This is a genomic window from Streptomyces sp. NPDC012637 (assembly GCF_042954805.1).
Taxonomy (GTDB): Bacteria; Actinomycetota; Actinomycetes; order Streptomycetales; family Streptomycetaceae; genus Streptomyces.
In genome coordinates, this window is record NZ_JBIBDS010000010.1 from 206159 (window position 1) to 262305 (window position 56147).

A 56147-nucleotide genomic window follows, 5' to 3' on the forward strand; every position below is an offset into this window, starting at 1 on the left:
CCCCACCGGCCCCACGGGCCCGACCGGCGCCACCGGCGCCACCGGTGACACCGGACCTGCCGGGCCCACTGGCCCGACCGGACCGACCGGGCCCACCGGCCCGACCGGGCCCACCGGCGCCACCGGTGCCACGGGCGCGACCGGTCCCACCGGGGCGTGCAACGACGTCGACGCCTACCTGCCCAACGAGAGCAACGAGGTGAAGGCCGCCATCAGCGGCGGGATCACCTACGCCGGCATCCGGCAGATCAGGCCCACCGTGGGCGCGTACACGTGGTACGACCTGACCGACGGGGACCCGAACGACAGCTACCCGACGGACGCCTGCTCGGTGGCGGTCGCGAGCCAGGCCAACGGCACGTCGATCCAGGTGCTGACCAGGACAGGCCAGGTGTACGAGACCATCTGCACCGTCGATCAGGACACCGACACCCTCGCCTGCAACGAGGTGTGGACGCTCCTCACCAGTCCCTCTCCGGGTGACCTGAAGCGCCGGTTCGGCCTGAGCGGTGCCGACCCGAACTATCTGCCGAAGGAACCCAAGGCGAAGCCGAAGCGCTCGTAGCGGCGCGGATGGCCAAGGGGCGGTGCCCCCGCCTTTGTGCCGGTGGTGCACCGCCCCTCGTGGCTCGGCCCTCCTGTCAGGGCCGGGCCGGGTCAGGCCGCGACGGTCACTTCTGCCGCGGCCTCGGCCCGCTGCTCCTCCGGCGCCCGCTTCCGCGCGCCCTTGAGGAGGATGACCAGTCCCGCGCTGACGAGCGTGCCCGCCACGATCGCGACCAGGTACAGCAGCGGGTTGCCGATCAGCGGGATCACGAAGACACCGCCGTGCGGGGCGCGCAGCGTGCACTCGAAGGCCATCGACAGCGCGCCGGTGACCGCGCCGCCCGCCATCGCCGCGGGGATGACCCGCAGCGGGTCGGCGGCGGCGAACGGGATGGCGCCCTCGGTGATGAAGGACGCGCCGAGCACCCACGCCGCCTTGCCGTTCTCGCGTTCGGCCCGGGTGAAGAGCCGGCCGCGGACGGTCGTGGCGAGCGCCATCGCGAGCGGCGGGACCATGCCCGCGGCCATCACGGCAGCCATGACCTTGAGGGAGCCCTCGTTCGGGTTGGCGAGGCCGCCGACGGCGAAGGCGTACGCGACCTTGTTGACCGGGCCGCCGAGGTCGAAGCACATCATCAGGCCGAGGATGACGCCGAGGATCACCGCGTTGGCACCGGAGAGGCCGGACAGCCAGTCGGTGAGGGCCTTCTGGAGGCTCGCGATCGGCTTGCCGATCACGAGGAACATCAGGAAGCCGACCACCATCGAGGACAGCAGCGGGATCACGACCACCGGCATGATGCCCCTGAGGACGGGAGGTATCCGCACCTTCTGGATGGCGAGGACGGTGCCGCCCGCGACGAGACCGGCGACCAGGCCGCCGAGGAAGCCCGCGTTGATGGTGAGCGCGACGGCGCCGCCGACGAAGCCGGGAACGAGACCGGGGCGGTCGGCCATGCCGTACGCGATGTAGCCGGCGAGGACCGGTACGAGGAAGCCGAAGGCGAGGCCGCCGGTCTGGAACATCAGGGCGGCCCAGCTGTCGACCTGGCCCCAGTCGAAGTGCTCGGCCACGGACGGGGCCTGGTTGATGTCCCAGCCGCCGAGCGCGAAGCCGAGGGCGATGAGGAGGCCGCCGGCGGCGACGAACGGGACCATGTAACTGACGCCGGACATCAGCCACTTGCGGAGCTTGGTGCCGTAGCCCTCGTCGGGCCCGCCGGCGTTCTCCACGGGAGTGGGCCTGCCGGGTGCGGCGTCGGGCGCGGCGACCTCGCCGCGGGCGGCCTTGTCGCGGACCTCGGCGACGAGTTCGGCGGGACGGTTGATGCCCGCCTTCACGCCGACGTCGACCGTCGGCTTTCCAGCGAATCGTTCCTTCTCCCGGACCGGCACGTCGTGCGCGAAGATCACGCCGTCGGCGGCGGCCACGACCGCCGGGTCGAGCCTGGTGAACCCGGCGGAGCCCTGCGTCTCGACCACGACCTCCACGCCCGCCGCCGCACCGGCCCGCTCCAGGGCCTCGGCGGCCATGTAGGTGTGTGCGATGCCGGTGGGGCAGGAGGTGACGGCGACGATCCGGAAGGGCTCGTCCGGAGCGGGGGCCTCCCCAGGCGGGGCCTCCGCCTGAGCGTTGACCGGTGCCGACTCACCCGCCGGCTCCTCCGCCTGAGCCTCGACCGGTGCCGACTCACCCGCCGGCTCCTCGCCCGGTGCCGACTCCCCCGCCGGCTCCCCCACCGGCTCCTCGCCCGCGATCAGCGCCGCCGCTGCCGCCGCCGAGGTCGCCGAGCGGAGGGCCGTGGTGAACTGCTCGTCCATCAGCTGGCGGGCCAGGGAGGACAGGATCGTCAGGTGGGCGTCGTCCGCTCCCGCCGGGGCGGCGATGAGGAAGATCAGGTCGGCCGGGCCGTCGAAGGCCCCGAAGTCGATGCCCGCCGCCGAGCGGCCGAAGGCCAGGGTCGGTTCGGTGACGTGGGCGCTGCGGCAGTGCGGGATGCCGATGCCGCCGTCGAGGCCCGTCGGCATCTGGGCCTCGCGGGCGGCGACGTCCGCCAGGAAACCGTCCAGGTCGGTGACCCGGCCCAGGGCGGCCATGCGCTCGGCGAGCGAACGGGCGGCCGCCTCCTTGGTTTCGGCGGACAGGTCGAGGTCGACCAGGTCCGCGGTGATCATGGTGCTCATCGCGGGCTCCCTTGCTCGCTGAGGACGAGGTCCAGAGGTACGTCGGCGGTCACCGTGACGGCCGACGGGTCGAGGTCCGCCGGGGTGGGCATCTGGCTGCCCGGCAGTTGCACGGCGGCGGCGCCGTGGGCGAGCGCGGCGGCCAGGGCCACGGGGCCCTCGCCGCCCGCCGCCAGGAATCCGGCGAGCGAGGCGTCGCCCGCGCCGACGTTCGAGCGGACGGCGGTCACGGCGGCGGAGCCGTACCAGACGCCCTCGCCCGTGACGAGGAGCTGGCCGTCGGCGCCGAGGCTCGCGAGCACCGTGCCCGCGCCCCGCTCCCGTAGCTCCTCGGCCGCCTTGACGGCGTCGCCGACGGTGGCGAGCGGGCGGCCGACGGCCTCGGCGAGCTCCTCCGCGTTGGGCTTGACGACGTCGGGGCGGGCGGCGAGCGCGGCGAGCAGCGAGGGGCCCGAGGTGTCGAGGGCGATCCGGGCGCCGGCGCCGTGGGCGCGGGTGACCAGCTCGGCGTACCACTCGGGGGCCAGGCCGCGCGGCAGGCTGCCGCAGCAGGCGATCCAGTCGGCGGCGGGCGAGTACGCGCCGACGGCGGCGAGGAGGGTCTCCGACTCCTCCGGGCTCAGCTCCGGGCCCGGCGCGTTGACCTTCGTCAGCGTGCCGTCCGGCTCGGCGATCGCGATGTTGGAGCGGGTGTGGCCGGCGACCGGCACGGGCGCGACCTCGATGCCCTGGGCGGAGAGGAGGTCGGCGACCAGCGCGCCCGGCGCGCCGCCCAGCGGGACGACGGCGACGGTGCGGTGTCCGGCGGCGGCGACGGCGCGGGAGACGTTGACGCCCTTGCCTCCCGGGTCGACCCGCTCGCCGGAGGCTCGCAGCACCTCGCCGCGCTCCAGGGCCGGGACCTCGTAGGTCCGGTCCAGGGACGGGTTGGGAGTGACGGTGAGGATCATGTGCGTACGACTTCCGTTCCCGCGGCCTCGATCGCCGCGGCGTCCTCGGGGCTGAGCCCGCTGTCGGTGATGAGCAGGTCGACGTCGGTGAGGGAGCCGAAGCGGGCGAAGTGCTCCTGCCCGTGCTTGGCCGAGTCGGCGAGCAGCACGACCCGGCGGGCGGAGGCGAGCACGGCCCGCTTGACGGCGGCCTCGGCGAGGTCGGGAGTGGTGAGACCGTGTTCGGGCGAGAAGCCGTTGGCGCCGAGGAAGGCGACGTCGGCGCGGATCTCGCCGTACGCGCGCAGGGCCCAGGCGTCGACGGCGGCGCGGGTGCGGTGCCGGACCCGGCCGCCGACGAGGTGGAGGTCGATGCCGGGGTGGTCGGCGAGCCGGGCGGCGACGGGCAGCGCGTGGGTGACGACGGTCAGCGCGCGGTCGAGCGGGAACTCGGCGGCGAGCCGGGCGACCGTGGTGCCGGCGTCGAGGACGACGCTGCCCTCCTCGGGCAGTTCGGCGAGGGCGGCGCGGACGATGCGGTCCTTCTCGTCGGCGGCGGTGGTCTCGCGCTCGGCGAGGTCGGGCTCGAAGTCGAGCCCGCCGGCGGGTATGGCGCCGCCGTGGACGCGGCGGACGAGCCCGGCGCGGTCGAGGGCCTTGAGGTCGCGCCGTACGGTCTCGGCGGTGACCTGGAACTCCTCGGCGAGGGAGAGCACGTCGACCCGGCCGCTCTCGCGGGCGAGGCGGAGGATCGCTTGCTGGCGCTCCGGTGCGTACATGTGGGTTTACGTCCGTTCCATGCCCGAACCTGTGGTTTCACTGCGAGGCTACGCCCGCTTTTCGGGAAAGTAAACGGAGTCGGGCATTCAGTCGGGCATGAACGGGCACTATTGGGGTCTGCGCCGTCATGTCCGGACCTCCGGCCCCGGCCGGAGGTCCGGACCGGCGCGACGAAGGGCCCCGGTCTCCCGGGGCCCTTCGTCGTACGGATGGCCTGCCGACGGGCGGCGCAAGGTGCCCGCCGGCCTCGGCCGTCGTCAGCTCACCAGAGCCGGCTCCTTGACCGGCTCCCCCGGGTCGCCGGCGTCCGCCGGCTCGTCCTGGGAGCCCTCGACGTGCTGCTTCGGCTTCGCCGGCAGCGCGAACATCACCAGGAAGATGCCGGCGAGGACCGCGGCCGCCCAGCCCAGCGAGTTCTGGAAGGCGTTCGTGAAGGCCGCGCCCGTCTCCGCCGGGAACGCCCCGAGCCGCTTCTCGTCGATCGTCCCGAAGAACACCACCGACACCAGACCGAGGCCCAGCGCGTTGCCCATCTGCCCGGTCGTGTTGATCAGACCCGAGGCGGAACCCGCGTGCTCACGCGGCACCTCCGAGAGCACCGCGTCCGTCAGCGGCGCCACGATCAGGCCCATGCCCAGACCCATCACCATCAGCGGCGGGATCATCTGCCACGGGCTGATCTCCGTGCCGTACCGGCCCGCGACGAAGAAGTAGAGCAGGATGCCCGCGACCATGGTCAGCGCGCCCGCCTGGAGGACCTTCCGGCCGAAGCGCGGCACGAGCGCCTGCACCGACAGGCCCGCCGCGGCGGAGACCGCGATGGAGAACGGCACACCGGTCAGACCGGCCTTCAGCGGGCTCCAGCCCAGCCCGATCTGCATGTAGAGCGTCCAGACCAGGAAGAAGATGCCCAGCACGACGCCGAAGGTCAGCTGGACGGCGATGCCGGCCGCGAAGGACTTCACCTTGAACAGCGACAGCTCGACGAGCGGCGAGCCGTCCTTGCGCGTCTTGTACTTCTCGTACGCGACGAGCGCGGCGAACACGACGAGGCTGCCGGCCATCATCAGGTGGCCCCACAGCGGCCAGTCCAGCTCGCGGCCACGGGTCAGCGGGTAGATCAGCATCAGCAGCGCGACCGTCACCAGGACCACGCCCACCAGGTCGAGACGGAGGGCCTGCGGCGCCTTCGACTCGGTGATGAACCTGCGGCCCAGGATCAGGGCCGCGACGCCGACCGGCAGGTTGATGAGGAAGATCGGACGCCACTCCAGGCCCGCGATGTTCCACTGCGTGAGCAGCGCGCCGAGCAGCGGCCCGGACACCGCGCCGAGGCCGATGATCGCGCCGAACATGCCGAAGACCTTGCCCCGCTCGTGCGCCGGGAACGTGACGTGCACGATCGACAGGACCTGCGGCACCATCAGCGCCGCCGCCGCGCCCTGGAGGAGGCGGGAGCCGACCAGCATCTCCTGGTTGGCGGCGAGGCCGCAGAGCGCGGACGCGACGGTGAAGCCCGCCGTGCCGAGGAGGAAGAGGCGCCTGCGGCCGTAGATGTCACCGAGCCGGCCGCCGGTGATCAGACCGGCGGCGAACGCGAGCGCGTAGCCGGCGGTGATCCACTGGATCGCACCGAACGAGGCGCCGAGGTCCCGCTCGATGCTGGGTATCGCGATGTTGACGATCGTGGCGTCGACCAGGTCCATGAAGGCGGCGGTCATGACGATGGCGAGGGCGATCCAGCGCCTCTTGTCCGCGTTGTCGGCGGTTGCCGCATCCCTGACGGCGTCGTGTGAACTCATGGGATCAACGTAGAGGTCATATAGGTCAGCTGATGTCCTAGATGCGTCGCATCCTGGAACGCATGACGGACACTCCGGCACGACTCCTGAATCTGCTGTCGCTCCTCCAGACCCCGCGCGAGTGGCCCGGCAGCGAGCTCGCCGACCGGCTCTCGGTCTCGCCGCGCACCATCCGCAGGGACATCGACCGGCTGCGCGACCTCGGCTATCCGGTCGAGGCGACCAAGGGCGCGGTGGGCGGCTACCGGCTCGTCGCCGGTACGGCCATGCCGCCGCTGCTCCTCGACGACGAGGAGGCCGTGGCCATCGCGGTCGGGCTGCGCGCGGGCGCCGGGCACGCCATCGAGGGCGTCGAGGAGGCCTCCGTACGGGCCCTGGCCAAGCTGGAGCAGGTGCTGCCGTCCCGGCTGCGGCACCGGGTCTCGACCCTCCAGAACGCCACGATCCCGCTGACCCGCGGGGACGGCGCAACCGTCGCACCGCAGACGCTGACCGCGCTCGCGGGCGCGGTGACGGGGCAGGAGCGGCTGCGCTTCGGCTACCGGGCGGGCGACGGCACCGAGACGAAGCGGCTGGTCGAGCCGTACCGCCTGGTGTCGACGGGGCGGCGCTGGTACCTCGTCGCGTACGACATGGGGCGCGAGGACTGGCGGACCTTCCGGGTCGACCGGGTCAGCGAGCCGTTCCCGACGGGGGCGCGCTTCTCGCCGCGCGAGCTGCCGGCGGGCGACGCGGCGGCGTACATGGCCCGCTCCATGGCACGGGCGCAGCCCGAGATCGACCTGGACGTGAGTTTCGAGGCGCCGGCCGAGTTCGTCGCGGGGCGGCTGCCGGCCCATCTGGCACCCGTTCCCGACGGGGACACGAGCTGCCGGCTGCGGGTACGGACCGCCGACTCCGTCGAGTGGCTGGCGGTGCGGCTGGCGCTCGTGGACGCGGCGTTCACCATCCACGGTCCGGAGTCGCTGCGTACGTACGCGGAGGAGTTGGGGGCGCGGCTGGGCGCGGCGACGGAGCGCCGCTGAGCGGCTCACCCCGCGGTGGGTGGCCCGGCGCCGGGCGCCTTGCCCGTCGTGGGTGGCGCGGGGGCCGCTCCGGTGGCCGCGTCCGGGACTGCATGATTTACGGCGCGGTCTGGTCCCAGCCAGGCTGAGGGTCTCTTTCCGCGCCACAAATCACGCTTTACGTCCCGAACACGGCCACCTCCACGGCCCCCGCTCCCGTCCGTGGGGCATGCGGAGCCCGTCGATGGCCGCCGGTCGCTCTAGGCCACCGCGTCGAAGCCCGTGTCGCGGGCCATCTTCTTGAGTTCGAGCAGCGCGTGCTTCTCGATCTGGCGGATGCGCTCCCGGGTCAGGCCGTGTTCCTTGCCGACCTCCGTGAGGGTGCGCTCGCGGCCGTCCTCGATGCCGTAGCGCATACGGATGATCGAGGCCGTGCGGTTGTCGAGCTTGTCGATCAGGTCGTCCAGCTCCTCGCTGCGGAGGAGGGTCAGGACGGACTGCTCCGGGGAGATCGCCGAGGTGTCCTCCAGCAGGTCACCGAACTGCGTCTCGCCCTCGTCGTCCACCGACATGTTGAGCGAGACCGGGTCGCGGGCCCAGTCGAGGACGTCCGTGACCCGCTCGGGCGTCGAGCCCAGCTCGGCCGCGACCTCGGCGGGCTCCGGCTCGCGGCCGTGCTCGCGGTTGAACTCGCGCTGCACCCGGCGGATGCGGCCCAGCTCCTCCACCAGGTGGACGGGGAGGCGGATGGTGCGGGACTGGTCGGCTATGGAGCGGGTGATGGCCTGGCGGATCCACCACGTCGCGTACGTGGAGAACTTGAAGCCCTTCGCGTAGTCGAACTTCTCGACCGCGCGCACCAGGCCCGCGTTCCCCTCCTGGATCAGGTCGAGCAGCGGGAGCCCGCTGCGCGGGTAGCGCCGGGCCACGGCGACGACGAGCCGCAGGTTGGACTTGATGAAGAGGTCCTTGGCACGCTCGCCCTCCGCGACCAGCGCTTCGAGCTCCTCGCGGGTCGCCTTGGTCGCACTTTCGAGCTCACCGTCGAGGATCTGCTGGGCGTACACCCCGGCCTCGATCGTCTGGGAGAGCTCGACCTCCTTGGCGGCGTCGAGCAGGGGCGTGCGCGCGATCTCGTCGAGGTACATGCCGACCAGGTCGCGGTCGGCGATCTCCCCGCCCACGGCGCGAACGCTGCTTGCCCGCTTGTCTCCGCTCGGGGCGGGCGACTGACGACGGGCGACGGCACGGGTTGCCATGCGTGCTCCCTTGCTGAGTAGGTCGCGACACCCTCTCGGGTGCCCTGCATCCGACGGAAACAACGACTGGAATCAGGACAGAATTCCCACCCGGCACATGGATTTTCGTGATCATGCAGTATCCTGCGCCGCCGTCGAGGGGAGGCGTGCGCCGACGGGACCTGCGGAGGCGCAGGTCAGTGCGGGCACGGAGGGTGACATGGACGCCCTCACGGAGCGCTGGGGCCGCGAGGGCGTGAGACCGCGATCACACCCGGAGCAGTGGCTTCCTCGGCTCCGCTCCCACCCCTGAGGACGATTTCCACCGCCTTCCGGTTGCCCAGCGCTCAGCCGAACTGGACCGAGCGCTTCGCGAGACCCATCCAGAAGCCGTCGATCACGCTCCGCTCCCGGTCCAGGTCGCCGGCCGCGTCCGCCGCGCCCATGGCGACGAAGAGCGGGGCGAAGTGTTCGGTGCGCGGGTGGGCGAGCCGGCCGGCGGGTGACGCGTGCTCGAAGTCGAGCAGCGCGTCGACGTCGTGCGCGGCGAGCGCCTCGTGGCCCCACGCGTCGAACTCGGCCGACCAGCCGGGCACGCCGGTGTGCCGCAGGGCGGCCAGGTTGTGGGTGAAGAAGCCGCTGCCGACGATCAGGACGCCCTCGTCGCGGAGCGGGGCCAGCTTGCGGCCGATATCCATCAGGCGGCGCGGGTCGAGGGTGGGCATGGAGATCTGGAGGACCGGGACGTCGGCCGCCGGGAACATCTCCACCAGCGGTACGTACGCGCCGTGGTCCAGGCCCCGGTCGGGGATGTCCTGCACCGGCGTACCGGGCGCGCGGAGCAGCTTGCGGACGGACTCGGCGAGCTCGGGCGCGCCGGGGGCCCCGTACCGCACGCGGTAGTAGTGCTCGGGAAAGCCCCAGAAGTCGTAGACGAGGGGGACGGTCTCGGTGGCGCCGAGGGCGAGCGGGGCCTCTTCCCAGTGGGCGGAGACGACGAGGATCGCCTTGGGCCGGGGCAGGTCCGCGGACCAGGCGGCGAGCTCGCCGGGCCAGACCGGGTCGTCGGCGAGCGGCGGGGCGCCGTGGGAGAGGTAGAGGGCCGGCATCCGCGTGGGGGCGGGGTTCCGTTCGAGCGTGGCGTTCATGGCGTCCGCCTCCGTTCCAGAAGTTCCTTGAAGTTTCAAGCTTGACGCTCACGGACAGCTTAGACCCGATCTAGTTCAACTTTCAAGAACTGGTCGTACCATGGACCCATGACCGAACCCCGCTGGCTCAGCGACGAGGAACAGCGCGCCTGGCGCTCCTACCTCCACGCCACCACCCTCCTGGAGGACCATCTCGACCGCCAGCTGCAACGCGACGCCGGGATGCCGCACATCTACTACGGGCTGCTCGTCCAGCTCTCCCAGGCACCGCGGCGCCGGATGCGCATGACGGAGCTGGCCAAGGACGTGAAGATCACCCGCTCCCGGCTCTCGCACGCGATCGCGCGGCTCGAGAAGAACGGCTGGGTGGCCCGCGAGGAATGCCCCTCCGACAAGCGCGGCCAGTTCGCCACGCTGACGGACGAGGGCTACGAGGTGCTGCGCCGCACCGCGCCCGGCCACGTCGAGGCCGTACGGCAGGCGCTCTTCGACCGGCTCACCCCGGAGCAGGTCGGGCAGCTCGGCGCGATCATGCGGACGCTCGCCGAGGGCCTCCAGCCCACGGACCCGAACGCGGACCTGCCCTGGCTCCGCTGACGGCCAGCGGAGCCAGGGCAGGGTGCGCCAGGTGGTGGGTGGGCGGGGCTCAGTGGGCGACGACCGGGATCTTCACCTCGTCCTCGACGTCCGCGCCGGACCCCGGGCCGGTCACCGGCCCGGCTCCCGGCTTCCCGGTGTTGATCAGGGCGAAGGCGATCGCGGCCGAGACGACCAGGATGCCGACCGCCCACCAGATCGCCGCCGAGTAGCCCTCGACCATGCCCTGGAGCTGGAGCAGCTTCTGCGCCGCCGGGCTGGTCGCGGCCGCCGCGTTGTCCGTGAGGTACGCGGTGGTCGCCGAGGCGGCGATGGTGTTGAGCAGGGCCGTACCGATGGCGCCGCCGACCTGCTGCGAGGTGTTGACCATCGCGGAGGCCACACCGGCGTCACGCGGGTCCACGCCGTGCGTGGCCAGTGACATGGCCGGCATGAAGGCCGTGCCCATGCCGAGGCCGAGCAGCAGCTGCGCGGGCAGGATCAGGCCCGCGTACGAGGAGCCGATCTCCAGCTGCGTCAGCAGCAGCATGCCGACGCCGGCGGTCAGGAAGCCCGGGCCCATCAGGAGGCGCGGCGCGACCCGGGTCATCAGCCGGGTGCCGATCTGGGTGGAGCCGACGATCATGCCCGCGATCATGGGCAGGAAGGCGAAGCCCGTCTTGACCGGCGAGTAGCCCTTCACGACCTGGAGGTAGTAGGTCAGGAAGAGGAACAGGCCGAACATCGCGATGACCGCGAGGCCCAGGGAGAGGTAGACACCGCCGCGGTTGCGGTCGGTCAGCACGCGCAGCGGCAGCAGCGGGGACTTCACCAGGTTCTCGGTGAGGACGAACGCGCCGAGCAGCACGAGCGAGCCGACGAACATGCCGACCGTCACCGGGTCCGTCCAGCCGTCGGACTCGGCGCGGGTGAAGCCGTAGACGAGCGCGACCAGGCCGAGGGTGGACAGGACGACGCCGGGGATGTCGAGCGGCGAGCGGTTGCGGCCGCCGGCCGGCTCACGGATCACGAAGTAGGCACCGGCCGCGGCGACGATCGCGAACGGGATGTTGACGAAGAAGGTCCAGCGCCAGTTCAGGTACTCGGTGAGGAAGCCGCCGAGGATCAGGCCGACGGCGCCACCGCCACCGGCGATCGCGCCGTAGATGCCGAAGGCCTTGGCGCGCTCCTTGGCGTCGGTGAACATCACCGCGAGCAGCGACAGGGCGGCGGGCGCGAGCAGCGCGCCGAACGCGCCCTGGAGGGCACGGGCGCCGAGCATCATCGCCTCGCCGGTGGCGGCGCCGCCGAGCGCGGAGGCCGCGGCGAAACCGATCAGACCGACGACGAAGGCGCGCTTGCGGCCCCACAGGTCGGCGATCCGGCCGCCGAAGAGCAGCAGGCCGCCGAAGGCGAGCGCGTAGGCGGTGATGACCCACTGCCGGTTGCCGTCCGAGATCCCGAGGTCCTGCTGGGCCGTGGGCAGGGCGATGTTCACGATGGTCGCGTCGAGCACGACCATCAGCTGGGCCAGGGCGATGAAGCCGAGGGCTTTCCAGCGGCTGGGGTCGGCCGTGGCCGGCGGGGAGGACGCGATTTTTGACATGGGGGTAGCCACCTCTTGGCGCGAAAGGGTGAAAAAGGGACGTACGTAAGGGGATGCGGGTAGGGGGGTCGGGCTCGGGTCAGTGGGTTACGAGGCGGGCCCGGCCTCGCCCCTCAGGCCCTCCAGAGTCGCGGCGCAACCCGGCAGTTCGGAGCGCGCGGGCGCTTCGAGGCCGTCCAGGAACACCTGCAGATGACGGTGGACGAACCGGTCCATGTTCAGACAGGCCGTGCCGGGCAGCGGCCGGGTCAGCTGGGAGACCGCGATCATCAGGTCGCCGACGCCGACGTCCGGCCGCATCCGGCCGGCGGTCTGCGCCCGGTCGACGAGCTCCTGGACGGTCTCCTCCAGACGCGAACGTCCGGCCAGCAGGTCCGGGTGGTCCTTGTCGAAGTCGCCGTCGAGCATCGGGCACAGGGCGCCCACCCGCTCGTCGGCGGCGGCGTGGACGAAGCGGCGGACGGCGGCGAAGGGGTCGCTCTCCTGCTCGGCCGCCTCGGCGGCCCGCTCGGTGATGCGGGCCGTGAGGGACAGGATGACCTCGCGGACGAGGTCGGCGCGCTCGGGGAAGTTGCGGTAGAGCGTGGCGTTGCCCACCCCGGCGCGGCGCGCGATCTCGTCGAGCGGCACCTGCGCGCCGGACTCCACGAACATCTCGCGGGCGGCCGTGACGATCCGCTCGCGGTTGCGCAGGGCGTCCGCCCGCGGGCGGGGCACGCGGCGCGCGGGCGCGACATCGGCACTGCTGCTCACGGCCGTACCTCCCAGAGTCATCCGGGGACCGAGTCCCCACTTCGTCGACACGGTCATAAACGGGGAACGGATCCCCGGTTATTTCCCTCTCGGCCTGTGACCTGAGTCACACCCCTGTTCGCCTTCGGATACCCCGGTCGGGCCACCCGGCGCGCGCGCCCGGACCCGCCGCCACAGGCTGATCGCACGGCGCCGGTCACCGCGGCGCGGACAGGAGGCGACCGCATGCAGGACACCCGCCGGCGCATACGCAGACCCATCGCCCTGGCCGCGGCGGCCGCTCTCGCGATCGCCGCCCTGGCAACGGCCAGCACGACCCTGCCCGGCCCCGCCCCCGCCACCGCGGGACCGGTGGCCGCCGGCCCCGGGGAAGCGCCGCTGGGACCGTGCCGGATCGCCACGACGATGGGTGTGCAGATGTCGGAGGGCCTGCCCACCGCCCCCGGATACGTCCGCTCCACGGGCCGCCTCAGAGCCCTCAACCTGATGATCGACTTCCCGGACGCACCCGGACAGGGCACGGCCATGAGCCGCTTCCGCGAGTTCTTCCCGCAGACCTCCGAGTGGTTCCGCGTCAGCTCGTACGGCCGCCTCCACTACCACCCGGAGACCCCGATACCCGACTGGCTGCGGATGCCCCGCCCCTTCGCCTCCTACGGGGTCGAGCGCGGCTCGCCGTACGAGCCGGGCTACCGCGGGCTCGTCGAGGACATCGTGAAGGCCGCCGACGCACGGGTGGACTTCAGCTCGTACGACCTGCTCAACGTCCTGGTCACACCGAACGCCGGGCCCTCGGCCCTCGACACCGTCCTGTCCGTGACCTTCTCCGGCAACGACGACGCCCCGTACGCGGACGGCGTCCCGCTCGCCAACACGTCCTTCGTCTACAGCCGCCAGGACGACGGCTCGGGGACGTACGCCGAGACCGGCTACCGGGTCCTGCCGCACGAGAACGGCCACGTCTTCGGACTGCCCGACCTCTACACCTCCGACGGCGGCGGCACCGTCGGGCACTGGGACATCATGTCCGAGGACTGGGGGGCCAACAACGACCTGCTCGGCTGGCACAAGTGGAAGCTCGGCTGGCTCGACGACGAACAGGTCGGCTGCGCCTCCCGCGCCGGCGACTTCGACTACACGCTCACCCCGCTCGCCACCGCGGGCGGCCCCAAGCTCGCCTTCGTCCCGCTCTCCACCACCTCCGGCTACGCGATCGAGGTGCGCACCCGCGAGGGCAACGACGAGGCGGTCTGCAAGACGGGGGTCCTCGTCTACAAGGTCGAGACGGACGTGGACACCGGGCACGGGCCGGTCACCGTGACCGACAGCGACCACGACAGCGGCGGCTGCACCCGCCGCCCCAACGTCCACTCCGAGCTGTCCGACGCCCCGTTCGGGCCGGGCGAGAGCTTCACCGACCGGACCAACGGCATCCGCGTCACCGTCCTCGCCGAGGACGCGGCGACGGGCGGCTACCGGATACGCGTCTCGCGCTCCTGAGCCTGCGCGCGCAGTTCCCGCTTGAGGACCTTCCCGGCCGCGTTACGCGGCAGCTCCGCGTCCCGGAAGAGGACGTGCGCGGGCACCTTGAAGGCGGCGAGCCGTGCGCCGACGTGCGCGCGCAGGTCCGCCGGACCTGCCGTCGCGCCCGGCCGGAGCCGGACCACGGCGGCGACCTCCTCGCCGAGGGCGGGGTGCGGTACGCCGACGACGGCGGCCTCGACGACGTCCGGGTGGTCGTGCAGCACGCCCTCCACCTCGACGCAGTACACGTTCTCGCCGCCCCTGACGACCATGTCCTTGATCCGGTCGACGACGGTGACCCGGCCGTCCGCGACCCGTGCGAGGTCGCCGGTGCGGAACCAGCCGTCGGCCGTGAACGCGGCGCGGGTGGCCTCCTCGTCGCCCCAGTAGCCCCGCACGAGGGACTGGCCGCGCAGCCACAGCTCGCCCACGCCGTCGGCGTCCGGCGCGTCGATCCGGACCTCGGTGACCGGGGTGGGCCGGCCGACGCTGGTGGGGTGGGCGCGGTACTCGGCGCCGAAGTTGGCGAGCACGCCGCCGCAGGTCTCAGTGAGTCCGTAGCCGTTGCGCGGCTCGATCCGCTCCCCGTACGCGGCGGCGAGACGCGCCGTGATCTCGGGCGGCGCGGCCGCTCCCCCGGTGTTGAGCTGGGTGAGCGAGGCCAGCGGGTCGCCGGTGCGCTCGGCGAGGTCCAGCAGCTGGAGGGCCGTGGTGGGGACGCCCGCGTAGTGCGTGACGCCGTGGACGCGGATCAGCTCCAGGGCCTTGGCCACGTCCCACTTGCGCATGAGGACGAGGGTGCCGCCGGCCGCCATGACCGAGAAGAAGGAGGTGAAGGCGGCCACGTGGAAGAAGGGGAAGGTGGTGAGCGACACCGGCGCGGGCCCGGCGCCCGGCCGGCTGCCGCGGCGCAGCGCGGAGGCGGCGGCGAAGTAACGCGGGTTCATGGCCGCGCCCGCCTGCGCGAGATGGGTGGCGACGGCGCCCTTGGGACGGCCGGTGGTGCCGGAGGTGTAGATGATCGTGGCGTCGTGCTCGGGCAGCACGTCGACCGCGGGCGGCCCGAGCACCGGGTCGGTGTCGGGGACGTACGCCTCGAAGCCCTCGGGCAGCGCCCGGTCCGGATCCCCGTGGAACACGATCCCGGGTACGGCGCGGGCGCGGGCCCAGGCGGCGACCCGCGGGACCCGCTCGCCGTCCACGAGCAGGACGCGCGGCGCGCAGTCGTCGAGGGCGTACGCGAACTCGTCCTCGGTCCACCAGGCGTTGAGCGGCACGGCGACGAGCCCGGCGAGCTGGGCGGCCCAGAAGGCGACGTGCCATTCGGGGTGGTTGCGCATCGCGACGACCGCCCGGTCGCCGGGGCGCAGTCCGTGCACGTCGACGAGACGGCGGGCGAGGCCGCAGGCGGCGTCGAAGAACGCGCGGTAGCCGGTCACGCCGTCCTCGGAGACGAGGAAGGGAAGGTCGCCGAAGCCCCAGGTGGCCTCGACGAACTCGCGCAGGGTCCGGGGCCCGCCCGCGTACACGCCGTCCTCGACGGCGAAGGGCGCGCCGGGTGCGGTCAGCGGGCGGGTGAGCGCCGGGTCGGCGAAGGGGTCGGTGTGCGGGCCCGCGGGCGCCTCACCGGCATCCGGGTTCGTGGAGGGGGCAGCGTGCGGCTCCGCAGAGGGATCGGTGTGCGGGCTCGCGAAGGAATCGGAGTGCGGGGTCGCGGAGGGATCGCTGTGCGGGCGCGCGGAGGGATCGCTGTGCGGGGTCGCGGAGGGATCGGTGTGCGGCTCCGTGTGGTGCTCGGCCACGTTACGACCTCTCTCCCGATCCCCTAAGCGCTTGCTCAGCCGCCCGCAGCCCGACGCTATGCCCGCCCGCCGGGACGGTCAAGGTCGCGCCGGTCTCACTCGACGGTCTCACGCGGCTCGGCGGCGGGGCGGACCGGCTCCGCCTCCGGGTCGCCCGAGGCGACGAAGAGCCCCACCCGGGCGGCTCCGACCACCCGGGGCAGCAGGAAGGCCCAGAAGCGGGTGAGCGGCGCCCGCTCCAGCCAGCGCGGGTCCTGATGACCCAGGGCCTCGTGGCCCGCGGCCACCGCAACGACGGCGGCCGCCACGTCCGGGGCCGTCACGTCGGGTGCGAGCAGTCCCGCGCGCTCGGCCCGCAGCACGACGCTCTCGACCCACTCGCGCCACATCCGTCGCAGGTCCCGGGCCGTCCTCGTGCGCTCCGGGCAGGCACTCAGGGCGAAGCCCGCGCGCAGCACGGGGTCCGACCGCAGCCCCTGGACGAGCTCGTGGCTGGCGTCGATCAGGGACTGCAGCGGCAGCGCCTCGCGCTCCCGGGTGATCCGTACGAGCCGGTCGCCGGCCGCCGCGACGACCGCCTCGGCCAGCGCCGCCTTGCTGGGGAAGTGGAAGTGCAGGGCTCCGCTGCTGACTCCGGCGCGGGCGCTGATGGTCGCGAGCGAGGCGACCTCGAAGCCGTCCCGGTCGAAGAGCGCCGCCGCCGACTCGACAAGGGCGTTACGGGTCCGAATCGCCCGCTCCTGCTTGGCCAAGGGGCCTCCGTCACTGGCCGTGGGTGACAACGCGTACCACTCGCTCTCTCCCGCACTATAACAAACCGGATGGGCGGTTTTTCAGAGAAACGGGAGGAACGGGGGCCCCGGAAGCGGACGGCGGACCTCAGTCGCGCGCGGGCAGCCGCACCGGCAGCGCGCCGTAGCCGTTCAGGAGGAAGGTCGGCAGCGGCGCCAACTCCTCCGAGGCACAGGCGAGTTCCAGGTCGGGGAAGCGCTCGAAGAGGGCGGCGAGGGCGACGGTCGCCTCCAGCGTCGCGAGCGGGGCGCCCAGGCAGCGGTGCACGCCGTGCCCGAAGCCGAGGTTGTCGCGATCGCCGCGCAGCACGTCGAAGCGGGCGGCGTCCGGCCCGTACCGCTGCGGATCGAGGCCGCCCGCAGCGAAGTTGACCAGGATCGGGTCGCCCTGGGCGATCTTCACGCCGTCGAGCTCGATGTCCTCGACGGCGAAGCGCAGCGGCGAGTAGGCGGCCGGACCGTGGATGCGCAGGGTCTCGGCGACCACGTCGTCCCAGGAGGCGCGGCCGGCCCGGACGTGCGCGAGCTGCTCGGGGTCGCCGAGCAGCGCGGCTACGGCGTTGACCACGAGCGCCGCGGTGGTGTCCTGGCCCGCGGCGATCAACAGGAAGAGGGAGCCGAGGAGTTCGTTCTCGGTGAGGGCGTCGTCACCGTCGCCGTCACGGGCGGCGATGAGCGAGGAGGTCAGGTCGTCGCCGGGCACCTCGCGGCGGGCGGCGACGAGTTCGCCGAGCAGCCGGAAGGCGTTGCCGCGCGCGGCCTCCATGGTCTCGGCGGTGACGCTGGAGCTGAACACCGTGCGCAGGGCGGCGGTGAGTTCGTCGCGGGCGCCGCCTTCGGCGACGCCGAAGAGCTCGCAGATGACCTGGAGGGGCAGCGGTTCGGCGTAGCCGGTGCGCAGTTCGACCGGTTCGCCCGAGGCGAGGCGCTCGGCGAGACCGTCGAGGAGCGTGGCGGTGATCTCCTCGATCCGGGGCCGCAGGGCCGCGGTGCGGCGGGCGGTGAACGCCGCGGCGACCAGGCGGCGCAGCCGGGCGTGCTCGGCACCGTACGAGAAGAGCATGTTCTCGTTGGCGACCCAGGGGTACAGGGGCCACTCGGGCGTGATCCGGCCCTCGACGAAGGCGGGCCAGTGGCGGCGGGCGTCCTTGGAGACCCGCGGGTCGACGAGGAGCCGTTCGACGTGCTCCTGGCGGACGACGGCCCAGGCCTCCACCCCGCCGGGGAGTTCGACCCGGACGGCCGGGCCCTGCGCCCTGAGCGCGGCGGCCTCGCCGGCGAGGTCGCGTCCGGTCACGTCGAGGGCGTACGGGCAGGAGGCCGTGCCTCCGGCGCCTTCTCTGCCGGCGAGGTCCGTGCGGTCCATGAGCGTGTTCTCCGTTTCGGTTCGGACTGCGTCTTGCGTTCCGCGCGTGCCCCCGCACACGCAACCGAGGAGAGCGCGGTCTCCCCTCCCCCGTACGAGAGGTCGTCAGCCGGAAGTCGACGCGACGGCGGCGCCTTCGTCGCGGGCGCGCAGCGCCTCCTCGTAGGCCCGCTCCGCGCGGGGCGGCTCGAAGTCCAGTCGGACGAGCACGCCCGGCACGGCGATGGCGCTGAGGAGGGTCCGCATGAGGTCGGCGACGCGGTCCACCATGTCCGCGTGCCCGGTCATGATCTTGGACAGCATCTGGACCCCGGTGAAACTGCCGGTGAACAGGGCCGCCGCGGAGGCGATGTCCACGTGCGGCAGCAGCTCGCCGGCCTCCTTGGCGCCGTTGAGGACGGCGACGTTGTGGTCGATCCAGCCGCGCATCGGCACCTGGCGGTCGAGTCCGTCGTGCAGCGAGCCCTGCTCCACGGTGAGGCGGATGCTGCCGCGCACCATGGGATCGCCGACCCGCAGCAGGTGGGCGAGGACCAGCGCCTCGTCGGTGAGCTGCTGGAGGTAGAGCTCGCGCTGCGGCACCGGCGGCAGCGCGGCGACCTGTCCGGCGAGCACCTCCTGGGCGAGCTCCTCCTTGGAGGCGAAGTGGAAGTACAGGGCGCCCTTGGTCACTCCGCACTTCTTCAGGACCTCTGAGATCGTCGCCGCCTCGTAGCCGACCTCGTCGAAGAGTTCGGCGGCCGCGAGCACGATCTTCTGACGTGTGCGAATGGCCCGCTCTTGTTGCGCCACTACATCCTCCGTACCTCGCGGAAGGAAAAAACCGCGAGGCTGGTATTCCAACGGCTCACATGGAGTGACGGTCGGCGGCCGGTCCGGACGAACCCCCACCGGCAGTAGGGTTGCCCCGTCGAAGACCGATTTCTTTACACATCCACATTTCGAGAATAAAACCACCCAACCGGTTTGACAAGCATTGAAACAAAACCGGATGGTCCGTATCTTACCCTTGGGCAGGTCAGACCATCCCTACCGGTCAACTCACTTCGGGGGACGAGCCGATGCTCAAGCACGCGGAGGCACCACTCAGACACGACGCCGCCGACGACAGCGCCGTGGCCGAACTCACCCGCCTCCTCTTCGACGGCGAGGACCGCGAGCGCGTCCACGGCGAGTGGCGCAGGCTGATCGCCGGCGAGGCCTTCGCCCACCGCCCCGGACTCACCCCCACCGAGCGCACCGAACTGTCCTACGAGCGGCTGCGGCTGGTCAACGGCACCGTCGCCGGCACCGAGGCCGAGGCCCTGACCTACGACGCCCGCAGGCTCGCCGCCCTGCACGAGTGGACCGGCTTCGTCGACGGCGGCCTGTGCACGCTCGCCAGCATCCACTACAACCTCTTCCTCGGCAGCCTCCTGGACCACGACGGCTACCGCCGCGACCTCACCGCGTTCACCGCGATGGAGCGCACCGGCACCTTCCTGTGCACCGAACTCGCCCACGGCAACGACGTCGCCGCGCTCGAGACCGTCGCCGTCCTCGACCGCGAGACCGGCGGTTTCGTGCTGCACACCCCGACCCCCGGGGCCCGGAAGTTCATGCCCAACACCAGCCTCGCCGGCGGCCCCAAGACCGCCGTCGTCGCCGCACGCCTCCTCGTCGACGGCGAGGACCAGGGCGTCTTCCTCTTCCTCACCCCGCTCAGCGACGCCGACGGCCACCTGCCCGGCATACGGGTGCAGCGGCTCCCCGACCGCACCGGCACCCCGGTCGACCACTGCCTCACCTCCTTCGAGCACGTACGGCTGCCCCGCGAGGCCATGCTGGAGGCCGCGCACGGCCGCCTCGACAAGGACGGCAGGCTCAACAGCAACCTCGGCAACCGGCGCAAGCGGTTCCTGCGCTCGGTCGGCCGCGTCACCATGGGCAAGCTCTGCATGAGCGGCGGCACCCTCGGCATGGCCCGCGCCGCCCTCGCGATCGCCGTCCGCTACGCCCACCACCGCCAGGTGGCCGCCCCGAAGGCCGGCGAGCGGATACCCGTCGCCGCGCACCGCAGCCACCACGGCCGGCTGCTGCGCTCCCTGGCCACCGCCTACGCGATGACCTTCCTGCACCGCTCCGTGCTCGACCGCTGGGCCGGCCACGACCCGACCGACCCGCGGCAGCGCGAGGAGACCGAACGGCTGATCGCCGTCGCCAAGGGCTGGATCACCTGGCAGGCCCGCGACATCACCGTCGAGGCACGCGAACGCTGCGGCGCCCAGGGCCTCTTCCCCGCGAACGGCATCGCCGACCTGCCGCTCAACGTGGAAGGGGGCATCACCGCCGAGGGCGACAACCTGGTGATCTGGACCAAGGCCGCCTCCGAGCTGGTCTTCGCCCACGAGGCCGGCCCCGCCCGCGCCCCGCGCGGCGAGCTCACCGACCTCGGCTTCCTGCGCGACCTGCACGCCGCCGTCGAGCGCGTCTGGCAGACCCGCGCCCGCGCCGCCCTGCGCGGCGGGCCTTCCGGCGACCCCGTCGGCCGCTGGAACGAGACCTCGGGCGCCGCCCTGGAGATGGTCGCCGCCCACGCCCGCACGGCCGCCGCGGACGCCTTCCTCGCCGCGGCCGCCCGCGCCGGCACCCCGCGCGCCCGCTTCCTCCTGGAGCACCTCGCCCGCCTCTTCCTCCTCGACGAACTGCGCCCCCACACCGGCGACCTCCTCGTCGCGGGCCACCTCGGCCCCGCCCAGGTCGAGGCCCTCCACACCACGACGGAACAGACGGTCGCCGCGCTGGCGCCCCACCTGATGGCCCTGGCCGACGCCTTCGACCTCCCGCCCGAGTACCTCGCGGCGGCACCGATCGCGAACGCGGACTACCTGGACCGCTTCGAGACGCCACAGACCTGACCACCCGGAACAACCCCGACACCTGCCCGCCCCCACCCGCTACACTGGCCCCGCGCCTTCGTAGCTCAGGGGATAGAGCACCGCTCTCCTAAAGCGGGTGTCGCAGGTTCGAATCCTGCCGGGGGCACCAGGCAAAAGACCCCCAGCCGATTACGGCTGGGGGTCTTTGACATCTACGAGTGACATCAACGGCTGCGGCCGGCCGAGGATCGCCGCGAGCGCGCGGAGCGAAATGCGGGTGCCGGCCCCCGGGCCTGCCGGGCAGGATCACGCCATGTCGACCGATGTCAGCGGAATGATCGAGTGCCGACCAGGGGCCCGTCTGTGGGGCCTGGACGATGAGGACACAGTCTGGGAAGCGGGCATCGACCTCTCCCTGCTGAACAGGGGCAACGCTTACGACGGCCTCGCGTGCCTTTTCGGAATCCGCAACTCCTTCGGCTTCCGTCCGCTTGCTGAGGACCGTGGCTTCCCGGATGACGCGTCGGAAGGGCTGCGTCGTGAGTTCGCCGACTACGGCGGCCCCGACTCCGTGTACGGGACGACATGGGTGACCTGGGCCGAGTTGTCCGCCACCGACTGGCAGGAGACGGACGCCTCCGGCGCACGAAGTCGTGCATCGGCTGCAGGGACCGGCACCGACTGGGGCCGCGTCTGGAGCGTCATGCGCATCCTCAGCGAAGTCCACGGCGCGGAGAACGTCCGTCTCGTCGTCTGGTTCCACTGACTCGCCCCCGCGCTGAACATGGGAACGGGCCAGACCGCCGCCCTCTGCGAGATCGTCTACGAGATCCCGATCAAGCCGTAGCTGGACTCAGTCCTCCAGGTCTGGCCAGCCGTCCCTGTTGGAGTAGCTCTCGAAGCAGTACCGCGTCGGGCGGTCCCACTCCTCGCCGGTGGCCAGCTCGTACGCCTTGTCCGGCACGTACAGCAGCCCTTCGCCGTCATGCTCGCTTGAGGTGTACGGCGCGAACTTGTCGACGTCGGAGAAGACGCTCTCCCACACAGCCTGACCCGCAGCCACCACAGCGCAGCGCGCGTACAGGAACGCGTCGGACGACTGCGGGAAGGGCCTGCCGTCCCGGGCCGTCAGGTCGACCACCGGGAGTGTGCCGAACTTCTCCTGATCCAGGCGGTAGAGCGCCTCGGCGTGCCGCTCGGCGAACCCGATGATGTCGGAGACGGTGCGGCGACTCAGCTCCTCAGCGAGGCGGTGGCAGCTCTCTTCGGTGGCTTCGCCGTTCAGGGTGGCAATCAGTGCCCAGAAGTCGGCCCATGTCATTCTCACGGGCGCAGGATGTCAGGGCGGTCTGACATCCAGGCCGCCGACTTGCCAAGGCCGCCGTGCCACCCAGCGTGGAATCGTCTACGGGATTCCCATCAGCCGGCAGCGGAGTGAGGCGACAGCTTGCGGATCCTGTCGTGGTGGTTCCCGTCCACCAACCCGGTTCGTCGCTCTCCTCCCATGAGATCGTCAAGGGGCTGCCAGCCAGTTCCTCAGCCTTGGCGTGTGCGGCTGTCTGAGCTTCGGCAGGTCCGCTGTCGGCACGGGGCTGGGCGAGATGACCGTCGACAACGCCGCCGGAGAAGTACACGGCACACCGCCACACGTCGGGCGTGCGGTACAGAACGAGTGTCTTCGGTGTCCCGAGCCTGTCTCGCCAGTGCTTTCGTCCGCTCCCCATGCCCGCACGGTAGCGGTGGCGCCCAGGAGCCGCCGGTGTTTTTCAGCCCGGGTATCGTCCGTCCCGGGGGCGACGGGAGTCAACGGGGGGCGACATGCACAACGAGGGGCACGACGAGCGGCTGTCGGACGACGAGCTGAAGCTCTTCATCCAGTACCTGCACCGGTACGCGAACCACGACCTGGACCTCTTCCAGCTCCTGGAGGTCGGCGACCCCGAGCACCCCGTCTACGTGGTGTTCAGCAGGGACTATCCCCCCGTCGCGGAGGCCTCTGACTACCAGCGGCCGTTCGCAGAACGGCGACCGCCGACATCCAGACCTGACATCAACGACGGTGGATGACAGCAGTCCACCACGGCTCCGCACGGCAGCCGCGAGCAGCGGCCCAACCCCCACGGACACCCCTCCGACCGCTCTCCTAAAGCGGGTGTCGCAGGTTCGAATCCTGCCGGGGGCACAGAGGAACACCGATCAGGGGCTCTTCCGTCACGGACGGAAGAGCCCCTGACTGCGTCAGTGCTCCCTTTTTCCCTGTGCGGCCGACAGCGGACGGGTATATTCGTCGGTCGAGTCAAAGGGGAGGCTTTTCATGTCCAAAGCTGCGCAGCCCGTCTCCAACGAGGTGATGCTCCTGACGGAGCGGCTGAAGCAGAGCAAGGCCGAAACGTATCCGGACATCTCCGACCAGGATTACTTCCTGATCAGTTCCACGGACACCGTTCTGCGGCACAAGGGTCTCTCCTCGCGGCAGATCGAGGACGGAATCACCGACGGCACGAACGACGGGGGAATCGACGCCGTCTACCTCTTCGTCGACGGCCAGATCGTCGAGGACGCGTCCGAGACCACGCACGGCACCAACACGCCTCAGCTCGAGCTCGAGATCATCCAGACGAAGGACGAGAGCGGATTCAAGGAGATTCCGCTCCAGCTCTTAATCGACCACCTTCCCCTGCTGCTCCGGCTCGATAGGCCGGACGGTCTCGAGGAGGAATTCAATCCTCGTCTCCTGGAGCGGTTCGATTCGTTTCGGGACATCTATCTGGCCGCCTCGAGCCGTTTCCCGGCGCTGTCCATCAGCATTCGGTACGTGACGCGGTCATCGGAGATCCCGCACACGAAGGTGAAACGCAAGGCCGCCCGTCTCGAGAAGAGCATCGGCGAGCTCTTTCCGGACGCCAAGGTCGCGGTGGACCTCATCGGGGCGGGGGACCTGAACACCCTGGCGCGGCAACGGAAGTCGAACACGCTGACGCTCCGGCTGTCGGAGAGCCCCATGTCGCCCGAGAAGGGCGGGTTCGTCTCCCTGGTGCGCCTCGAGGACTACAACAGCTTCATCACCGACGAGAACGGACGCCTGCGGGACGAGATCTTCGAGGAGAACGTCCGCGGCTACGAGGGCGCCACGGTGATCAACCGCGGCATCGCGGAGTCGCTGCGGCAGGGGGACGACGCCGCCGCCGACTTCTGGTGGCTCAACAACGGGGTCACCGTGATCGGCAAGCGGGTGCAGCCCTCGGGGAAGATGCTGCACATCGAGGATCCCCAGATCGTCAACGGCCTCCAGACGTCCCGGAACGTCCACGAGTACTTCCGCCCGCACCGGCCGTCGCCGGACAGTGTGGGCGCGCGCGCCGAAGGCCGGATGCGGCAGATCCTCGTACGGGTCGTCGAGACCAGGGACGAGACCATCACCGCGCAGGTGATCAAGGCCACCAACAGCCAGAACCGCGTCTCGGCGGCCTCGCTCCGGTCCGGGGACCCCTTCCAGCGCAGCATCGAGGAGTACTTCCAGCGCCAGGGGTTCTACTACGAGCGGAAGCGGAACCACTACAAGAACCTGGGGAAGCCGCGCACCCAGATCGTCGAGGTCCTCGAACTGGCCCAGGCCGTGGGGGCGATCCTGCTCCAGCAGCCGCACATCGCCCGGGGCGCGCCGTCGTCCCTCGTCCGCGGGAAGTACGAGCGGGTCTTCAAGAACTCGACTCCGCTGGAGGCGTACCTGCGCAGCGTCCTCGTGATGCGCTCCATCGACGACTTCCTCCCCTCGGTGGCCGGACTGGGCGGCGCTTACGACCGGTCGAACGTCCGCTTCCACCTGGCGAGGGCGGCCACCGCGTTCGCGCTCAGGTCGTCCCGCCCTCAGGGAAAGGCCGTGGCCGGCCTCGACATCTCCCTCTTCGACGCCGCGTTCCTGGAGCGCGTGTACGAGTGGGTGGTCGAGCGCAGGGACGCCGCCGCCAAGGCCACCGACGTGCACGACCTGGGCGTCCTCGCCAAGGGCGGAGAGTGGGCGACCGAGATCGACAAGCGGCTGAGCAAGTACACCGACAAGACGCGCTGGCCGGTGACGCTGACGCCTCCGCGTTCCGCGTGAGGTGTCGGCGGGCGACGCCTCCGCCTTCCTCGTGAGGTGTCGGCGGGCGGCGCCCCCGGGTGCCTCCGGCGCCCCCGTGTTCCTCGCGAGGGGTCAGCGGGTGGCGCCGAGGCCCGGCTGCTCGAAGGTCTCCGGGACCGGGAGGGTGGACCAGTGGGGGACGGGCCAGGCGACGACCACCGCGCGGCCCACCACGTCCGCCTGCGGGACCATGCCGCCGTGGGCGTCGTCCCGGTGGTAGCGGGAGTCCAGTGAGGCCTGGCGGTGGTCGCCCATCACCCAGAGGTGGCCGGCCGGGACGGTGACCTTGAACTGGCCGGCCGGGTCGGGGCTGCAGGCCGTGTTGCCGGGGTAGACGTACGGCTCGGTGAGCGGCTTGCCGTTCACCTTGAGGGGGCCGTCGCCCTTGCACTCGACGGTGTCGCCGGCGACGCCGATGACCCGCTTGATCAGGTGCTTCTCGCCGACCGCCGGCATCAGGCCGATGAAGCCCAGGAACCGCTGCGTCGCGTTGGGCTCCTCCGCCGGCAGGTTCGCCAGCCAGTCGGCGGGGTCGCGGAAGACCACGACCTCGCCCCTGGCGGGCTCCGAGCCGAACCACGGCGTGAGCTTGTCGACCAGCACCCGGTCGTTCTCCTGCAGGGCGTTCTGCATGGAGCCCGAGGGGATCAGGAACGCCTGGAGCAGGAAGGTCTTGATCAGGAAGGCGAGGACCAGCGCGATGACGACGAGGAACGGGAGCTCCACCCAGAACGGGCGGCGTCGCTTCGGCGCCGCACCACCGGAGTCCTCCGTGTTTCCGTCCTCCTTGCCGTCCGCACCCGATCGTGCGTCCACCACCATGTCGCCCACTGCCACCGCCGACCTCGTCACGTACGTGCTGTCCGCACGGAGCCTATGCCCGTCGGGGCGCCGCCCGGCCGTCACCGGCCGCCCCGCACCCCGTACGGGTGACCCCGGCGGGGGCCGCGGCGAAGGCCGGGGGGCCGGTCAGCGGAGTTCCTCCGGGCAGGTCGTGCCGCGCGGGAAGAGCTTGTAGGGCGCGGCGAGACGGTAGGTGCCGGCCTTCGGGGCGATGAGTTCGGTCCACTCGTCGCCCTCGGCGTCGGGCTCCGCCTTCAGGAGGCAGCCCTCCTCGTTCGCGAACACCTTCGGTATCTCGGTCTCCGAGGCCTCGCGGGCCTCCTTCGACGCCTCCGTCTCCTGCGGCGGCTCGATCTTGCCGCCGTTCTCGTCGACGAGCGCGAGCCACGGCGAGTAGGGCACGCGGATCTTGACGCGGGCGGGCCGGTCGAGCTGCAGGACGACCTCGTTGGCCTCGGCGCGCCGCACCCGCGCCGGCGGGTCGGCGAGCGGCGTGGGGTCGGTGACCTCGTACAGCCGCCAGTTGGCGTCCGACCACACCTGCTTGAGATAGGGCAGCCCGCCGTCGACCAGTTCGGCCTCGCCCTCGGCGCCCGAGTCGGGCGCGCCGGTCGGCAGGACCACGTAGCGCACGGCCCAGCGGCCGAGCCAGTCGTGGTAGTTCGCCGCGTTGAGGGTGTCGTCGTAGAAGAGCGGGTTGCGCTCGATGTCGGCCTGGCGGTTCCAGCCGCGTGCCAGGTTGATGTACGGGGCGAGGGCGGAGGACTCGCGGTGGCTGGAGGCCGGCACGACCTCCACCCTGGCCTGCTCGGCGCCGCGCTCCTGGAGCTGGTTGATCAGCGGCGCCACCTCGCGGGCCCAGGAGGCGTCCGGGGCGGTGCGGATGACGTCGTCGACGCCCTTGAAGCCGATCCACGCGTTGAGCCCGACGAAGGCCAGCACGACCGCGTACCAGCGGCGCGAGCGCGGCCGCGCGTACGGCAGGGCCGCGAGGAGCACCACACCGGCGAAGAGCATCACCAGCCGGGAGACGTTCGAGCCGATCTGGGAGTCGATCAGCCAGGTGAGCAGCGTGCCCGCCGCGTACACGGCCGCCGCCGTCCGCACCGTCCGCCAGTCCTTCGGGACGAGCAGGAGGACGAGGACGCCGAACAGGAACGGCAGGCTCGTCGAGGCCAGCGACATCGGCTGCGTACCGGAGAACGGGAAGAGCCACGCCGAGAGCGCCACGACCGCGACGGGCGCGAGGCCGACCGCGTACGCGCCCGGGCGCCGCTTGTTGAGGAAGAGCGCCGCCGCGACCACGCCGAGGAACAGCCCGGCGACCGGGCTGCACGCGGTCGCCAGCGCGGCGAGCGGCGCGGCCACGGCCGCCTTCGCCCAGCGGTGGAAGCGCCAGCGGTGCGGCCAGCAGAAGACCGCCGCGACCGAGCCGAGTGCGAACATCATGCCGAGGCCGAAGGTGACCCGCCCCGACAGCGCGTTGCACAGGAAGGCGAAGACACCGGCGAGCGCGCACGCCATCGGATTGCGCACCGCCCGCACCCGCACCAGGATCAGCGCGGTCAGGGCGGCCGAGAGCGTCCCGGCGATCATCATCGTCGTACGGACGCCGAGCACGGACATGACGTACGGGGACACCACGCTGTACGAGACCGGGTGCATCCCGCCGTACCAGGCGAGGTTGTACGCCGAGTCCGGGTGCCGGCCGACGAACTCGGCCCACGCGTCCTGCGCCGCCAGGTCCCCGCCGCTGTTGGCGAAGAAGAAGAACCACAGGACGTGGGTCAGCGCGGCCACGGCGGTCGCGACGAGGACGGGATAGCGGCGCTTGCGGCGGCGCGGGGCGTGGCCCGCGCCGTCGACGCCTCGGGGGGCGCCTTCGGCGGCAGCGCCGGTCCCGCCGGATGCCGGCCGCTGCCCCGGGAGTTCTATTCGCGAAGGTGAAGACACGTCGGGTTGGCCTCCGGCCTCACGGGTCCCCTCGGCGGTGCTCAATGCGGCCCTTTCCCGTGCTGCCCTTCTTCTCGTCCCCCGGGGGAACGCTAACAGGAGGGCGCCCGGGGAGCTCCCGGGCGCCCGTCCGATCAGCCCAGTCGGGTCAGCTTCTCGCCGACGCCGGGCTCCACCAGGTCGTCCTTCAGGGCCACCGGCGCGCTGACCTCACCGGTGCCGGTGCCGATCGACACCTGGCCGACGACGTCCCCGGCCTTGGCGGTGTGCGGCAGCTTCCTGCCGCCGTCGCCGAGCCGCAGGTCCACCTTCAGGCCCGGCCAGCCGACCGCCTTGAGGTCCTTGGTGGAGACGACCGGCGTCCGGCCGCCGAGCCCGTCGTCCACGTAGCCGACGATCTGGCCCTTCTTCACGACCGCGGCGGAGGTGACGTCCTTCTGCGCCTGCTGGATGAGCTTGAGGCTGTTCTGGATCGCGAGCTCCAGCTTCTGCCACAGCTGCGGGGCGTCCTTGGCTCCCATGACGATGCCGAGGATGCGGCGCTTCTGGCCGTCGACGACCGTGTACGCCGACCACAGCAGGTTGCCGCCGGCCGGGGTCGACGAACCGGTCTTGATGCCGGCCACACCCGGCTGGAGCAGGATGTTGTTGTTGTTCTCGATCTGGCCGGGGATGCCGTCGATCGTCACGTTCGGCATGTCCACGATCTCGCGGAACACGTCGTACTGCATGACCGCCTTCGCCAGCTTCAGCTGGTCGAGCGGCGTCGACACGGTGGTCGCCTGGAGACCGGACGGGTCCGTGTACGTCGAGCCGGTCATGCCGAGCTCCTTGGCCGCGGCGTTCATCTTCTCGACGAACGCGGCCTCGGAACCGGCGTCCCAGCGCGCGAGCAGCCGCGCCACGTTGTTGCCCGACGGGATCATGAGGAGCTGCAGCAGCTCCTTCTCCGAGTACGTCTGGCCCTCCTTGATGGGGGCCGTCGACTCGTCCTTCGCCTTCGCCTGCTCGCCCGCGGTCTTGTCGACCTCGATCTCGGGGCCGTCCCCGTTCCCCTTGATGGGGTGGTCGCGGAGGATCACGTACGCCGTCATGGTCTTGGCGACGCTCGCGATCGGCGCGGGCTTCTGCGGGCCGTAGGTGCCGAGCGAACCCACGCCCTCGACCTCGGCGGCGCCCTGGCCCTCGGACGGCCACGGCATCTGCAGCGGGCCGCCCCCGAAGGTGAACGTGGGGGACGCGGACAGCACCAGCTTGGTGTCCGGCAGCGGGCGCACGAACTGTACGACCGCAAACACGACGACGAGCAGGACCAGGAGCGGGGTCCAGATCTTCACCCGGCGGACGGTGGTGCGCAGCGGCGTCGGCGCGGGCGGCGGCGTGTTGGTCAGCTCCGCCAGGATCTCCAGCGGCGGACGGGGCGGCAGCGGCTGCAGCTTGGTCCGCTCCGCCTCGACGAGGGACGGCGGCACGGGAGCCGCCGCCTGCGCCGCGGCGGGCGCGGGGGCGTCGGCGGGGGCCGCGGGCGCCGGCTTGGGCTGCGGCTGCGGCTGCTCCTGGGTGATGTCGCCCTGGAGCGGCCGGAACAGGGACGGCGGCAGCTTGAGCGCGGTCGTCGGCTGGTCGACGGGCTGGGACTTCGGCGTCTCCACCGCCGCGGCCGCGGGCTCGGCTTCGGCCTGGGGCTCGGGCTCGGCCTTGGGCTCGTCGGCGGGCTTGAAGGCCTTGAAGACCGCGGTCGGCTGATCGACCTGCCGGGGGGCGGGCGCGGCCGCCTCGGGCTCCTCCGGCCGCTTCGGCTCCTCCTCGGACGGCTCCTCCGGCCGCTTCGGCTCCTCCGCGGCCGGCTGTTCCGCCGACGGCTCTTCGGGCTCCGGCTCCGCGTCGGACGCCGCCTCCGGCTTCTCCTCCGCCTGGGGCGCGGCCGTCTTGCGCGCGGCGAACCACGACTCGGCCGGAGCCGCGGGCTCGTCCGTCGCGTCGGCGTCGGCACCGTCGGCGTCGTCCGCCTCTGCCTCGTCCGTGCCGGCCTGCTCGGCCACGGCGGTCGGCTCGTCGTCCGACTCCGCCTCAGGCTCCGACTCCGCCTCAGGCTCCGACTCCGTCCCGGCCCGCGCCCCGGTCTCCTCCGCAACCGGCTCCGCCCCGGACGCGTCCTCCGTCACGGAAGACTCGGCCGACGGTGACTCCGTCTCCGCCGGCGCCGAGGACTCCGACTGCTCAGCAGCCCGTACGGGCGCCGGCTCCGGCGGCTCCCCGGGCTCGTCCTCCGGCGCCGTCCGCGGTGCCAGGGCCCGGAAGACGGCCGTCGGCTCGTCGACCCGGTCCCGGAGGACGGACAGTCGCGGGTCCTTGCCGTCGCCGCCGACCGCGCTCTCCCGCTGCTCCGCCTTGTCGGGGGACTCGCCCGCCACCGTGCCTCCTCCATCGCTCATGCGTACGTCCGAACCATCTACCAGTGTCCTGTGTGAACCCCTTGGCCCCCGTGCTAGACGAGAACGACATACCTGCCGGTTCCCGTACGAACCACCCAGGCACTCTCGACAGATGAATGTGAGAGGGGTCACCCTGTCATTCATCCACGCGGGGAGGCATGGATGGGCAGGAGCCGCAGAACTATTCCGGAGGAGCTTCTGCTGCTCGCTCTGGACCCGGCCACGGGTACCACAGCGCAGCCGCAGTCGCTCGACCTCGGCCTGGCCGGAGCACAGCTAGTGGAGCTGGCTCTGGCAGGACGGATAGCCCCTGACGGGGATCGTATCGCCGTGGTGATGCCACGGCCGACCGGAGATCCGACTCTGGACTCCGCACTGGAACTGCTGCGCAGGCGCGGCAGTCCGGTTCGGGCCGTCCACTGGATCGGCGGGCCCCGACTGGGGCTTCGCCAGACGTATCTCTCGCATCTGGAGCGCTGCGGCATGGTGCATGCCGTGGAGGGCCAGATGTGCGGGGTGCTGCCGACGACTCGCTACCAGGCGACGGACACGGCCATCAGCCGGGAGATCAGGGCCCGGCTGGACAGTGCGATCCGCACCGGCGTACCGCCGGACCCGCGGACCGCGGCGCTCGCCGCCCTGGCCCACGCGGTCGGTCTCGGCAAGCACCTGTACCCGGGCAACGAAGGACGGTCGTCGCGGTCCCGGCTGCGCGACCTGATCCGGCACGACCCGATGGGCGGTCTCGTGGCGCACGCCGTCATGGACGTCCAGAACGGCGTGGGCGCCCAGCCCCGCCGGAGCGCCACGGCAGGCGGGGTGCCGTCCCAGCCGCGCCGCGGCACCATGGCGCGCGCCGCCATGTGACCCGCTTACGTGTGCGGGCGGCCGTTCCCACGGCCGCCCGCACACGTCGCGTTGTGGTCATTTCCCAGCGCACACCACACCTTTGGTGGCAGTCTGCCAAGCGGTAGATACCCACAGCTACGCAGCAGACAGCCGGAGGTGCAGTTTCCGTGGCGTCCAGTGTCAATCCCACCGTCAGGCGACGCCGATTGGGCCAGGAGCTGCGACGGCTCCGGGAGGCGAAGGGCATGACGGCCGAGCAGGTCGCCGACCGTCTGCTCGTCTCCCAGTCCAAGATCAGCCGTCTCGAGAACGGCCGGCGGTCGATCAGCCAGCGTGACGTCCGTGACCTCTGCGGGGTGTACGAGGTCGAGGACGACCGGGTGGTCGACTCGCTCATGCAGATGGCCAAGGACTCGCGCCAGCAGGGCTGGTGGCACGCCTTCGGCGACATCCCGTACAGCGTCTACATCGGTCTGGAGACGGACGCGGAGAGCCTGCGCGTCTACGAGCCGCAGATCATCCCGGGGCTGCTGCAGACCCACGGCTACGCGGAGGCCGTGATCGCCGGCGCGCTGCCCGAGTCCACGCCGGCCGACATCGACAAGCGGGTCACGGTCCGCACCCGCCGCCAGGACCGCATCAAGGACGACGAGCGTCCGCTGCGGCTGTGGGCGGTCATCGACGAGGGCGCGCTGCGCCGGCTCGTCGGCAACCGGCAGCTGATGGTGGAGCAGTTGGAGCACCTGGTCGAGCAGTCGCACCTGCCGCACGTGACCGTGCAGGTGCTGCCGTTCCACATGGGTGCGCATCCGGGCATCAGCGGGCATTACGCGATTCTGGAATTCCCCGACACCTCCGACTCCTCCGTGGTCTACATCGAGGGCGTGACGAGCGACCTCTATCTGGAGAAGGCGCAGGATGTCGCGAAGTACAGCGTGATGTACGAACACCTGCGGGCACAGGCGCTGAATGTCGAGGACACCCGGGAGTTCGTGACGGAGATTGCGAAGCAGTACGCCGCCGGAAAATAGGGGCGTCGCGGGCTGAATGCCGACATTCGGCCGGGGCGCGGGGGAAGAGGCCGGTACGGTACACCCCCGACTCGCCCCGGCGGAAGCCCACTTGGAATATGCCATCCGGTCGGGTGAACGCCGGTCCCACACGACGGGGCCGGGCGCTAGCGTCGATCACGCCAGAGCAAGCAGCAACGTTGGCGTGACTCCTACTGGCAGCACCCAGCACCCGAAGAAACCGGAGTTGGAACAATGGCGATTATTCAGGGCGGCACGGACAGCTGGACGAAGTCCTCGTATTCCGGTGGCAACGGCGCCTGCGTCGAGGTCAAGTCGCCGGTCGTGAACGCGATCGCGGTGCGCGACTCGAAGGCGCCCGAGGGCCCTTCCCTCTCTTTCGGACCGGGCACGTGGAACGCGTTCGTGGGCGAGGTGAGCGCCGGGGCCCTGTGACCCCGCGCGCACGTCCCGACGCGTCAAGGAATGAGCCCTCTCGACCGGTCCGCCGTCCTGGCCGAGGGGGCTCGGCCTTGCCCGCGCACGGGCTCGTGAGCGGGCCTCAGCGCAGTTCGTCCACGTAGCGGTCCGTGCCGGGCACCGTCGGGATGAAGGGCGCCACCAGCTCGACCCGGCCGCCCCACTCCCCCGCCGCCGCCTCCAGGTCGGCGAAGTGCGCCTCCCAGCAGTCGCGCGGGTCGCGCTCGAGGAACCACAGCAGCGTCAGGCGGGTGTCGACGCCCTCGACCTGCTTCACGTAGGTCATCCGGTCGCCGGGCAGCGGGGTGGGCCGGAAGACCGTCACCATCGCCGTCGGCGAACCGGCGAGCCGCCCCGGCAGTTCGCGCGAGACCAGCCGCTCCACCAGCTCCGCCCGCGCCGCCCGGTCCGCCGCGTCGATCACCTGGAGCACCAGCCCCCGGTACGGGTGGTCGAGGGCGTGGAAGTCGCGCGGACCGGCGGCCCCGTCCCGGTACACGGTCGCCTCGTGGTCCTGGAAGGCCGTGAAGACGTGCGTACGGTCGCGGTAGACGCGGGCGTCGCGGTTGAGGCGCTTGTTGATGGCGACGGTCCACTTCATGTGCTCGTCGTAGCGGCCGTCGGTGATCCAGTAGGTGGAGAGGTAGCAGCCCGCCGTGACGGGCTGGGCGACCGCCGACTTCTCCGGGCGGCGCAGCTCCTGGAGGTCGCGGGTGGCGACCCAGCGGCGGCCGGCGTACATCCAGGGCATCGCCATCGCGCCCGCGTAGTAGTGGTCGTCCTCGTACCAGCGGTTGTACGCGTACTCGTGGCCCGGGTGCGGCTCGACCATCGTGATCAGCGCGTGGCCCGGGTGCACCCCGTACGGCCCGACCGCCGCCAGCTCCGCGTACGTCCCGCTCCGCGTCTCCTCGCTCATGCCCGTTCCCCTTCCCCTTCCCTTGCCTTCCGCAGACCCCTACTCTGACGGACCGTCAGATCCATGACCAGACGCGGGAGGTACCCGGATGCTGCTCCAGGGAAAGACCGTCGTCGTGTCCGGCGTCGGCGCCGGGCTCGGCCACCGGATCGCCGAGACGGTGGTACGGGACGGGGGCCGGGCCGTCCTCGGGGCGCGCACCGAGGCCAATCTGGCGAAGTCGGCCGCCGGGATCGACCCGGACGGGACGAGGACCGCCTTCCGGGCCACCGACATCACCGACGAGGCGCAGTGCGAGGCGCTCGCCGCGCTCGCGGTCGAGCGCTTCGGCGGGATCGACGCGGTGGTCCACGTGGCCGCCTGGGACTCGTACTTCGGCGGCCTGGAGGACGCGGACTTCGCGACCTGGCAGGGGGTGCTCGACGTCAATCTGCTCGGCACGCTGCGGATGACCCGGGCCTGCCTGCCGGCCCTGAAGGAGCGGGGCGGCTCGGTCGTGCTGATCGGCACCCAGTCGGCGGTCGCGGCGCCCTCGCAGGTGCGCCAGGCGGCGTACGCGGCGTCCAAAGGAGCGCTGACCTCGGCGATGTACTCGCTGGCGCGCGAGCTCGGCCCGTACCGGATCCGGGTCAACACCGTCCTGCCGGGCTGGATGTGGGGGCCGCCGGTGCAGGCGTACGTGCAGTTCACGGCGCACACCGAGCAGGTGGCGGAGACGGAGGTGCTGGCCCGGCTGACCGAGCGGATGGCGCTGCCCGAGCTCGCGACGGACGGCGACGTGGCGGAGGCGGCGGCCTTCCTCGCCTCGGACCGGGCGCGGGCGATCACGGGGCAGTCGCTGCTCGTCAACGCGGGCGAGCTGATGCGCTGAGCGTTGTTCCGGGAACGCCGTCCCTGCGCGCCCGGTGCTCGTCGGCGCGGACCAGCCCCTCGGCCGGCCGGCGCCAGGCACCCTGGCCGTCAGGTCCTCGGGTAGCGGCTCAGCCAGCCCGAGGCCAGGTCCGCGGGCCCGTGCAGCGCGGCCCCCTGGGTCATCTCCATCGCGAAGTCGTCCGCGAGCTCCAGGACCGTCGCGCGGCCCTCCAGTTCGGCCACCCAGGCCGGCGGGAGGGCCGTCTCTCCGTGCAGGGCGCCGAGCAGCGCCCCGGTGAGCGTGCCGGTCGCCGCCGAGGGACCGTCGTGGTTGACCGCGAGGCGCAGCCCGTGCCGGATGTCCTCGCCGACCAGGGCGCAGTACAGGGCGGCCGCCAGCTGTCCCTCGGCCCGGTCCTCGGCAGCCCCGAGCGCCGTCACCCGTTCCGCGTCCGGCACCCCCTGCCGTACGGCGGCGAGCGCGGCCCCCAGGGCCTCGGTGACCGGCTCGTGGCCCGGGCGCGGGGCGAGCTGCTCGACGGCGACGCGGACGGCGGCCTCGACGCCGCCGCCGCGGGCGAGGCCGTGCACCACGACCGCGAGCGCGCCGGCCGCGAGGTACGCGGCGGGATCACCGTGCGTCTGCGTCGCGCACTCGACCGCGAGCTGGCACACCAGCTGCGGCTCCCAGCCCACGAGCAGCCCGAAGGGCGCCGAGCGGACCAGGGCGCCGCTGTCGGCGGCCTGCGGGTTCTTGGGCCGGTCCAGGGTGCCCAGGATCTCGTCGCCGAGGCCGGTGAGGCAGGCCCGGGCCGGGTCCCGGCGCGCGTACAGCCACTCCTGGCGGGCCAGCCAGCCGAGGTCGGCCCGCCGCTCGTCGGGTCCCCAGTCCCGCTGGGTGACCGCCCAGCGCAGATGGGCCCGGTGGACGTCGGTGGGCGGGTGCCAGGACCCGGTGTCGCGGCGGACCTGGGCGCGGATCAGTCCGTCCACGGTGAACAGGGACATCTGGGTGGCCGCGGTGACGGCGCCCCTGCGGCCGTAGGCGGGCGCGAGGTCGGTCAGGCCGTCGGGGCCGTGGGCCTCGCGCAGTCCCGCGAGGGTGCGGCCGGCGGCCGCGGCGCCGAGGGCGTCGCCGACGGCGCCCCCGAGCAGACAGCCGCGGACGCGCGAGCGGAAGTCCTGCTGTTCGGTGCGGCCCCACACGGCCGCGGCTGTGGTGGTCACGACGTGCCTCCCCCGGTCAGCAGCTCCTGGTCCAGCACTGTAATAGACCGGATGCGCTCGTTCGGGGGCCGGAACGTTATGTGATCCGACGCCCTTCAGGCCGTTTTTGACCGCAGTTCGCCCGTGCTTCAGTCCTGGACGATCGGCAGCAGCTCCGGCAGGTGGCCGTCCGACGCGCGGGCCGCGCGCTGCCGCTCCTCCGGGACCTCGCCGTACAGCGTGGTGCGCGGCCGGGCCGGGCGGCCCGCCGCCTCGGCGATGGCCTCCAGGTCGCGGATCGAGCGGTACGAGCCGTAACCGGAGCCCGCCATCCGGGAGATGGTCTCCTCCATCAGCGTGCCGCCGAGGTCGTTGGCACCCGAGCGGAGCATCTCGGCGGCGCCCTCCGCGCCCAGCTTCACCCAGCTGGTCTGGATGTTGGGGACGTGCGGGTGGAGCAGGACCCGGGCCATCGCCGTCACGGCCCGGTTGTCGCGGACGGTCGGGCCCGGGCGGGCGATGCCCGCGAGGTAGACCGGTGCGTTGGTGTGGATGAACGGCAGCGTCACGAACTCCGTGAAGCCCCCGGTCTCCTGCTGGATCCGGGCCAGGGTGCGGAAGTGGCCGAGCCAGTGCCGGGGCTGGTCCACGTGCCCGTACATCATGGTCGACGAGGACCGGATGCCCAGCTCGTGCGCGGTGGTGATCACCTCGATCCAGGTGGCGGTGGGCAGCTTGCCCTTGGTGAGCACCCAGCGGACCTCGTCGTCGAGGATCTCGGCGGCGGTGCCGGGGATCGAGTCGAGCCCGGCCTCCCTGGCGGCGGTCAGCCACTCGCGGATCGAGAGGCCGGTGCGGGAGGCGCCGTTGACGACCTCCATCGGCGAGAAGGCGTGCACGTGCATGCCGGGAACGCGTTCCTTCACGGCCTTCGCGATGTCGAAGTAGGCCGTGCCCGGCAGGTCCGGGTGGATGCCGCCCTGCATGCAGACCTCGACGGCGCCGACGTCCCAGGCCTGCTGCGCGCGGTCGGCGACCTGCTCCAGGGACAGGGTGTACGCGTCGGCGTCGGTGCGGCGCTGGGCGAAGGCGCAGAAGCGGCAGCCGGTGTAGCAGACGTTGGTGAAGTTGATGTTCCGGGTGACGACGTACGTGACGTCGTCACCGTTCACCGTCCTGCGGATGTCGTCGGCGACCCGGCACAGGGCGTCGAGGGCCGGGCCGTCGGCGTGCAGCAGGGCGAGGGCCTGCGGGTCGGTGAGCTTCGTCGGGTCGTCGGCGGCCACCGCGAGGGCCTCGCGCACGTCGGCGTCGATCCGCTCCGGCGCCATTCCGGGCGCGGCGGCCTCGCGCAGCGCCTCCCAGTCCCCGTACACCTCGTCGAAGTCGGCACGGCGGTCGCCGGTGCGGCCGTCGGTGTCGATGGTGCGGTGCAGGTCGGTGCGGCCGGCGGCGGTGAACGCCTCGTCCGGCTCCTGCCAGGGCAGTCCGCGCACCGGCGCGTCCGGGTTCGCGAGACCCGTCTCGGGATCGGCGAGCGCCCGGACGTGCGGCAGCAGTCGCGGGTCCAGCCAGGGCTCGCCGCGCCGGACGAACTCGGGATAGACGCAGAGGCGTTCGCGCAGCTCGAAGCCGGCGGCACGGGACCGGGCGGCCAGTTCGTCGATCTGCGGCCAGGGCCGCTCGGGGTTGACGTGGTCGATGGTGAGCGGCGAGACGCCGCCCCAGTCGTCGATGCCGGCGGCGATCAGCCGCTCGTACTCGGAGTCGACGAGGTTCGGCGGGGCCTGGAGGCAGGCGCTCGGGCCCATGATGAGCCGGGCGACGGCGACGGTGGCGACCAGGTCGTCGAGCTCGGCGTCCGGCATGCCGCGCATGGCCGTGTCCGGCTTGGCGCGGAAGTTCTGGATGATCAGCTCCTGGATGCCGTGGTAGGCCCGGGCGGTCCGGCGCAGCGCGAACAGCGACTCGGCACGCTCCTCGGGCGTCTCGCCGATGCCGAGCAGCAGCCCGCTGGTGAACGGCACGGACGAGCGCCCGGCGTCCTCCAGGACCCGCAGGCGCACGGCGGGCTCCTTGTCCGGGGAGCCGTGGTGGGGGCCGCCGGGCTCGGACCACAGCCGGGTGGCCGTCGTCTCCAGCATCATGCCCATGCTCGGCGCGACGGGCTTGAGCCGCTGGAAGTCCGTCCAGGACATGACCCCGGGATTGAGGTGCGGGAGCAGCCCGGTCTCCTCCAGGATGCGGATCGCCATGGCCCGCACGTAGGCGAGGGTGTCGTCGTAGCCGTGCGCGTCCAGCCACTCGCGGGCCTCGGGCCAGCGGTCCTCGGGCTTGTCGCCGAGGGTGATCAGAGCTTCCTTGCAGCCGAGTTCGGCACCGCGGCGGGCGATGTCGAGGACCTCGTCCGGCGACATGAACATCCCGTGGCCCGCGCGGCGGAGCTTGCCGGGCACGGTCGCGAAGGTGCAGTAGTGGCACTTGTCCCGGCAGAGCCGGGTGAGCGGTATGAACACGCTCTTCGAGTACGTGATGACACCCGGCCGCCCGGCCGCCGCGAGCCCCGCGTCCCGCACCCGCCCGGCCGTCGCGACCAGGTCCGCCAGATCGGCCCCGCGCGCCCGCAGCAGCACGGCGGCCTCGCCGACGTCGAGCGCCACCCCGTCCCTCGCCCGCTTGAGCGCACGTCGCATGGCGTTCTCGGTGGGCGCGGAGACGCGGGGTGCCTGGTGATCCGTCATGGACCGAGCATACGAGCGGGCGCCGCCGCCCGGCCCCGTACCTCCGTCAGGGGGCTCACAGATATGCGGCGTACTCGTCGAGGACCCCCAGCACCTCGGCCTCCCGCCCCGGCGGCAGCTGGAGGACGACCTCCTCGCAGCCAAGCTCCTCGTAGTGCGCGAGCTTGCCCGGGCTCGGGAGGACGGCGTACGGGACGACGCGGAGCGCCTTCGGGTCGCGGCCGGCCCGCTCCCAGACCTCCCGCAGGACGGGGACGGTCTCCGTCAGGCCGCGGCCGCCGATGGGCATCCAGCCGTCGGCGTAGTCGGCGATGTGCGCGAAGAGCCGGGGGCCCGCCGCGCCGCCGACGAAGGTGCGGGGGGCGCCGCCGAGGGGCTTGGGCCAGGCGTGGGAGGCGCGCACGGAGTGGCCGAAGGCTCCCTCGTACGAGGTCGGTTCGGCGGCCCACAGGGCGCGCATCAGGTGCATGGCGTCGCGGGTGCGCTCACGGCGGGTGGGCCAGTCGACGCCGTGGTCGGCGGCCTCCTCCCGGTTCCAGCCGAAGCCGACGCCGAGGGTGAAGCGACCGCCGGAGAGGTGGTCGAGCGTCGCGATCTGCTTGGCGAGGGCGATCGGGTCGTGCTCGGCGACCAGCGTGATGCCCGTACCGAGGTGGAGCCGCTCGGTGACGGCGGCGGCCTGGCCGAGTGCCACGAAGGGGTCGAGGGTGCGGCCGTACTCGCGGGGCAGCTCACCGCGGCCGGCCGGGTCGGGCGTGTCACGGGAGACGGGGATGTGGGTGTGCTCGGGCAGGTAGAGCCCGGCGAAGCCGCGCTGTTCGAGTTCGCGGGCGAGGCGCACGGGGCCGATGGTCTCGTCGGTCAGGAAGATCGTGGTCGAGATCCGCATAGGCGGCACGGTAGGGGCTGCGGCGTGGATTTCCGAGGGGTGCGACGGAGACGGGGCGGATGTTGAACTGTCGTTCACGACCGGTGGGAAGAGTCGTGGACATGACCGACGCCATGAACCACGCCACCCGGCGCGCGCTGCTCGTGACCGGCGCCGCGACCGCGCTTACCTTGGGGACCGTGAGCTTCGCGCAGGCCGCCGGAGGACCCGGAGGACCGGCCGGACCCGGCGGGCCCGAGGGCCCCGGCGGGTCCGCGGGGACCGACGTCCTCACCCGCACGGTGAGCGGCACCCTGCCGCCCGGCTCCCCCGACTTCGTGTACCTGCCGGTGGAGCTGCCGCACGGCGTGCGCGAGCTGCACGTCGCGTACGGCTACGAGCGGCCCGCCGTCCCCGCCGGCACCCAGGGCAACGCCCTCGACATCGGGCTCTTCGACCAGCGCGGCACCGCCCTCGGCGGCCGGGGCTTCCGCGGCTGGTCGGGCGGCGCCCGCAAGGAGTTCTTCGTCCGCACCGACGACGCCACGCCCGGCTACGTCGCCGGGCCGCTGCACGCCGGGACCTGGTACGTGGCCCTCGGCCCGTACACCGTGGCGCCGCAGGGTCTGGCGTACACGGTGACGATCACCCTGCGGCTCGGCCCGTCCGCGCCGGCCGTCCGCCCGGCGTACCCGCCGGAGCGGGCGCGCGGCCGCGGCCGCGCCTGGTACCGGGGCGACTGCCATCTGCACACGGTGTACTCCGACGGCCGCCGCACGCCCGCCGAGGTCGCCGCGCTCGCCCGGGCCGCCGGGCTCGACTTCGTCACCGGCACCGAGCACAACACCCACGCCGGGCACGGCGCCTGGGCCGACAGCGCGGGCGACGACCTGCTGGTCCTGCTCGGCGAGGAGGTCACGACCCGCAACGGCCACGTCCTCGCCATCGGCACCGACCCGGGCACGTTCGTCGACTGGCGCTACCGGGCACGGGACAACCGCTTCGGGCACTTCGCCCGCGAGATCCGCCGCTCCGGCGGCCTGGTCGTGCCCGCCCACCCGCAGGCCACCTGCATCGGCTGCGCCTGGAAGTTCGGCTTCGGCGACGCGGACGCGGTCGAGGTCTGGAACGGCCCCTACACGCCCGACGACGAGGTCGCCCTCGCCGGATGGGACGCGGCGCTGGTCCGGGGGCGCTGGACGCCTGCCATGGGCAACAGCGACGCGCACCGGGATCCCGACCGCGTCGGCGGCCCGCAGACGGTGGTCCTCGCCGAGGAACTGAGCCGGGCGGCGATCCTGGACGGCCTGCGTGCCGGACGCTCGTACGTCGCCGAATCCTCCGCCGTGTCCGTGGAGTTCACGCTCGCCGACGGCCGTGGCCGCTCGGCCGGACTCGGCGAGCGCCTGCCCGTCCGCGCCGACGAGCCGATGACCGCCCGGCTCCGCGTCACGGGCGCCCCGCAGGGCGGCACCCTCCGCCTCGTCACGGACCAGGGCGTGCTGCACACGGTCCCGGCGACGGCGGACCCGGTGGAGTGGACGACGTCGGCCGCCCGTTCCGCCTACGTACGGGCGGAGGTCCGCCACCCGGCCGCCGCACCGCCCCTGCCCGGCGCCCTGGCCGCGTTCACCAACCCCGTTTTCCTGGACGCGCGTTAGGCCGGGATGCCTCCGGACGGCCCTCGGGCGGCGCCGCCCACGAACACCCGGCCGAGGAACGTGCCGACGGCCACGACCCCGGCGAAGAGCCCGAGGCAGCCGATGCCGTAGGCGGGCTCCTTCGGCGCGGGCGCGAGCGCCTCGGACAGCGCGGTGGTCACGCGGCGCGTCACCGTCCGCACGTCCCCGTCGGAGTCCCGCTCCCGGCTGGTGACGGCGTCCTGCCCGCCGACGTACACGGCGGGCACCGCCTGCACCGGGTCGTCCCGCCCGCAGCCCGGGCAGGCGTGGCTCGTCGTATTCATGTTTCCCCCATCATCGGTGCTGCGTACGGTAAGCCGCATGCTGACGCGCCTCGAGACCTACTACGATTCCGTGCCCCGATCCGCCGCCCGCACCGAGGAGTTCGGGTCCCTCACCCTCTTCGTACGGGAGGGCAGCGGCTGGCCGTACTACGCGCGGCCGACGCTCGGGCACACCGGCGAGGTGCCGCTCGCGGCCGTGGAGAAGGTCCGGGCGCGGCAGCGCGAACTGGGCGTGCCGGAGGCGTTCGAGTGGGTCGCCGAGACGACGCCCGGGCTGCGGGCGGCCGTCGAGGAGAGCGGGCTCGTGGTGCACGAGCACCCGCTGATGGTGCTGACGGCGCAGGCTGAGGCGCTGCCCGCGCCGCCGGACGACGTGACCGTGCGGATGGTCGGGGCCGCCGACCCGGCCCTGGAGAGCGCGGTCGCCGCGCCGTACGCCGCCTTCGGCGCCACGCCCGCGCCCGGCGCCGCCACCCAGGTCGCGGCCCGCATCGAGGCGGGCCTCACCCGTCTCGCCGCGGCCTTCGGCCCGGACGGCGACGCGCTCGCGGCGGGCCAGCACCAGCCGGTCGGTCCGGTGACCGAGGTCGTCGGCGTCGGCACCCGCCCGGGGTCCCGCCGCCGCGGCCTGGGCCTCGCGGTCACCGCCGCCCTGGTCGCGGACGCCCGCGCCCTGGGCGCCGGGACGGTCTTCCTGACCGCCACCGACGACACCGTCGCCCGCCTCTACGCCCGCCTCGGCTTCCGCACGATCGCCACGGCCCTGATCGCGGAGCCGGCGGAGGCGGAGGCATAGGCGCCGGTCCGGTCACACCGCGATGAGCCGGACCTGTGCGCCGCAGAGTTTCGTCATGTCGTCCACGTCGGACGTGAGCATCGCGACCGGCCGCTGCTGACGGAGGGCGATCGCCGCCACGGCCGCGTCGATCGCGTACTTGTGGCCGTGCAGCGACGCGCCGATCAGCAGCTCGGACGCCGCCTTGGCCTCCTCCTCGCCCACCGGGACGACGCGGAGTCCGGACAGCAGCCACGCGACGCGGGCGCGGTCCGTGCGGGCGTGCACGGCCTCGATCACGGTGAGGGCGCAGATCACGACGTCCATCCCCCGGCGTCTGGCCTCGGCGACCAGCGCGACCGCTCGGGGGGAGTCGTGGAGCAGCCCCGAGAACCCCTGACCGTCCAGGACGAGGGTGCCCTCGCGGGTCAGCTTGCGGCGGGCCACGAAGCGTCCTCCGCGAAGATCTCGTCGAAGGTCTGGCGGGCGCCCTGCTGGAGCTCGTCGGAGACGGGGCCGTTCCTGCGTTCGTAGTCGGCGAGGTACTCGTCGAGGATCTGCCCGCGCAGCTCGCGCTCGACCGCCGCCGTGACGAAGGCCGAGAACTCCCGCTTGCCGACGCGGGAGCGGATCGCCTCGGCCGTCCCCTCGGGCAGGGAAAGACTGACCCGCGTCGCGGGGCCTTCGCCGATGCCGTACTCGGAGGATGCGTCCATGACGCCACAGTATCAATCGAGTAGGAATCCGGCGGGCGGATCCCGGCCGGCCGCCCGGGAGCCCGCTCAGGAGGGCTGATCAGGAGGGGTGACGGCCCGCGGGGCCGGCTCCCGCACCATCCACACGTCCACCGCGTCCTCCGACTCGACCGTGAAGCCGGCCCGCTCGTAGAGACGGCGGGCCGCGCTGCCCTGGAGGACCTGGAGGCGGACCGGGGCCGACTCCGCGTCGGCCCGCTCCAGGAGGCTGCGCAGCACGGCGCCGCCGAGGCCCCGGCCCTGGAGGGCGGGGGCCAGGTAGAAGTGCTCCAGGCAGAGGCCTTCGGCGGTCTCGTGCGGGCGGAGGGTGACGCAGCCGGCGAAGGCGCCTGCGGCGGTCTCGATGATCCTGGTGTACGCGGTCGAGAAGCCGTCCCGCACCCGCCGGCGCACCCGTTGCTCGTCGTAGCGGCCGAGCCGTTCCAGGTCCGGGCGCATGACCTCGGCCCGCAGCTCGGCGACGAGCTCCACGTCCTCGGCCCGGCCGGGGCGCAGTGACCAGTCGTTCGCGGGAGCAGTCATGGGCGCATCGTAGGGACGCTTCGCGTAACCCCGGCGCCCGGGGCGGCGTTCACGCGGCATGAAGAAGATCCTCACCGCAGTCGCCCTGACCTCCTTCGCCGTGACCGGTGGCCTGGCCGCCGCCGGGACGGCCGCCGCCGACACCGCGGGCGCGAACCTGCCCTCGGTCGTGCCGCTGAGCGGCGTCCTCGCGCCGAAGCCGAAGCCCGCCTCCGCCGACCAGATGCCGGCCGCCAACAAGATGGTGGAGGGCCTGCTGCCCGGACAGCACTGAGCCCTGGCGCGCAAGGGCGAGGAAGGCGAAGAAGCAGCGGAAAAGACGAGGTGGCGGGACCCCCCACGGGCCCGCCACCTCGCCGCTGTCCGCCCCCAGACTTCGTCCGGGGGGACCCCCACGGTCGGTCGGTCAGTCCTCCACGACCAGCGACGGGGTCTCCTTGGTGAGCACCTCGCCGCGGAAGAACGCGGGGCTCTTGGCACGCATCACCAGCATGATCACCACGCCGAGCAGCAGCAGCCCGACGCCGATCACGAACACCGACCCGACGCCGAGGACCGCGGAGCCGGAGCCGTAGGCCGGGTCCCACATGTCGTAGAGCGTCTTGCCGAAGACGGCGGTCAGCATCAGGCCGCCGAGCAGCGGCATGAGGCCCTTGTAGGCCAGGTCGCGGCCGGAGCGGAAGAGCTCGCCGCGGAAGTACCAGACGCAGGCGAAGGCCGTCAGGGCGTAGTAGAAGCAGATCATCAGGCCGAGCGCGTAGATGGTGTCGACCAGGACGTTCTCGCTGACCAGGGTCATCACCGTGTAGAAGGCGCCCGTGGCGACACCGGCCACGACGGTGGCCTTGCCCGGGGTCTTGAAGACCGGGTGGACCTTGGTGAAGGACTTCGGCAGGGCCTCGTAGGTGGCCATGGCGAGGACCGTGCGGGCCACCGGGATGAAGGTGGTCTGCAGGCTCGCGGCGGCCGAGGCGAGGACGGCGACGAAGAGCAGGATGCCGAGGGCGGGGCCCATGACGGGGCCGGCGAGGGCGGCGAAGACGTTGTCGGAGGTCTCCGGGTTGGCGAGGCCGAGGCCCTTGTCGCCGGAGCCGACGGCCATCTGGGCGGCGATGCCGGTGGCCAGGTAGGAGCCGACCAGGACCACCATGGCGATCAGCGCCGCGCGGCCGGGGGTCTTCTGGCTGCCGGTGGTCTCCTCGTTGGTCGCCATGCAGGCGTCCCAGCCCCAGTACATGAAGATCGACAGCGAGAGGCCGGCGGTGAACGCGGCGAAGGACTGCACCGCGAAGGGGTTCATCCAGGACCAGGAGAAGTCGACCGAGGTCTCGAAGGAGCCGGCCTTGGAGAGGGCCATGGCGACGAAGACGGCGAGGACGACGAGCTGGAGGCCGACGAGGGCGTACTGCACGCCCTTGGTGGCGGTCATGCCGCGGTAGCTGATCGCGGTGGCGACGGCGATCAGGGTCAGGCAGGTGAGGATGTGGACGGCCTTGTTGTCGTCCAGGGCGGCGATCGACGAATCGCCGGTGATCTCTCCGGCGAGCAGCCAGAAGTACGAGGTGGCGACGCCCGCCAGGTTGGAGAGCACGATGATCGTGGCGATCACCAGGCCCCAGCCGCACATCCAGCCGAGCTTGGGGCCGAAGGCCTTCACCGTCCACGTGAAGGAGGTGCCGCAGTCCGGCATGGCCTTGTTGAGCTCGCGGTACGCGAACGCGACGAGCAGCATCGGCAGGAAGCCCGCGAGGAAGACGGCGGGCATCTGCAGGCCGACCTCGCCGGCGGTGGAGCCGAGCGTGGAGGTCAGGCAGTAGACGGGGGCGACAGTGGAGATGCCGATGACGGCACTGCCGAGCAGGCCCACGGAGTTTCCGCCGAGGCCCTTGGTACGTACACCGTGGCTGTCGCCCGCGGCGACGCCCCTTACCGTGTCTCCGGCCTGGGGCCGCACATCCACCTGAGTCATGAACAGGACGTTAAGTGCTGCGGTTTCCACATCCGGAAGATCGAACTCCGCCCACTGCGACGATCTTCACCTTGCATTGCGAGGTCAAAATCGGACGCCTGCCAATGATTGAAAGATCGACGACCAGGGCGGACCGACCAACCGGTAGGCCCGTCGCCGGGTGTCCGATATGCGGGAACCGCAGCTGCGCCCCAAATGTCCGTTTTCAAATTTTCCCGAGGAATTTTCGAGGCGCTCCTCACCCCGTCGCCCGGGCTCCGCTCATCCCGGCCAGACGACCGCCTGCAGCTCGCTGTACGCGTGCAGCGCGTACGAGCCCACGTCCCGGCCGACCCCGCTCTTCTTGAAGCCGCCGAACGGCGCCTCCATGTTCCGGCCGATGGTGTTGATCCCGACCCCGCCGGCCCGCAGCCGCCCCGCGACACGGAAAGCGCGGGCGACGTCCCCGGACCACACGTAGTCGATCAGTCCGTAGTCGCTGTCGTTCGCGAGCGCGACGCCCTCCTCCTCGTCGTCGAAGGGCACCACCACGACCACCGGGCCGAAGATCTCCTCGCGCACCACCCGCATCTCGTTGGTGCAGTCCGCGAGCAGGGTCGGCGCCACGTAGAAACCGCGCTCCAGCCCCGGTCCGGCCGGCCGCTCGCCGCCCGCGACCACCCGCGCGCCCTCCTTCCTGCCCAGCTCGACGTAGGACTCCACGCGGTCGCGGTGCGCCGCCGAGATCACCGGGCCGACGACCGTGCCCGGCGCCGCCGGGTCGCCGACCGTGAGGTGGCCGACGTAGCCGGTCAGCTTCTCGACCAGCCGCTCGTAGATCCCGCGCTGGGCGAGCACCCGGGTCGGGGCCGTGCAGATCTGCCCGCTGTAGAAGGAGAAGGTCGTCCCGATGCCCGTCATCGCGGCGTCCAGGTCGGCGTCGTCGAAGACCAGCGCCGCGCCCTTGCCGCCCAGCTCCATCAGCTGCCGCTTCAGCTGCCGCCCGCACACCGCGCCGATCGCCTGGCCCACGGCCGTGGAGCCGGTGAAGGAGACCATGTCGACCGCCGGGGAGTCCACGGCCGCCTCGCCCACCGCGGGCGCCGAACCGGTGACGACGTTGACCACCCCGGCCGGGACGCCCGCCTCCGCCAGGGCCCGGGTCATCGCGAACACCGACAGCGGGTCCTGCGGGGCCGGCTTCACCACGACCGTGTTGCCCATGGCGAGCGCCGGGGCGATCTTGCCGGCCGGATTGGCCCAGGGGTTGTTGTACGAGGTGATGCAGGTGACCACGCCCACCGGGCGCCGTACCGCCACCGCCCCGAAGACGCCCGCCCGGCCCATCGGCCCGGCCTCGTTGATCTGCGGCGGCAGTGCCTGCTCGACCGGCTCCAGGGCGCCGCGCGCGTACCGCCGGAAGCGGGCGGAGCCCACGGCCACCTGCATCCCGCGCGCGGTGGCGGTGGTGGCGCCGGTCTCGGCACGGGCGAGCAGCGTGTTCGCCTCGGCGTCCCGGGCCATGAGGTCCGCGGCCCGGTCCAGGACCGCCGCCCGCTCCTCCGGCTTCGTGCGCGACCAGGTCGCGAAGGCCTCGCGGGCCGCCTCGGCCGCTTCGTACACCTGGGCGCGTGAGGCCTCGGGGGCGTACCCGACGACCTCCTCGGTGGCGGGGTCGACCACCTCGTAACGGCCGCCGTCGGGCTCGACCCACTCTCCCCCTATGTAGAGGCGCTCGGTCCTCGGCTCCTGCGTCATCGCGTGCTCACCGTCCTCGTGTCACGGCCCGAGCGCAGGACGCGCCCCGGGATCGCGCCCGTCACCTCGTCGTCCCGTACCGTCTCCACGCCGTTGACCCGCACCGACACGATGCCGACCGCGCGGGAGTCCAGGCGCGGGCTGTCGCCCGGCAGGTCGTGGACGAGGGTCGCCGGGCCCGCGTCGATCCGCTCGGGGTCGAAGAGGACGAGGTCGGCGTGGTATCCCTCGGCGATCCGGCCCCGCTCGCGCAGCCCGAAGAGCCGGGCCGGGTCGTCGCTGAGCATCTTCACGGCCTGCTCCAGCGGCACCAGCTTCCGGCCGCGCAGGCAGTCCCCGAGGAAGCGGGTGGTGTACGGCGCCCCGCACATCCGGTCCAGGTGGGCTCCCGCGTCGGAGCCGCCGAGCAGCACGTCCTCGTGCTGCCAGGTCTCCGCGCGCAGCGCCCAGGAGGCCGGGTCGTTGTCGGTGGGCATCGGCCACAGGACGGTGCGCAGGTCGTCGTTGGCGCAGATCTCGACGAGGCACTGGAAGGGGTCCTGGCCGCGTTCGGCGGCGACGTCCTGCACGACGCGCCCGGTGAGGCCCTCGTTCTCCCGGGAGTACGTGTCCCCGATGACGTACCGGCCGAAGTTCGCGAGGCGCCGGAAGACGCCGGCCTCCTTGGAGTCGGCGCGGCGCAGCATCCCGGCGCGGACGTCCGGGTCGCGGAGCTTCGCGATCCGCTCGGGGACGGGGAGGGACAGCACCTCGCCCCAGCCCGGGATGAGGTTGAGGGCGCAGAAGGTGCCGAGCGACATGTTCATTGGCGTGAGGATCGGCATGGTGAGGGCGACGATCCTGCCGCCGGACTTGCGGGCCCGCTCGGAGGCGAGGAGCTGGCGCGGGACGCGCTCGGGCACGGTGGCGTCGATGGTGAGGACGTTCCAGTTGAGGGGCCGTCCCGCGGCGGCGCTCATCTCGACGAAGAGGCCGATCTCGGCATCCGAGAACTGGTCGAGGCAGCCGGCCACGATCGCCTCCAGCTGGGTGCCCTCGTGCTCGCCGACCGCCTTCGACAGGGCGATCAGCTCGGCGGGCTCCGCGTGGCGGGAGGCGACGGGGGCGCCGTCACCGTCGGAGTGGGTGGCGGACTGGGTGGTGGAGAGGCCCCAGGCGCCGGCCTCCATGGCCTGTCCGAGCAGCTCGACCATCTGCCGGAGCTGTTCGGCGGTGGGCTGCCCGCCGACGGCGTCGGCGCCCATGACGTACCGCCGCAGGGCGCAGTGCCCGACCATGAACCCGGCGTTGACGGCGATCCGTCCTTCGAGGGCGTCCAGGTACTCGGCGAAGGAGGACCAGCTCCAGTCGACGCCCTCTTCGAGCGCGGCGAGGGCCATGCCCTCGACCTTGGACATCATGCGGCGCGTGTAGTCGGCGTCGGCGGGCCGGCCGGGGTGGAGCGGGGCGAGGGTGAAGCCGCAGTTGCCGCCGGCGACGGTGGTGACGCCGTGGTTCATGGAGGGCGTGGCGTACGGGTCCCAGAAGAGCTGGGCGTCGTAGTGGGTGTGCGGGTCGACGAAGCCGGGCGCGAGGACGAGGCCGGAGGCGTCCTCCTCGGTACGGGCCTCCTCGCCGACCGTGCCCGCCTCGGCGACGACGGCGATCCGCCCGTCCCGTATCCCGACGTCGGCGGTGAAGGCGGGCGCGCCGGTGCCGTCCACGACGGTGGCGCCCCTGATGAGGTGATCGAGCATGGCGTTCCCTTTCTGCACGTGGACACGGGTGTGCCCCGGACCGGGGCCGCCGCGGAACGGCCTCCGGCCGGGGCCGGTACGGGGCGGCGGTCCGGGAAGACACCGCCCCGCGCTGGGTGGGGCCCGTCAGCTGCCGGCCGACTGCCGGAAGCGGGTGGTGCGGTGGACGGGGTCCGTGTCGATCTCCGGGATGACGTGCTCGCCGATCAGCTTGATCGTGTTCATCGTGTCCTCGTAGGAGATGCCGATCGGCAGGCCGAAGGACAGCTGGTCGGCGCCCGCCTGTTCCCAGCGCTTGCACTGGGCCAGGACCTCGCTCGGGTCGCCGCAGATCATCAGCTCCTCCTGGATGAGGAGTTCGATGATCTCGGCGGAGTACTCCGGCAGCAGCTCGGGCCACTCGGGGATGCCCTCGGGGCGCGGGAAGGTGTCGTGGTAGCGGAAGAGCAGCGACTGGAGGTAGTTGAGGCCGCCGCCGACGGCGATCTCGACGGCCTTGTCGTGGGTCTCGGCGCAGATCGCCGTGGAGGTCACCATGACGTTGTCGTTGACGAAGTCGCCGACCGCCCTGGCCTCCTTGACCGCGGTCTTGTACGACTCGACGACCCACTCCATGTCGGAGACCTTCTGCACGCTGAAGCCGAGGACGCCGAGGCCCTTCTTCCCCGCCATGGCGTACGAGGAAGGGGAGCCGGCCGCGTACCACATGGCCGGGTGGGACCTGCCGTACGGCTTGGGCAGGATCTTGCGCGGAGGGAGCGACCAGTGCTTGCCCTGGAACCCCTCGTACTCCTCCTGGAGCCACATCTTGGGGAACTCGGCGATCGTCTCCTCCCAGATCTCCTTGGTGTGGTTCATGTCCGTGATGCCCGGAAAGAACCCGAGGATCTCGTGGGAGCCGGCACCGCGGCCGGAGCCGAACTCGAAGCGCCCGCCGGAGAGGTGGTCGAGCATGGCGACCTTCTCGGCGACCTTCACCGGGTGGTTGACCTGGGCGAGCGGGTTGAAGATGCCGGAGCCGAGGTGGATGCGCTCGGTGGCGTGGGCGAGGTAGCCGAGGTAGACGTCGTTGGCGGAGAGGTGGGAGTACTCCTCCAGGAAGTGGTGCTCGGAGGCCCAGGCGTACTTGAACCCGGACCCGTCCGCCTGGATGACGTACTCGGTCTCCTCCATGAGGGCCTTGTGCTCGGCTTCGGGATCGGTCTCGGCGCGCTTGCCGACGTATCCCTGTACGAAGATCCCGAATTCCACGGAAGGTCACCGTCCTCGTGAGTTTCTGACGTGTCGTCAGATTCTTTGATGTGCCCGGGCCTGTCAATACCTGATTGACCGTCAGATCCTTTGCCGGATGGGTCAGAAGAGCTTCACACCCGCGAGCCAGCCCCCGTCGATCACGAACGGCTGACCGGTGATGTACGAGGAGTCCTCGGCGGTCAGGAAGAGCGCGAGGGCCGCCACCTCCTCCGGGCGGCCGATCCGCCCCAGCGGCACGAGGTTCCGGTAGAGCTCGGCGGTGGCCGCCGGGTCCACGCCCTCCGGGTTGCTCATCGCGGTGTCGATCGCGCCCGGGCAGACCGCGTTGACGCGGATGCCCTTCGCCGCCAGCTCCACGGCCGCGACCCGGGTGAGCCCGAGCACGGCGTGCTTGCTGGCGGCGTAGGCGCCGACCCCGGCCATCCCGGTCACGCCGGTGTACGAGGCGGTGTTGACGATCGTGCCGCCGCCGGCCGCCTCGATCTCGGGCGCGACCGTACGGATCCCCAGGAAGCAGCCGACCTGGTTGACCTGGACGATCGCCTGGAACTCCGCCAGGGGCGTGGAGACCAGCTCGTTGAAGCGCAGGATGCCCGCGTTGTTCACCAGGCCGTCGATCCGCCCGAAGCGGTCCTTCGCGACGGCCACGGCGCCCGACCAGTCGTCCTCGCTCGTCACGTCGAGGCGGACGTACGCCGCCCGCTCCTCCCCCAGCTCCTTGGCCAGCGCCTCGCCCTGGTCGTCGAGCACGTCCCCGAGGACGACCCTCGCCCCCTCGGCGGCGAAGAGCCGCGCCTCCTGCTCGCCCTGTCCGCGCGCCGCGCCCGTGATGACGACGACGCGCCCGTCCAGTTTGCCCATGACCGCCGGCTCCTCAGTTCAGGTGGGGGGCGACCTCGGCCGCGAACGCGGCCATCTGGTCGACGAGTTCGGTGCGGCTCCGGGAGCGGAACCGCACCTGGATCTGGTGCACGCCCATCTCTCCGTAGGCGCGCAGGGATTCGGCGAGCGCCTGCGGCTTGCCGCTCAGGGTGCGCCGGCCGGTGTCCCAGCCGGGCTCGCCCACGTACAGCGCCTCGGTGATCGCGCCGACGGTGAACGGCGCCTCGACACCGGCCTCCTCGCGCAGCCGCCGCAGCTTCGCGATCTGCTCGGCGAGCCGGCCGCGCGGGTCCCCCTGCGGCAGCCAGCCGTCGCCCTTGAGCGCGGCCCGGCGCACGGCGGCGGGCGATGAGCCGCCGACCCAGACGGGCACGCGCGCCTGCGCGGGCCGGGGTCGCTGGCCGAGGTCCCGGAAGGAGAAGCGCGGGCCGTCGTGCTCCGGGAACTCCTCGGGCCCGAGCGCCGCCCGCAGCGCGTCGACGGTCTCGTCGAGCACGCCGCCGCGCCCGGCGAAGTCCGCCCCGACCGCTTCGAACTCCTCCTGGACGTGCCCGGCCCCGACCCCGAGGACCAGCCGGCCCCCGGAGAGGTGGTCGAGCGTCGCGTACGCCTTGGCGGTGACGAGCGGGTGGCGCAGTCCCACGACGGCGACGTGCGAGAGCAGCCGGACCCGCTCGGTGGCGGCGGCGAGGTAGGCGAGCGTGGCCACCGGGTCGTACCAGACGGTGCTCATCGCCCCGGCGAGCCGGCGCGGGATGGCGACGTGGTCGCAGCACGCGACGTAGTCGAAGCCGTGCGCGTCGGCCGCGCGGGCGACGGCGAGCAGGTCGGCGGGCCCGGCGGCGGCCTCCCAGGACTCGGCGTAGAGCGTGCTCTGGGACTGGACGGGCAGTTGGATCCCGTAGACGACGGCCACGAGGACTCCCTATCTGACGTTCCGTCAGTTCTGGTCGAGGGCTCATGCTGTCCGCTGACGCGTCGTCAGGCAAGAGGTGCGGTGAAGGGGGCGGCAAATAACAATCGAATTGACAATTGGCTGCCATCATTCACTCCGTGAGCGAGCAGCCCGGCCCCGGCGAGGGCCCGACCCGACCCGTCTCCGTCTCCCTGCACGAGGGGATCGCCGCGCTCAAGGAGCGCACCGGCAGGCGCGGCATGTCCGCGTACATCGAGTCCCTCATCCAGCGCCAGCTGGAGCGGGAGCGGCTGCGTGAGCTGATCGAGGACGCCGAGGCGGAACTCGGCCCGGCCGACGCCGCCGCCGTCGAGGCGAAGCGCGCCATGCTCCGCGGCGAGACCACGGGGCCGGCGGACGCCGCGTGAGCGGGACACTCGTTCTGGACTGCGAGGGCCTGTCCCTGCTGGTACGGCGCTCCACGACCCTCCTTGAATGGCTCGTCGCGGCCGAGGCCGAGGACATCCGGGTCGTGACCAGTTCCGTCACCCTCGTCGAGGCCCGGGACGCCCGGGTCCCCCAGGCCCGCTTCGACTACGCCGTCTCGCGCGTGAACGTGATTCCCCCCAGCGAGACCATCGCCCGCCTGGCCTGCAAGCTCCTGGCGGGTGCCGCCCTGCACGGCCACAAGTACGCCCTCCACGCCCTCGTGGCCGCGACGGCGCTGTCCTCTCCGGCGCCGGTGACGGTCCTGACCTCGGCCCCTGAGGATCTGGCCGCTCTGTGCGGGCCCGGCATCCGCGTGATCAAGATCTGAGCGACGGTGGCCCGGATCGACATGGACGAGGAGCCGGAGCCGCTGGAGCGCGCGGCACGCATCGGCAGCCACTTCGAGCGCGCACGCCAGTGGCAAACGGTCGAGGACGCCGGGCTCCGGCATCGGACCGGGAAGCGGTCCGTCCGTGACGCCGTGGGGTGCGCGGCCCTCGCCGACTCCCAGGACGACGAGGACCGCGCCCACGCCGCCGCGCGGCGGCCGCGCGACAGGAGGCGTACCGGCCCGGCCGGGTGACTTCGAAGAACCGGGCCCGGCCGGTGGACGCAGCCCGTCACGGCCGCCAGAGGCCGTCCTCCGTCAGCCCGAGCAGGTCGATCGCGTTGCCACGCACGATCCGCTCGACGACGTCCGGCGCCAGGTGGCCCATCTGGGCCTCGCCGACCTCCCGCGACTTGGGCCACGTGGAGTCCGAGTGCGGGTAGTCCGTCTCGTACAGCACGTTGCCCACCCCGATCGCGTCGAGGTTGCGCAGCCCGAAGGCGTCGTCGAAGAAGCATCCGTAGACGTGCTCGGCGAACAGCTCCGACGGCGGTCGCAGCACCTTCTCCGCCACCCCGCCCCAGCCGCGGTTCTCCTCCCACACCACGTCGGCGCGCTCCAGGATGTACGGGATCCAGCCGATCTGGCCCTCGGCGTACATGATCCGGAGGTTCGGGAAGCGCTCGAACTTGCCGCTCATCAGCCAGTCGACCATCGAGAAGCAGCAGTTGGCGAAGGTGATGGTGGAGCCGACGGCGGGCGGCGCGTCGGCGGACGTGGACGGCATCCGGCTGGACGAGCCGATGTGCATCGCCACGACGGTGCCGGTCTCGTCGCAGGCCCGCAGGAACGGGTCCCAGTGGTCGGTGTGGACCGAGGGCAGCCCGAGGTGCGGCGGGATCTCGGAGAAGGCGACGGCGCGGACGCCGCGTGCGGCGTTGCGGCGCACCTCGGCGGCGGCGAGCTCCGGATCCCAGAGCGGGATCAGGGTCAGCGGGATCAGCCGGCCCCGCGCCTCGGGGCCGCACCACTCCTCGACCATCCAGTCGTTGTAGGCGCGGACGCCGAGGAGACCGAGTTCACGATCGGAAGCTTCGGTGAAGGTCTGTCCACAGAACCGGGGGAACGTGGGGAAGCAGAGCGCCGACTGGACGTGGTTGACGTCCATGTCGGCGAGCCGGTCGGGCACGGAGTAGGAGCCCGGCCGCATCTGCTCGTAGGTGATCACCTCGAGCCGTATCTCGTCGCGGTCGTAGCCGACGGCGGTGTCGAGCCGGGTGAGGGGCCGGTGCAGGTCCTCGTAGACCCACCAGTCGCCGACGGGGCCTTCGTCCCCTTTGGCACCCATCACGGGGGCGAACTTTCCGCCCAGAAAGGTCATTTCCTTCAGCGGGGCACGGACGATCCGGGGGCCGGTGTCGCGATACCGGGACGGGAGCCGGTCCTGCCAGACGTGCGGGGGCTCCACGGTGTGGTCGTCCACCGAGATGATCTTGGGGAAGCTCTCCATGCGTTTCACGGTAGCGCCGATCTGACGATCCGTCAGCAAACTGGTGCGGGCGGAGCACCCGGCGGCCGGTCCGCGCCCGCGGGGATCGGCCGACCCGATGCTGACGCGCGCCCTCCGGACAAGGCAGACTGTCTCGGGCGAAACCAGCTGTACGGGCAGGGGGACATATGGACCGTGAGAACGGGCCGCGCGTTCCGGAACAGCGGACTCCGGCACCGGGTTCCGCCAGGACCGGCACCAGGCCTGCCGACGACGCGCGCTCCGGCGTACCCGACGGGACCGGGGCGGGCGGGGTGAGCGGCGCGCTCGGCGACGGTGCCGACGCAAGTAGGGCCCCGGGCCCCGCCGCGGACTCCGGCGGTACGGCTCCGGCCTCCCGGACGGACTCCGGCGGTACGGCCCCGGGCCCCGCCGCGGACTCCGGCGGTACCGGGCTCAGCTTCGCCGTGCTCGGACCCGTGCGCGCCGCCCGGGGCGGCGAGCCGCTGCCCACCGGGTCGCCGCAGCAGCGCGCCCTGCTCGCCGCCCTGCTCCTGCGGGACGGACGCACCGCCACCGCCTCCGAGCTGATCGACGCCATCTGGGGCGAGGACCCGCCGTCCCAGGCGCTCGCCGCCGTCCGTACGTACGCCTCCCGGCTGCGCAAGGCGCTCGACCCGGGCGTCCTCGTCAGCGAGTCCGGCGGCTACGCCCTGCGCACCACCGCCCTCGACCTCACCCGGGCCCACGACCTCGCCGCCGAGGCGGAGAAGCTGCGCGCGGCCGGGCGCCGCGGCGCCGCCCGCGACCGGCTGAACGAGGCGCTCGCCCTGTGGGACGGCGAGGCTCTCGCCTCCGTCCCGGGCCCGTACGCCGAGACCCAGCGCACCCGCCTGGAGGAGTGGCGGCTCCAGCTCCTGGAGAGCCGGCTCGACCTCGACCTGGACGTCGGCGCGCACGCCGAGGCGGTCTCGGAGCTCACCGCGCTGACCGCCGCCCACCCGCTGCGCGAGCGCCTGCGCGAACTCCTCATGCTCGCCCTGTACCGGTCCGGCCGGCAGGCCGAGGCGCTCGCGGTCTACGCCGACACCCGGCGGCTGCTCGCCGACGAGCTGGGCGTCGACCCCAACCCCGAACTCTCCCGGCTCCAGCAGCGCATCCTGCAGGCCGACGCGGAACTCGCCCGGCCCGTGGAGGAGTCGGCGCCGGCCGCCGCGCCCGTCGCCCGGCCCGCCCAGCTGCCCGCCACGGTCCCGGACTTCACCGGCCGGGCCGCCTTCGTACGCGAACTGGGCGCCCGGCTCGCGACCGCGGAGGGCTCCGTCATGGCCGTGTCCGCGCTCGCCGGCATCGGCGGCGTCGGCAAGACGACGCTCGCCGTGCACGTCGCCCACGAGGCCCGGCCGCACTTCCCCGACGGCCAGCTGTACGTCGACCTCCAGGGCGCCGGGGCGCGGTCCGCGGCGCCGGAGGCCGTGCTCGGCGCGTTCCTGCGCGCCCTCGGCACGCCCGACTCGGCGATCCCCGACTCGCTCGACGAGCGGGCGGCGCTCTACCGCTCGACGCTCGACGGCCGCCGGGTCCTGGTGCTGCTCGACAACGCGCGGGACGCCGCGCAGATCCGTCCGCTGCTTCCCGGCACGGCGGGCTGCGCGGCCCTCGTGACCAGCCGGATCCGCATGGTCGACCTGGCGGGCGCGCATCTGGTGGACCTGGACGTCATGTCGCCCGAGGAGGCGCTGCAGCTCTTCACCCGGATCGTGGGCGAGGAGCGGGTGCGGGCGGAGCGGGAGGCGGCCCTCGACGTGGTCGCGGCCTGCGGTTTCCTCCCCCTCGCGATCCGCATCGCGGCGTCGCGCCTCGCGGCGCGGCGCACGTGGACGGTCTCCGTCCTGGCGGCGAAGCTCGCGGACGAGCGCCGCCGCCTCGACGAGCTGCAGGCCGGCGACCTGGCCGTCAAAGCCACCTTCGAGCTCGGCTACGGCCAGCTGGAGCCGGCCCAGGCCCGCGCCTTCCGTCTCCTGGGCCTCGCCGACGGCCCGGACATCTCGCTGGCGGCGGCCGCGGCGGTGCTCGACCTCCCGGAGTGGGAGACCGAGGACCTGCTGGAGGCCCTGGTCGACACCTCCCTCGTGGAATCCGCGGCCCCCGGCCGCTACCGCTA

At 72.4% G+C, this 56147-nt stretch carries 49 protein-coding genes, 2 tRNA genes and 1 pseudogene (1 of these 52 cut by a window edge); 21 read left to right on the plus strand and 31 right to left on the minus strand.

Annotated elements, in window-relative coordinates; genetic code table 11:
• A pseudogene (locus tag ACFY8W_RS33935) lies at window positions 1–565 on the plus strand (hypothetical protein); the annotation flags it as partial.
• A gap of 92 nt (window positions 566–657) precedes the next feature.
• Here the strand turns inward: ACFY8W_RS33935 and ACFY8W_RS33940 are convergent.
• The 4 genes from ACFY8W_RS33940 to ACFY8W_RS33955 all read right to left on the minus strand — a co-directional run bounded on the left by ACFY8W_RS33940 (window position 658) and on the right by ACFY8W_RS33955 (window position 6241).
• Entirely contained in the window at window positions 658–2730 is a 2073-nt protein-coding gene (locus ACFY8W_RS33940) for a fructose-specific PTS transporter subunit EIIC (protein ID WP_391113838.1), read from the minus strand.
• Window positions 2727–3680, minus strand: coding sequence for a 1-phosphofructokinase (gene pfkB, locus ACFY8W_RS33945; RefSeq protein ID WP_391113840.1), 954 nt, complete (start codon window positions 3678–3680; stop codon window positions 2727–2729). The genes ACFY8W_RS33940 and pfkB overlap by 4 nt, the downstream gene beginning before the upstream one ends.
• Complete coding sequence (locus tag ACFY8W_RS33950) at window positions 3677–4438, minus strand: DeoR family transcriptional regulator (RefSeq protein WP_391113843.1); 762 nt, start codon at window positions 4436–4438, stop codon at window positions 3677–3679. The genes pfkB and ACFY8W_RS33950 overlap by 4 nt, the downstream gene beginning before the upstream one ends.
• A 258-nt stretch (window positions 4439–4696) precedes the next feature.
• Window positions 4697–6241, minus strand: a complete 1545-nt coding sequence (locus tag ACFY8W_RS33955) for a DHA2 family efflux MFS transporter permease subunit (protein WP_391113845.1) — start codon at window positions 6239–6241, stop codon at window positions 4697–4699.
• A gap of 62 nt (window positions 6242–6303) precedes the next feature.
• Here ACFY8W_RS33955 and ACFY8W_RS33960 point away from each other — a divergent pair, with 62 nt between their 5' ends.
• Entirely contained in the window at window positions 6304–7266 is a 963-nt protein-coding gene (locus ACFY8W_RS33960) for a WYL domain-containing protein (protein WP_391113848.1), read from the plus strand.
• Between the two features lie 239 nt (window positions 7267–7505).
• Here the strand turns inward: ACFY8W_RS33960 and ACFY8W_RS33965 are convergent, their stop codons facing one another.
• Window positions 7506–8504 carry a sigma-70 family RNA polymerase sigma factor gene (locus ACFY8W_RS33965; protein ID WP_391113851.1) on the minus strand — a complete coding sequence of 333 codons (999 nt, stop codon included), beginning with the start codon at window positions 8502–8504 and terminating at the stop codon, window positions 7506–7508.
• 326 nt (window positions 8505–8830) lie between these two features.
• Window positions 8831–9631 carry a dioxygenase gene (locus ACFY8W_RS33970; protein ID WP_391113854.1) on the minus strand — a complete coding sequence of 267 codons (801 nt, stop codon included), beginning with the start codon at window positions 9629–9631 and terminating at the stop codon, window positions 8831–8833.
• A 108-nt stretch (window positions 9632–9739) separates the two neighbouring features.
• Between ACFY8W_RS33970 and ACFY8W_RS33975 the strand changes: the two genes are divergently transcribed.
• Window positions 9740–10228: a MarR family transcriptional regulator gene (locus ACFY8W_RS33975; protein ID WP_391113857.1), complete on the plus strand. Its 489-nt coding sequence runs from the start codon at window positions 9740–9742 to the stop codon at window positions 10226–10228.
• A 49-nt stretch (window positions 10229–10277) separates the two neighbouring features.
• On the opposite strand, the gene ACFY8W_RS33980 is transcribed toward ACFY8W_RS33975, so the two are convergent.
• Together ACFY8W_RS33980 and ACFY8W_RS33985 are read right to left on the minus strand one after the other, a co-directional pair.
• The gene (locus tag ACFY8W_RS33980) at window positions 10278–11813 is read right to left on the minus strand and encodes a DHA2 family efflux MFS transporter permease subunit (protein ID WP_391113860.1); all 1536 of its coding nucleotides are present in this window, start codon (window positions 11811–11813) and stop codon (window positions 10278–10280) included.
• A gap of 87 nt (window positions 11814–11900) precedes the next feature.
• Entirely contained in the window at window positions 11901–12566 is a 666-nt protein-coding gene (locus ACFY8W_RS33985; RefSeq protein ID WP_391113863.1) for a TetR family transcriptional regulator, read from the minus strand.
• A 225-nt stretch (window positions 12567–12791) separates the two neighbouring features.
• On the opposite strand from ACFY8W_RS33985, the gene ACFY8W_RS33990 reads away from it, so the two are divergent.
• Window positions 12792–14066: a M6 family metalloprotease domain-containing protein gene (locus ACFY8W_RS33990; RefSeq protein ID WP_391113865.1), complete on the plus strand. Its 1275-nt coding sequence runs from the start codon at window positions 12792–12794 to the stop codon at window positions 14064–14066.
• Here the strand turns inward: ACFY8W_RS33990 and ACFY8W_RS33995 are convergent.
• The 4 genes from ACFY8W_RS33995 to ACFY8W_RS34010 form a co-directional block, all read right to left on the minus strand.
• Window positions 14039–15658 carry an AMP-binding protein gene (locus ACFY8W_RS33995; RefSeq protein WP_391114228.1) on the minus strand — a complete coding sequence of 540 codons (1620 nt, stop codon included), beginning with the start codon at window positions 15656–15658 and terminating at the stop codon, window positions 14039–14041. The genes ACFY8W_RS33990 and ACFY8W_RS33995 overlap by 28 nt on opposite strands.
• 329 nt (window positions 15659–15987) lie before the next feature.
• A complete protein-coding gene (locus ACFY8W_RS34000; protein ID WP_391113867.1) occupies window positions 15988–16644 on the minus strand; it encodes a ScbR family autoregulator-binding transcription factor in 657 nt (218 codons plus the stop codon).
• A gap of 127 nt (window positions 16645–16771) precedes the next feature.
• Window positions 16772–18049, minus strand: a complete 1278-nt coding sequence (locus ACFY8W_RS34005) for a cytochrome P450 (protein ID WP_391113869.1) — start codon at window positions 18047–18049, stop codon at window positions 16772–16774.
• Window positions 18050–18154: 105 nt separating this feature from the next.
• Window positions 18155–18841, minus strand: a complete 687-nt coding sequence (locus ACFY8W_RS34010; RefSeq protein WP_391113871.1) for a ScbR family autoregulator-binding transcription factor — start codon at window positions 18839–18841, stop codon at window positions 18155–18157.
• Between the two features lie 269 nt (window positions 18842–19110).
• On the opposite strand from ACFY8W_RS34010, the gene ACFY8W_RS34015 reads away from it, so the two are divergent.
• The 3 genes from ACFY8W_RS34015 to ACFY8W_RS34025 all read left to right on the plus strand — a co-directional run bounded on the left by ACFY8W_RS34015 (window position 19111) and on the right by ACFY8W_RS34025 (window position 21673).
• Window positions 19111–20946, plus strand: coding sequence for an acyl-CoA dehydrogenase (locus ACFY8W_RS34015; RefSeq protein WP_391113873.1), 1836 nt, complete (start codon window positions 19111–19113; stop codon window positions 20944–20946).
• A gap of 54 nt (window positions 20947–21000) precedes the next feature.
• Window positions 21001–21076 (plus strand) — tRNA-Arg (locus ACFY8W_RS34020).
• 144 nt (window positions 21077–21220) lie between these two features.
• Window positions 21221–21673, plus strand: a complete 453-nt coding sequence (locus ACFY8W_RS34025) for a hypothetical protein (protein WP_391113875.1) — start codon at window positions 21221–21223, stop codon at window positions 21671–21673.
• A gap of 87 nt (window positions 21674–21760) precedes the next feature.
• On the opposite strand, the gene ACFY8W_RS34030 is transcribed toward ACFY8W_RS34025, so the two are convergent.
• A complete protein-coding gene (locus tag ACFY8W_RS34030) occupies window positions 21761–22228 on the minus strand; it encodes a DUF4240 domain-containing protein (RefSeq protein ID WP_391114230.1) in 468 nt (155 codons plus the stop codon).
• Window positions 22229–22725: 497 nt separating this feature from the next.
• Between ACFY8W_RS34030 and ACFY8W_RS34035 the strand changes: the two genes are divergently transcribed.
• From ACFY8W_RS34035 to ACFY8W_RS34045, 3 genes are all read left to right on the plus strand, one after another.
• A complete protein-coding gene (locus ACFY8W_RS34035) occupies window positions 22726–22974 on the plus strand; it encodes a hypothetical protein (RefSeq protein WP_391113878.1) in 249 nt (82 codons plus the stop codon).
• Between the two features lie 28 nt (window positions 22975–23002).
• A tRNA-Arg gene (locus ACFY8W_RS34040) sits at window positions 23003–23089 on the plus strand.
• A 132-nt stretch (window positions 23090–23221) separates the two neighbouring features.
• On the plus strand, window positions 23222–25009 hold the full coding sequence (locus tag ACFY8W_RS34045) for an AIPR family protein (RefSeq protein WP_391113880.1): 1788 nt from the start codon (window positions 23222–23224) through the stop codon (window positions 25007–25009).
• Window positions 25010–25102: 93 nt separating this feature from the next.
• Here ACFY8W_RS34045 and lepB read toward each other — a convergent pair whose 3' ends face one another.
• The 3 genes from lepB to ACFY8W_RS34060 form a co-directional block, all read right to left on the minus strand.
• Window positions 25103–25861 carry a signal peptidase I gene (lepB, locus tag ACFY8W_RS34050; RefSeq protein WP_391114233.1) on the minus strand — a complete coding sequence of 253 codons (759 nt, stop codon included), beginning with the start codon at window positions 25859–25861 and terminating at the stop codon, window positions 25103–25105.
• A gap of 138 nt (window positions 25862–25999) precedes the next feature.
• A complete protein-coding gene (locus ACFY8W_RS34055) occupies window positions 26000–27673 on the minus strand; it encodes an MFS transporter (protein ID WP_391113882.1) in 1674 nt (557 codons plus the stop codon).
• Window positions 27674–27960: 287 nt separating this feature from the next.
• Window positions 27961–30261: a D-alanyl-D-alanine carboxypeptidase family protein gene (locus ACFY8W_RS34060; protein ID WP_391113884.1), complete on the minus strand. Its 2301-nt coding sequence runs from the start codon at window positions 30259–30261 to the stop codon at window positions 27961–27963.
• A gap of 162 nt (window positions 30262–30423) precedes the next feature.
• Here ACFY8W_RS34060 and ACFY8W_RS34065 point away from each other — a divergent pair, with 162 nt between their 5' ends.
• The 3 genes from ACFY8W_RS34065 (at window position 30424) to ACFY8W_RS34075 (ending at window position 32576) form a co-directional block, all read left to right on the plus strand.
• Complete coding sequence (locus ACFY8W_RS34065; protein ID WP_356074051.1) at window positions 30424–31128, plus strand: GPP34 family phosphoprotein; 705 nt, start codon at window positions 30424–30426, stop codon at window positions 31126–31128.
• 149 nt (window positions 31129–31277) lie between these two features.
• Window positions 31278–32141 (plus strand): Scr1 family TA system antitoxin-like transcriptional regulator, encoded by an 864-nt coding sequence (locus ACFY8W_RS34070; RefSeq protein WP_391113887.1) that lies wholly within the window; start codon window positions 31278–31280, stop codon window positions 32139–32141.
• A 234-nt stretch (window positions 32142–32375) separates the two neighbouring features.
• Window positions 32376–32576 carry a DUF397 domain-containing protein gene (locus ACFY8W_RS34075; protein ID WP_391113889.1) on the plus strand — a complete coding sequence of 67 codons (201 nt, stop codon included), beginning with the start codon at window positions 32376–32378 and terminating at the stop codon, window positions 32574–32576.
• A 106-nt stretch (window positions 32577–32682) separates the two neighbouring features.
• Here the strand turns inward: ACFY8W_RS34075 and ACFY8W_RS34080 are convergent, their stop codons facing one another.
• Window positions 32683–33519 (minus strand): hypothetical protein, encoded by an 837-nt coding sequence (locus tag ACFY8W_RS34080; RefSeq protein WP_391113892.1) that lies wholly within the window; start codon window positions 33517–33519, stop codon window positions 32683–32685.
• An 88-nt stretch (window positions 33520–33607) separates the two neighbouring features.
• Here ACFY8W_RS34080 and ACFY8W_RS34085 point away from each other — a divergent pair, with 88 nt between their 5' ends.
• Window positions 33608–34390, plus strand: a complete 783-nt coding sequence (locus ACFY8W_RS34085; RefSeq protein WP_391113894.1) for an SDR family oxidoreductase — start codon at window positions 33608–33610, stop codon at window positions 34388–34390.
• A gap of 89 nt (window positions 34391–34479) precedes the next feature.
• Here ACFY8W_RS34085 and ACFY8W_RS34090 read toward each other — a convergent pair whose 3' ends face one another.
• From ACFY8W_RS34090 to ACFY8W_RS34100, 3 genes are all read right to left on the minus strand, one after another.
• Complete coding sequence (locus ACFY8W_RS34090) at window positions 34480–35598, minus strand: ADP-ribosylglycohydrolase family protein (protein WP_391113897.1); 1119 nt, start codon at window positions 35596–35598, stop codon at window positions 34480–34482.
• A 128-nt stretch (window positions 35599–35726) separates the two neighbouring features.
• On the minus strand, window positions 35727–38318 hold the full coding sequence (locus tag ACFY8W_RS34095; protein WP_391113900.1) for a bifunctional FO biosynthesis protein CofGH: 2592 nt from the start codon (window positions 38316–38318) through the stop codon (window positions 35727–35729).
• A gap of 55 nt (window positions 38319–38373) precedes the next feature.
• On the minus strand, window positions 38374–39207 hold the full coding sequence (locus tag ACFY8W_RS34100) for a TIGR03619 family F420-dependent LLM class oxidoreductase (RefSeq protein ID WP_391113903.1): 834 nt from the start codon (window positions 39205–39207) through the stop codon (window positions 38374–38376).
• Between the two features lie 101 nt (window positions 39208–39308).
• Between ACFY8W_RS34100 and ACFY8W_RS34105 the strand changes: the two genes are divergently transcribed.
• The gene (locus ACFY8W_RS34105) at window positions 39309–40847 is read left to right on the plus strand and encodes a CehA/McbA family metallohydrolase (protein WP_391113906.1); all 1539 of its coding nucleotides are present in this window, start codon (window positions 39309–39311) and stop codon (window positions 40845–40847) included.
• Here ACFY8W_RS34105 and ACFY8W_RS34110 read toward each other — a convergent pair.
• A complete protein-coding gene (locus tag ACFY8W_RS34110) occupies window positions 40844–41152 on the minus strand; it encodes a hypothetical protein (RefSeq protein ID WP_391113909.1) in 309 nt (102 codons plus the stop codon). The genes ACFY8W_RS34105 and ACFY8W_RS34110 overlap by 4 nt on opposite strands.
• Before the next feature lie 37 nt (window positions 41153–41189).
• Here ACFY8W_RS34110 and ACFY8W_RS34115 point away from each other — a divergent pair, with 37 nt between their 5' ends.
• On the plus strand, window positions 41190–41948 hold the full coding sequence (locus tag ACFY8W_RS34115) for a GNAT family N-acetyltransferase (RefSeq protein ID WP_391113912.1): 759 nt from the start codon (window positions 41190–41192) through the stop codon (window positions 41946–41948).
• Window positions 41949–41960: 12 nt separating this feature from the next.
• On the opposite strand, the gene ACFY8W_RS34120 is transcribed toward ACFY8W_RS34115, so the two are convergent.
• The 3 genes from ACFY8W_RS34120 to ACFY8W_RS34130 form a co-directional block, all read right to left on the minus strand.
• Window positions 41961–42374 (minus strand): PIN domain-containing protein, encoded by a 414-nt coding sequence (locus tag ACFY8W_RS34120; RefSeq protein WP_391113915.1) that lies wholly within the window; start codon window positions 42372–42374, stop codon window positions 41961–41963.
• Entirely contained in the window at window positions 42356–42643 is a 288-nt protein-coding gene (locus ACFY8W_RS34125; protein WP_391113918.1) for a hypothetical protein, read from the minus strand. Before ACFY8W_RS34125 ends, ACFY8W_RS34120 begins: the two co-directional genes overlap by 19 nt.
• A 66-nt stretch (window positions 42644–42709) precedes the next feature.
• Window positions 42710–43204: a GNAT family N-acetyltransferase gene (locus ACFY8W_RS34130; RefSeq protein WP_391113921.1), complete on the minus strand. Its 495-nt coding sequence runs from the start codon at window positions 43202–43204 to the stop codon at window positions 42710–42712.
• A 58-nt stretch (window positions 43205–43262) separates the two neighbouring features.
• Here ACFY8W_RS34130 and ACFY8W_RS34135 point away from each other — a divergent pair, with 58 nt between their 5' ends.
• Complete coding sequence (locus tag ACFY8W_RS34135; RefSeq protein WP_384421784.1) at window positions 43263–43478, plus strand: hypothetical protein; 216 nt, start codon at window positions 43263–43265, stop codon at window positions 43476–43478.
• A 132-nt stretch (window positions 43479–43610) separates the two neighbouring features.
• On the opposite strand, the gene ACFY8W_RS34140 is transcribed toward ACFY8W_RS34135, so the two are convergent.
• The 6 genes from ACFY8W_RS34140 to ACFY8W_RS34165 form a co-directional block, all read right to left on the minus strand.
• Complete coding sequence (locus ACFY8W_RS34140; protein ID WP_391113924.1) at window positions 43611–45173, minus strand: amino acid permease; 1563 nt, start codon at window positions 45171–45173, stop codon at window positions 43611–43613.
• 261 nt (window positions 45174–45434) lie between these two features.
• Window positions 45435–46910, minus strand: coding sequence for an aldehyde dehydrogenase family protein (locus ACFY8W_RS34145; RefSeq protein WP_391113927.1), 1476 nt, complete (start codon window positions 46908–46910; stop codon window positions 45435–45437).
• Window positions 46907–48646 (minus strand): amidohydrolase family protein, encoded by a 1740-nt coding sequence (locus tag ACFY8W_RS34150; protein ID WP_391113930.1) that lies wholly within the window; start codon window positions 48644–48646, stop codon window positions 46907–46909. The genes ACFY8W_RS34145 and ACFY8W_RS34150 overlap by 4 nt, the downstream gene beginning before the upstream one ends.
• A gap of 126 nt (window positions 48647–48772) precedes the next feature.
• A complete protein-coding gene (locus ACFY8W_RS34155) occupies window positions 48773–49897 on the minus strand; it encodes an LLM class flavin-dependent oxidoreductase (RefSeq protein WP_391113933.1) in 1125 nt (374 codons plus the stop codon).
• A 102-nt stretch (window positions 49898–49999) separates the two neighbouring features.
• Window positions 50000–50761, minus strand: a complete 762-nt coding sequence (locus ACFY8W_RS34160) for a glucose 1-dehydrogenase (RefSeq protein ID WP_391113936.1) — start codon at window positions 50759–50761, stop codon at window positions 50000–50002.
• A gap of 13 nt (window positions 50762–50774) precedes the next feature.
• Window positions 50775–51698: a TIGR03619 family F420-dependent LLM class oxidoreductase gene (locus ACFY8W_RS34165; protein ID WP_391113939.1), complete on the minus strand. Its 924-nt coding sequence runs from the start codon at window positions 51696–51698 to the stop codon at window positions 50775–50777.
• A 137-nt stretch (window positions 51699–51835) separates the two neighbouring features.
• On the opposite strand from ACFY8W_RS34165, the gene ACFY8W_RS34170 reads away from it, so the two are divergent.
• The 3 genes from ACFY8W_RS34170 to ACFY8W_RS34180 are packed head-to-tail and all read left to right on the plus strand — an operon-like array spanning window position 51836 to window position 52749.
• Entirely contained in the window at window positions 51836–52105 is a 270-nt protein-coding gene (locus ACFY8W_RS34170; RefSeq protein WP_391113942.1) for a hypothetical protein, read from the plus strand.
• A complete protein-coding gene (locus ACFY8W_RS34175) occupies window positions 52102–52494 on the plus strand; it encodes a type II toxin-antitoxin system VapC family toxin (RefSeq protein ID WP_391113945.1) in 393 nt (130 codons plus the stop codon). Before ACFY8W_RS34170 ends, ACFY8W_RS34175 begins: the two co-directional genes overlap by 4 nt.
• A gap of 6 nt (window positions 52495–52500) precedes the next feature.
• Window positions 52501–52749, plus strand: coding sequence for a hypothetical protein (locus tag ACFY8W_RS34180; protein ID WP_391113948.1), 249 nt, complete (start codon window positions 52501–52503; stop codon window positions 52747–52749).
• 37 nt (window positions 52750–52786) lie between these two features.
• Here the strand turns inward: ACFY8W_RS34180 and ACFY8W_RS34185 are convergent, their stop codons facing one another.
• Window positions 52787–54004, minus strand: a complete 1218-nt coding sequence (locus ACFY8W_RS34185) for an amidohydrolase family protein (protein WP_391113951.1) — start codon at window positions 54002–54004, stop codon at window positions 52787–52789.
• Between the two features lie 167 nt (window positions 54005–54171).
• Between ACFY8W_RS34185 and ACFY8W_RS34190 the strand changes: the two genes are divergently transcribed.
• Window positions 54172–56147: the 5' portion of a BTAD domain-containing putative transcriptional regulator gene (locus tag ACFY8W_RS34190; protein WP_391113954.1), read on the plus strand. 1177 nt of this gene lie beyond the right edge of the window; only the first 1976 of its 3153 coding nucleotides appear in the window; its start codon is at window positions 54172–54174; the stop codon falls past the right edge of the window.

What these genes read in the sequence shown, in the direction of transcription:
- ACFY8W_RS34060 (WP_391113884.1), bottom strand. Translation starts at nt 30,261, where the DNA reads ATGAGCGATGGAGGAGGCACGGTGGCGGGCGAGTCCCCCGACAAGGCG.
- ACFY8W_RS34110 (WP_391113909.1), bottom strand. Translation starts at nt 41,152, where the DNA reads ATGAATACGACGAGCCACGCCTGCCCGGGCTGCGGGCGGGACGACCCG.
- ACFY8W_RS34005 (WP_391113869.1), bottom strand. Translation starts at nt 18,049, where the DNA reads ATGGACCGCACGGACCTCGCCGGCAGAGAAGGCGCCGGAGGCACGGCC.
- ACFY8W_RS34185 (WP_391113951.1), bottom strand. Translation starts at nt 54,004, where the DNA reads ATGGAGAGCTTCCCCAAGATCATCTCGGTGGACGACCACACCGTGGAG.
- ACFY8W_RS34075 (WP_391113889.1), top strand. Translation starts at nt 32,376, where the DNA reads ATGGCGATTATTCAGGGCGGCACGGACAGCTGGACGAAGTCCTCGTAT.
- ACFY8W_RS34015 (WP_391113873.1), top strand. Translation starts at nt 19,111, where the DNA reads ATGCTCAAGCACGCGGAGGCACCACTCAGACACGACGCCGCCGACGAC.
- ACFY8W_RS34030 (WP_391114230.1), bottom strand. Translation starts at nt 22,228, where the DNA reads ATGACATGGGCCGACTTCTGGGCACTGATTGCCACCCTGAACGGCGAA.
- ACFY8W_RS34115 (WP_391113912.1), top strand. Translation starts at nt 41,190, where the DNA reads ATGCTGACGCGCCTCGAGACCTACTACGATTCCGTGCCCCGATCCGCC.
- ACFY8W_RS34145 (WP_391113927.1), bottom strand. Translation starts at nt 46,910, where the DNA reads ATGACGCAGGAGCCGAGGACCGAGCGCCTCTACATAGGGGGAGAGTGG.
- ACFY8W_RS34105 (WP_391113906.1), top strand. Translation starts at nt 39,309, where the DNA reads ATGACCGACGCCATGAACCACGCCACCCGGCGCGCGCTGCTCGTGACC.
- ACFY8W_RS33940 (WP_391113838.1), bottom strand. Translation starts at nt 2,730, where the DNA reads ATGAGCACCATGATCACCGCGGACCTGGTCGACCTCGACCTGTCCGCC.
- ACFY8W_RS34100 (WP_391113903.1), bottom strand. Translation starts at nt 39,207, where the DNA reads ATGCGGATCTCGACCACGATCTTCCTGACCGACGAGACCATCGGCCCC.
- ACFY8W_RS34025 (WP_391113875.1), top strand. Translation starts at nt 21,221, where the DNA reads ATGTCGACCGATGTCAGCGGAATGATCGAGTGCCGACCAGGGGCCCGT.
- ACFY8W_RS34035 (WP_391113878.1), top strand. Translation starts at nt 22,726, where the DNA reads ATGCACAACGAGGGGCACGACGAGCGGCTGTCGGACGACGAGCTGAAG.
- ACFY8W_RS33955 (WP_391113845.1), bottom strand. Translation starts at nt 6,241, where the DNA reads ATGAGTTCACACGACGCCGTCAGGGATGCGGCAACCGCCGACAACGCG.
- ACFY8W_RS33970 (WP_391113854.1), bottom strand. Translation starts at nt 9,631, where the DNA reads ATGAACGCCACGCTCGAACGGAACCCCGCCCCCACGCGGATGCCGGCC.
- ACFY8W_RS34065 (WP_356074051.1), top strand. Translation starts at nt 30,424, where the DNA reads ATGGGCAGGAGCCGCAGAACTATTCCGGAGGAGCTTCTGCTGCTCGCT.
- ACFY8W_RS34135 (WP_384421784.1), top strand. Translation starts at nt 43,263, where the DNA reads ATGAAGAAGATCCTCACCGCAGTCGCCCTGACCTCCTTCGCCGTGACC.
- ACFY8W_RS33980 (WP_391113860.1), bottom strand. Translation starts at nt 11,813, where the DNA reads ATGTCAAAAATCGCGTCCTCCCCGCCGGCCACGGCCGACCCCAGCCGC.
- ACFY8W_RS34130 (WP_391113921.1), bottom strand. Translation starts at nt 43,204, where the DNA reads ATGACTGCTCCCGCGAACGACTGGTCACTGCGCCCCGGCCGGGCCGAG.
- ACFY8W_RS34150 (WP_391113930.1), bottom strand. Translation starts at nt 48,646, where the DNA reads ATGCTCGATCACCTCATCAGGGGCGCCACCGTCGTGGACGGCACCGGC.
- ACFY8W_RS34085 (WP_391113894.1), top strand. Translation starts at nt 33,608, where the DNA reads ATGCTGCTCCAGGGAAAGACCGTCGTCGTGTCCGGCGTCGGCGCCGGG.
- ACFY8W_RS33990 (WP_391113865.1), top strand. Translation starts at nt 12,792, where the DNA reads ATGCAGGACACCCGCCGGCGCATACGCAGACCCATCGCCCTGGCCGCG.
- ACFY8W_RS34140 (WP_391113924.1), bottom strand. Translation starts at nt 45,173, where the DNA reads ATGACTCAGGTGGATGTGCGGCCCCAGGCCGGAGACACGGTAAGGGGC.
- ACFY8W_RS34080 (WP_391113892.1), bottom strand. Translation starts at nt 33,519, where the DNA reads ATGAGCGAGGAGACGCGGAGCGGGACGTACGCGGAGCTGGCGGCGGTC.
- ACFY8W_RS34095 (WP_391113900.1), bottom strand. Translation starts at nt 38,318, where the DNA reads ATGACGGATCACCAGGCACCCCGCGTCTCCGCGCCCACCGAGAACGCC.
- ACFY8W_RS34160 (WP_391113936.1), bottom strand. Translation starts at nt 50,761, where the DNA reads ATGGGCAAACTGGACGGGCGCGTCGTCGTCATCACGGGCGCGGCGCGC.
- ACFY8W_RS33960 (WP_391113848.1), top strand. Translation starts at nt 6,304, where the DNA reads ATGACGGACACTCCGGCACGACTCCTGAATCTGCTGTCGCTCCTCCAG.
- ACFY8W_RS33950 (WP_391113843.1), bottom strand. Translation starts at nt 4,438, where the DNA reads ATGTACGCACCGGAGCGCCAGCAAGCGATCCTCCGCCTCGCCCGCGAG.
- ACFY8W_RS33975 (WP_391113857.1), top strand. Translation starts at nt 9,740, where the DNA reads ATGACCGAACCCCGCTGGCTCAGCGACGAGGAACAGCGCGCCTGGCGC.
- ACFY8W_RS33965 (WP_391113851.1), bottom strand. Translation starts at nt 8,504, where the DNA reads ATGGCAACCCGTGCCGTCGCCCGTCGTCAGTCGCCCGCCCCGAGCGGA.
- pfkB (WP_391113840.1), bottom strand. Translation starts at nt 3,680, where the DNA reads ATGATCCTCACCGTCACTCCCAACCCGTCCCTGGACCGGACCTACGAG.
- ACFY8W_RS34125 (WP_391113918.1), bottom strand. Translation starts at nt 42,643, where the DNA reads ATGGACGCATCCTCCGAGTACGGCATCGGCGAAGGCCCCGCGACGCGG.
- ACFY8W_RS34045 (WP_391113880.1), top strand. Translation starts at nt 23,222, where the DNA reads ATGTCCAAAGCTGCGCAGCCCGTCTCCAACGAGGTGATGCTCCTGACG.